We start from the raw sequence: 57,406 nt of genomic DNA on the forward strand, positions 1-57,406 counted from the left end.
TCCCTTGAGGAAACTAGCGTTTCCTCATTTTCAGCTTGGGCTGAAAACAAGCAAAGGAATAAATACTCCTTTGAAAAAACGAGTTTTTTCCAGTCACTTTTCTTTCTCCACCTTGGTGTAGGTACGCTAGATTGCTCGCGCAATCTAGCTAGTGGTGTGGGGGACGAAGTGTCGACAGAGTGGTGTGCATTTCTATACTGGTCCGGAATTTGCCTCCCTTGAGGAAACTAGCGTTTCCTCATTTTCAGCTTGGGCTGAAAACAAGCAAAGGAATAAATACTCCTTTGAAAAAACGAGTTTTTTCCAGTCGTATTTATTCCTTTGCTTGGGGAGGCAAATTCCTAGTATTTAGAAATGGAGGATGTGTCGACACTGGTTGTTGTAAGTGCTATAATGTTTACGGTTACAAGTTTCAAATTATTTACTATATTATTTTTTTAAGGTTATGGAGGGGGCGGCATGGATTTACTTAATCAGTATTTGAACAATTACTTGATTGTAATTGTCTTTTTGTGCTTAGGTATCCTTTTACCGGTTGTTGCATTGACTGCAGGTCGTTTTTTGAGGCCACATGCTCCGAGTGAGGCGAAGTATACGACCTATGAGAGTGGGATTGAGCCATTCCATGATTCGCGAGTTCAGTTTAATGTACGTTATTATATTTTTGCACTTATGTTTGTTATTTTTGATGTAGAGACAGTCTTTTTGTATCCATGGGCTGTTGCTTATGAAAAGTTGGGTATTGTAGCTTTAATTGAGATGTTGATTTTCGTATTAATGTTACTACTTGGGCTAGTCTACGCATGGAAGAAGAAGGTGTTAAAATGGATTTAAAGGATTTGAAGTTAGAGAATATCACTCCAGAGGAAATGGAAGAGTTGCAGCGTAGTGTGTTTTTGACAACGCTTGAGCAGGTGAAGGGTTGGGCACGAAGTAATTCGATTTGGCCATTGACGTTTGGTCTTGCTTGCTGTGCGATTGAGATGATGGGTGTAGGTTCTTCACATTACGATTTAGAGCGTTTTGGATCTTTTTTCCGTACATCTCCTCGTCAGTCTGACTGTATGATTGTTTCTGGAACAGTTACGAAGAAGATGGCTCCTGTTTTGAAGCGTCTTTATGATCAAATGCCTGAGCCGAAGTGGGTTATTGCTATGGGATCTTGTGCGACTGCAGGTGGACCATATGTTAAGTCATATGCAGTTGTTAAAGGTGTAGATCAGATCGTACCAGTTGATGTCTACATTCCAGGATGTCCTCCAAATCCAGCTGCTCTTATCTATGGGATAAATAAATTAAAAGAGAAGATTCGCTACGAAGCTAAGACTGGGAAGAAGGTGATTTAGTCGTGAGCGATAACTTAGAACAACAAAAGAAAGAGGCTGCCGAGCTTGCAAAGCAAAAAGCAGCAGCAGCTGCGAAGGCAAAAGCAGCGGCATTAGCTAAGCAAAAAGCGGCTGAATCTGAGGCAGAATCAAAGCAAGAGGAAGTACAAGCTAAGGCTGACACTTCTGATGATGCTAAAGAATTAGCGAAAAAGAAAGCAGCGGCGGCAGCAAAGGCAAAGGCTGCAGCACTTGCAAAGCAAAAGGCAGCAGAAAGCGTTGGTGAGGCTGAAGAAGCTGGAGACGATGATGTTGCTACAGCCAAAGCTAAGGCAGCGGCAGCGGCAAAAGCTAAAGCGGCAGCAGCTGCAAAGGCAAAAGCAGCAGCTTTAGCAAAACAACAAGAAGCAGAGACTTCTGGTGAAGCTGAAGTAGGCGGAGACGATGATGTTGCTACAGCCAAAGCAAAAGCGGCGGCAGCGGCAAAAGCAAAAGCAGCAGCGGCAGCAAAAGCCAAGGCAGCTGCGCTAGCTAAGCAACAAGGTAGTGAGTCAGGAGAAGGCTCAGCTGATGATGAGAAAGCGAAGGCAATTGCAGCAGCGAAGGCGAAAGCAGCAGCAGCGGCAAAAGCTAAGGCAGCCGCCGCAGCTAAAGCAGGTGGCGGAGACGACTCGGCAGATGATTTAGCGAAAGAAAAGGCAAAAGCAATTGCAGCAGCAAAGGCAAAAGCAGCAGCGGCAGCAAAAGCCAAAGCAGCAGGTGCTGGATCAGATGCTTCTGAGCAAGCTGAAGAGCAAAAGCCATCTCCTAATCAGCCATACCTCGATAAATATGTAAAAGTCATTACAGAACACATTGGGTCAGATGTTTTAGAAGATTCATATATTAATTCGTTATCAAAGGACGTGCCAACACTTGTAGCAAAGGCTGATACATACTTTAAGGTTGCTCAATTCTTAAAGTTTAATGAGCAATTAAGCTTTGATTATGTGTCAGAACTACATGGTTCAGATTTTGAGACTCATATGGAAATCTATGTTCATCTTTTCTCATATAAAAATAGACAATCCGTTGCGTTAAAGGTGAAAATTGATCGTGATCAACCAGTGATTGATTCATTGCAACCGCTATGGGAAGGTGCAAACTGGCCTGAGCGTGAAGCATTTGACTTACTAGGAATTACGTTTAAAAATCACCCGAACCTAACTCGAATCATGTTACCGGAAGATTGGGTGGGATACCCACTTAGAAAAGACTATGAACCTTACGATGTGGAGGTGTAGCATATGATTCGTACAGAAGAAATGCTCCTAAACGTCGGACCGCAACATCCTAGTACACATGGAGTGTTCCGATTAGTCGTCAAAATTGATGGCGAAACAATTACAGAAGCTACACCAGTGATCGGGTATCTTCACCGCGGAACTGAGAAACTAGCAGAAAATCTTCAATACACGCAAATCATTCCATACACTGACCGTTTGGATTATTTATCTGCGATGACAAATAACTATGTTCTTTGCCATGCTGTTGAAACAATGATGGATATTGAAATTCCTGAGCGTGCAGAGTATTTACGTGTTCTTGCAATGGAACTTGGAAGAGTTGCTAGTCACTTAGTTTGGTGGGGGACATACTTACTTGATATTGGGGCAGTAAGCCCGTTCCTTTATGCGTTTAGGGAACGTGAGATGATTATTAACCTATTAAATGAACTTTCAGGAGCACGTTTAACATTTAACTACATGCGTGTTGGTGGAGTAAAATGGGACGCTCCAGAAGGTTGGATTGAAAAGGTTCGTGACTTCGTACCGTATATGCGTAAAGAGCTAGAAGGCTACCATAACCTTGTAACAGGAAATGAGATTTTCCTTAACCGTGTTAAAGGTGTCGGTAAATATTCAAAAGAGGATGCAATTGCTTACTCATTAAGTGGTGCAAATCTTCGTTGTACAGGTGTGAAATGGGATCTTCGTAAAGATGAGCCATATTCAATCTATGATCGTTTTGATTTTGATGTTCCTGTACGTGAAGGTGGAGATGCTTGGGCACGCTATGAAATTCGTATGGCTGAGATTGAAGAGTCATTGAAAATTATCGAGCAAGCTGTCGAGCAATTTCCAGCAGAAGGCGAGATTATGGCTAAGGTTCCAAAAATCATCAAAGCACCTAAAGGTGAAGCGTTTGTTCGAATCGAATCACCACGTGGTGAAATCGGTTGCTACATTGCGAGTGATGGTAAAAAAGAACCGTATCGCTTAAAATTCCGTCGTCCATCTTTTTATAATCTACAAATTCTCCCTAAGCTTCTTGAGGGTGAAAATATGGCAAACTTAATTACTATCTTAGGTGCAATTGATATTGTACTTGGGGAGGTTGATGGATAATGATCGAGAATCTACTAAATTCACCTCCGAGTTGGCTCAATTTTGGAATTTTCTTTGGGCTGGCAACAGCACTACTAATGGTTGTTCTTGGTTTCGTTACGTATGGTATCCTTGCTGAACGTAAAGTCATGGGTTTTATGCAGGGGCGTATTGGTCCGAACCAAACAGGTGGTAGTTGGGGACTCTTACAAACAATTGCTGACGTTTTGAAGCTTCTTTTAAAAGAAGATACAATTCCTAAGCTTGCGGATCGTCCATTGTTTATTCTTGCTCCAATTATTGCATTTGCACCAGCATTCATGGTTTTAGCAACGATTCCTTTTACGGATAAGTTACAATTTGCAAATATTGGGGTAGGTCTCCTTTATTATATTGCTGTATCAGGTATTACAACAGTTGGTATCGTAACCGGTGGTTGGGCATCAAATAACAAGTATGCACTAATGGGTGGTATGCGTGCAGCTGCCCAAATGATTTCCTATGAAATCCCATTAGTTATGTCAGTTATTGGTGTTATTTTATTCACTGGAAGCTTGAACTTAGTTGATATCGTCGAAGCACAGGAGAATGTATGGTACATTTTCTTACAGCCAGTTGGATTCTTAGTATTCTTTATCGCATCTATTGCTGAATTAAATCGTACGCCATTTGACTTACCAGAAGCAGAATCAGAGCTAGTAGCTGGTTTCCATGTTGAATACTCTGGTTTCCGTTGGGCATTTTTCATGCTAGCAGAATATGTTTATCTGTTTGCAATGGCTGCATTAACAACAGTACTATTCCTAGGTGGATGGCATCCTGTTATGTTCCTAGATTTCATTCCAGGAGCAGTGTGGTTTGCATTGAAATTTAGTTTTGTTGTGTTTATTTTAATGTGGATTCGTTATACATTCCCACGTATGCGTGCAGACCAACTGATGGAGTTCGGTTGGAAAGTATTATTACCGGTGGCATTAGCGAACATCTTTATTTCAGCATTAATAAAAGAATTGTTCTTCTAATGCATACTAAATTACCTGAAACAAAGGGGTGACAGAACATGCTTGGTTTACTCAAAGGTTTAAAATATACCCTTAACGGATTAACGATGAAGAGAGTAACGTATGGTTATCCACATGAGCCGTTACCTCTACCGGATCGATTTAGAGGGATTCAAAAGTTTTATCCGGAAAAATGTATCGTTTGTAATCAGTGTGCCAATATTTGCCCGACAGACTGTATTCAGTTAACGGGTAAAAAGCATCCTGATCCAACGAAAAAAGGAAAAATCATCGATACGTATGATATCAACTTTGAAATCTGTATCCTTTGTGACCTTTGTACAGAGGTTTGTCCAACTGAAGCAATTATTATGACAAATAATTTTGAGCTTGCTGAATACAGCCGAGATGAGTTGTTTAAAAACCTTGAGTGGTTGGATGAAAATGATACAAACGTCCGAAAGGAGAATAAAGCGTGAGTTTGACAGGAGAATTTCTCATTTTTATACTTCTTGCAGTCGTAGCCATGGGCGGTGGAATCTTGATGCTCAACTTGTCAAAGGTTGTGCACATGGTCGTTGCATTAGTATTTACATTTATCAGTATTGCTGGTATTTACGTAATGCTTTCTGCTGAGTTTATCGCAGTTGTTCAAATCCTAATATACTCTGGAGCAATTACAATTATTATGTTATTTGGAATCATGCTTACACGCCATAACGATGTAAGTGAACCAAAAACTAGTTGGCCAAGAAAAATAATTGTTTTCCTTGGAGTTATTGGGTTTGGGGTTGCCGTTTATTTTGGAATTTATGATTTAGACCTTGGAACTTATGAGACAACGCTACACGAAAATAATACTGAGCAAATCGGTGTTACCTTGTATACAAAGTTCATTATCCCGTTTGAATTAATGTCTGTTGTATTATTAGTTGCTCTAATTGGTGCCATTGTACTTGCGAAAAAAGATGAAGAAGAGGAGGCGAAAGAGGAATGAGTTCAGTTCCATTATCAGCCTACCTTATCTTAGCACTTATTTTATTTTGCATCGGTTTATATGGTGCACTAACAAAGCGTAATACGGTTATCGTATTAATATCGATTGAATTGATGCTGAATGCAGTTAACATTAACCTTGTTGCATTCAGTAAATTTGGATTAATGCCTAATATTACTGGGCAAATCTTCGCACTATTTGCAATTACTGTTGCAGCAGCAGAAGCAGCTGTCGGATTGGCCATTCTAATTGCGTTATATCGCAACCGTAAAACAGTAAATGTTGACGAAATGAACTCAATGAAAAATTAAGGTTTCTACTTTAAAGATGTTAGAGCATCATGTGAATGATACGAATTTTAGTTCTAGCATCTAATGAAGAAGGGGATTGTGATACGATGATGGAAAATGCATGGATCATTCCGCTTTTCCCGCTTATCTCTTTTTTGTTCCTTCTTGTGTTCGGAAAACAAATGAAAGAATCTAGTGCCTATGTAGGTATGTTTTTAACAGCTATATCATTTGTTTATTCGTTGTTGGTGCTCTTTGAGCGTTTTACAGCACCGACCTACAAGGCTGAGGCGACTTGGCTAACAATTGGGGATGTTCAATTAACAGCGGGTTTTGAAGTGAATCAGTTAAATGCACTTATGTTAGTAATAGTATCGCTAGTCAGCTTTCTCGTTCATATGTATTCAAAAGGATATATGCATGGCGATGAACGCTTTCCAGTATTCTATGCGTATTTAGGCTTATTTACATTTGCAATGTTAGGATTAGTTATTTCTCCTAACCTATTACAAACGTATATTTTTTGGGAGCTTGTAGGTGTTGGTTCTTTCCTATTAATTGGTTTCTACTTTTATAAGGAAGAAGCAAGAGCTGCAGCGAAAAAAGCATTTATTATGACACGTATTGGTGACGTGGGCTTACTAATCGGGATGATTTTATTATTCTGGCAGGTTGGTAGCTTTGAATATGATGAGATTTTCCAAGCAGTTGAAGCTGGAACAATTTCAATGACAATGATTACATTAACAGCGATTTTAATTTTCGTTGGAGCAGTTGGTAAATCTGGTCAGTTCCCATTACATACATGGTTACCTGATGCGATGGAAGGTCCTACACCTGTTTCAGCATTAATCCACGCAGCGACAATGGTTGCAGCAGGGGTATATTTAGTAGCAGCAACCTTCCCATTATTTGCAGCGAGTGAGACTGCATTAATGACAGTTGCTGTAATTGGTGCAATCACAGCTATTTTTGCAGCATCTATCGGTCTTGTGCAAAAAGACATTAAGCGTGTTCTTGCATACTCAACAGTGAGTCAGCTTGGGTACATGATGCTTGCATTAGGATCTGCTGGTTATGTGGCGGGTGTGTTCCACTTAATGACACATGCTTTCTTTAAAGCATTGCTATTCCTAGCAGCAGGTAGTGTTATTCATGCGGTTCATTCACAAAACATCGAGGAAATGGGCGGACTTTGGAAAAAGCTTCGCATTACAGGGCCATTATTTTTAATTGGTACATTAGCAATTAGTGGTGTCCCTTTATTCTCAGGTTTCTTTAGTAAAGAGGAAATCTTACTTGCAACATGGGCACATGGAAACTACGGGTTATTCTGGTTAGCTGTTATTACTGCTTTCCTTACAGCATTTTATATGTTCCGTTTATTCTTCATGGTGTTCTCTGGAGAGTCAAGAAGCAAGCAGAAGAATGTTCATGAGTCTCCAAGTGTGATGACAGTTCCTATGATTGTGTTAGGGGTATTAGCGATTTTTGCTGGTTACGTCAATACACCATGGTTTGGCACGTTTTTAGGAGATTGGCTAGTAGCTGATTCACATGCATTAGGGCATGGCCATGTTTCAGGTCCAAAATGGATTATGATAGTAGCCATCGTAGTATCCTTAGCAGGTATTTTACTTGCCTACTTAATTTACAGTAAAAAATCAATCTCAAGAGATTGGTTAACATCACGTTTCCCAATGACTTACAATGTCCTATACAACAAATACTTTGTTGATGAGCTTTATGAAACAACAATTGTGTATGCTGTAAAAGTGTTCAGCTTGTTCTTAAAATACATCGAACGCTTCCTCATTGGAGGAATTGTAAGTGGTGTGGCAGCTGCTACACAAAATATTGGGAAATATGGATCTAAATTTCAAGATGGTCAAGTTCAAACCTATGCATCTGTTGCATTTGTAGGACTTGCACTACTCTTAGCAATACTTGCTTTAACAGGGGGGTACTTCGGATGAACGAATCATATCTTTTATCGCTATTAGTATTCTCCCCACTATTAGGAATTATTTTATTAGCGTTTGTCCCTAAAGTTCAGGAACAAACGATTAAAATAGTAGGATTTTTAGCAACAGTTCCAGCATTACTACTTTCATTATTTCTATATTTCTCATACAGAGCAGGTGCAGACCTTGCTCAGTATACGGAAAAATATAATTGGTTTGGATTTATCAAGGATGGGCCGTTTTCAGTTGAATATGACTTAGGAATCAATGGTTTCTCTCTAGTCATGATTTTGCTAACAGCCATTCTTTCAACTCTTGCAGCAATTGCTTCCATTCATATTAAAAAAGAATGGAAAGGCTATTTCATGCTATTCCTACTTCTTGAGTTAGGGATGCTTGGGGTATTTGCAGCAGAAAACTTAATTCTATTCTTTATCTTTTTCGAATTAACATTAATTCCAATGTTCTTCCTAATTGGTAAATGGGGTTATTTTGAAAAAGAAAAAGCTGCATTTAGTTTCTTAATTTACAATGGAATCGGTTCTGCCATTCTATTGATTGTTATTATGATTTTATTTGCAAAAACAGGGACTACAAAAATCTCTGCAATTACAGCCATTTTAGCTTCACCACAAGGGACAGTTCCTACATTCGGTGCAATTACAACTGAGTTACGTTATGGTTTATTAATTGCATTAATGGTAGCATTCGGGATTAAGTTACCAATCTTCCCACTACACAGCTGGATGCTTCGAGTGCACGTTCAAGCTCCACCAGCGATTGTAATGCTACACTCAGGGATCCTTTTGAAAATTGGTGCATTCGGTTTAATCCGCTTTGGATTAGGATTTTTCCCGGAAGAGTTTAAATCAATGGCCGTCCTAATTGCTATTCTTGGTGTAATTAACCTATTGTACGGTGCATTTTTAGCATTCATCCAAGATGATTTTAAAATGGTACTTGCCTATTCAAGTATTTCACACATGGGAATTGTCTTGATTGGTCTTGGTTCATTAAATGAAGCAGGGATTCAAGGGGCTATTTTCCAAGTAATCTCACATGGATTAATTTCAGCATTAATGTTCTTCTTAATCGGAGTCATTTATGAGCGTGTGGGAACTTCTATGATCGGGCGTTTAGGCGGACTTGCAAAAGTTATGCCAATAGCCGCTGGATTCTTATTAACAGCAGCGATGGCTTCACTAGGCTTACCTGGTATGTCAGGTTTCGTTGCGGAATTCATGGCGTTTTTAGGTTTATTTAAAGAAATGCCAATTATTGCAGCAGTCGGAGCAATTGGGATTATTATGACGGCTGTCTATTTACTAAGAGCTGTACTAAATGTGACTTACGGAAAACCAAACAACACATATGAAAACGCATTTGACATGCGTCCAATCGAGTTCGTCCCTGTGTTTGTTTTACTTGGTTTAATTGTATTAATCGGGGTATATCCAAATGTCCTTTCACAACCTTTACAGCTTGTGCTTGATACTATAATGATTGGGTTAGGAGGGTAAGCGAATGGATCTCAAGACATTTTTAAGCTTTGAATGGAGTATCATGGCACCAGAGTTTATCATCATCGGTGTAGCTACCCTTCTATCAATCATTGATTTGTTTATGGGGAAAGATAAAAGCCGCAGACCTCTAGGTTGGATCGGAGTTGCAGGGGTAGTACTAGCCATCATTTCACTAGTAGGACTTCTTGATAAAGAAGCAACCTCAATCCTACATGATACTTTCAGATTAGATGGCTTCGGTAAGGCATTTAAACTAATCATGCTAGTTGGGGCAGGAATGGTTCTTCTTTTAGCCATGAACTACGAGCCTAAAGAAGGCATGAAAGAGTACCGTGGGGAATTTTACTACTTACTATTAACAGCCCTTTTAGGTGCGATGGTTATGACATCAAGTGGAGACTTAATCACTCTATTTGTTGGTCTTGAACTATTATCAATTTCATCATATATTTTGGCTGGACTTCGTAAGAAAAACAAACTTTCAAACGAATCAGCAATGAAATATGTAATCAATGGTGGAATTTCAACAGCTTTTATCTTGTTTGGTATGAGTTACGTATACGGATTAACAGGCTCAACAAATCTTACTGAGATTTTTACGCTGTTAAGTAACCTACAAAATGAGAAATTAATTTATGTTCTTGCAATCGCGTTTTTCATGATATTCGTTGGTTTATCATTTAAAATCGCAACAGCTCCATTTCACATGTGGGCTCCAGATGTGTACCAAGGTGCACCAACACCAGTTACTGCTTTCTTAAGTATCGTATCAAAAGCAGCTGGATTTGCGATCATCCTTCGTGTAATGATCATCGTCTTTGGTCAAGTTTCATCTGGAAACGAAGAAACACCAATATTAATTTTCCACCTTCAGGATTACATTGCCTTCCTGGCGGGTGCAACAATGATTATTGGAAATACAATTGCGTTAAGACAACGTAATATTAAGAGACTACTTGCCTATTCAAGTATTGCACAAGCTGGTTATATCTTAGTTGCGTTTGCATCACTATCCTATTTTATGATGGATGCCATTTGGTTCTACCTTGTTGCGTATCTATTCATGAACCTTGGTGTGTTTGCAATCATACAGGTTATTACGGATAAATCAGGCTCAGAAGACATTAGTCAATTCGCTGGCCTATATAAACGTTCACCACTTGTAGCAGTTGCAATGGGTATTTTCATCCTATCTCTTGCTGGTATTCCAGGTACGGCAGGATTTATTGGTAAGTTAAACATCTTCCTTGGTGCATTCGTTACAAGCCCTGCACATTATGTGCTAGCGTCGATCATGATTGCCACAACGGTAGTGTCTTACTTCTATTACTTTGGAATTCTAACGCAAATGTTCTTTAGACCGGCTATAGATGATAGTAAAGTAAAGCTTCCTTCTGGAATACTAATTGTTGTTGTTCTATGTGTAATTGGAACAATCGGCCTTGGTATCTTCCCAGGAATCGCACTTGACTTCCTAAGCCAGTTTGACCGTTTTTCTGATTTTATTGGTTAATTTTTTAGGGGATATGTTTATATAAGAAAGGAAGGGGTTGGGGGACCCCTTCTTTTTGTTGTAAATGGGGTAATTTCGAGTGATTTGTTTCCATTTTAAGGGAATACTTTCCTTTCTGGTAGGAATACTTACCTAAATCGAATAAATACTTACCTGATTCGGTCAAATACTTACTTAATTTTGTTAAATACTTACCAAAATTGATAAAATACTTAATTTTGACTCATTTTAACGATAGGAGGAACACAACATGCTAGCAGGATTCGGCCAACAAGCCTTAATAAGCATCTTTTCACATTTATTGTTTATATCAATCACATGGTGGGCACTACAATCCATTAACTACGAAAAAATTCTAAAACCAAACCACGTTATTCAAGCAAGACTTGTATTAATCTTCACTACAATTGCTATTGGATCAACAGTAAGTAACTTTTTCCTAGACTACTTAATGTGGTCACAGCAGCTTCCATCATTGTTTTAACTATAACTCCGAGATGATCGGGGTTTTTTGTTTGTTAAAAATTAACTCTCGAACCCTCACCAATATTGTCAAAGAATGACGAGTTTTTCCACGTATGTCACTCTAATATCTGGCAAGAATGAGTAGTAAGGAGAGGGAGTGAGCGGTTTGAATAAAATAATCACAGTTAGTATGTCAGTTATTTTTATTTTTACATTGGTTATGTATGGAAGTTTAGAAAGTAGTGCAACGGGGAATAGGCCTATTGATGATATGGTTGAAGTTTTTGAAAAAAATAAGATTACTATCGAAGAATGGTCTTTTTATGCAAAAGAAACGATTACAACCGTACATGATTATGATGATTTTTTAGAACTAGTTCAATTAAAGCAAACACAAACAGACAATCGTTTTAATTGGATCATTACTGAAGAAGAAGAAAAATGGGTAGCAACAGGTATTTATATAGATTCACAAAAAACAGAAACAATAAAAATTTTATCAACCCCCATAAACCAAAAGTCCCATACGTATTTAGTTTATGATGCAAAAGGGACGCAGCTAGACCGCGATTTAGTGGAATCTTTCTATAATTCCTTCGAATCGACAAAGAATGACATCTTTCAAGAAAATCCCACAATTTTCACTTGTTTAAAGGGTGAATACAGTGATAGAATTGAGGGGGTTTTGTATAATCAGGTCGATTATCTTTTAGAAGAATTTAATGCAGACGAAATTGAAGCAACAAAAGAAGAGACATTTGTCTCGGTGTCTGCATATACTGACAACTGGAAGAACGATATTCCAACTTTAAATGAGAAAATGAATATACAAATCGCATTACGAAATTCTGGATTGGATAGTAAGACTACGATTGTAGTTGGAACACCAATCATAACTTCTGAATATTAATATAGAGAAAATGGACGCGGAGGGGAATACCTTGGAAAAAATCATCGTCCGCGGCGGTAAAAAGTTAAACGGCACAGTCAAAGTTGAAGGCGCAAAAAATGCCGTACTACCTGTTATCGCTGCATCCTTGTTAGCTAGTGATGGAAAGAGCATTATATGTGATGTACCCACGCTTTCAGATGTATATACGATTAATGAAGTTCTGCGCTATTTAGGGGCAGAGGTTTCTTTTAAAAATAATGAAATCGTCGTTGATGCATCAGGAGAGCTGAAAACAGAAGCACCATTTGAATATGTCCGCAAAATGCGCGCATCCGTACTTGTTATGGGCTCACTACTAGCTCGTAATGGTCGTGCACGAGTTGCTCTGCCTGGAGGTTGTGCGATTGGATCACGTCCAATTGACCAACATTTAAAGGGCTTTGAAGCAATGGGAGCAGTTGTTAAAGTAGGTAATGGTTTTATTGACGCACAGGTTGAAGGTAAACTTCGCGGTGCAAAGGTTTATCTAGATTTCCCAAGTGTTGGGGCAACTGAAAATATTATGATGGCTGCATCTTTAGCAGAAGGAACATCCGTAATTGAAAATGCTGCAAAAGAGCCTGAGATTGTAGACCTTGCCAACTTCCTTAACTCGATGGGAGCGAAGGTAAGAGGAGCAGGTACTGGAACAATCCGAATTGAAGGTGTAGAAAAATTACGAGGTACTAGACACAATATCATTCCTGACAGAATTGAAGCAGGTACTTTTATGGTTGCTGCAGCAATTACTGGCGGAAATGTACTTGTTCAAGGAGCAGTACCAGAACATTTAAGCTCATTAGTAGCAAAAATGGAAGAAATGGGTATCAAAATTATTGAAGAAAGAGATGGCCTACGTGTAATTGGACCTGAAAAGTTAAAACCAATTGACATCAAGACCATGCCTCACCCAGGATTTCCAACAGATATGCAGTCACAGATGATGGCTTTACTTCTATGTGCAAAAGGCACAAGTGTCATTACAGAAACAGTATTTGAAAATCGTTTCATGCATGTTGAAGAATTCCGCCGTATGAATGGCGATATTAAAATTGAAGGTCGTTCCGTTATTATCAATGGCCCTTCAGAACTTCAGGGAGCAGAAGTATCTGCAACAGACTTACGTGCAGCGGCAGCACTCATTTTATCAGGATTAGTTGCTGACGGTTATACACGTGTAACCGAATTAAAGCATCTAGACCGTGGTTATGTTAATTTCCATGATAAATTAGCTGGCCTTGGAGCTGATATCGAGCGCATCGCTGACCTAACAATCGTTCAACCTGAAGAACAAGCAAATGTAAATATGTAACTTACCCAAAAAGATTAGAGAATCGACTGATGAATTGTCAGATTGGTTCTCTGATCTTTTTTGTTTTGGGCGGCTCCTTTTAAAAAAATAAGGATTGTCTAATCTACTTGTCATAAAAGCTTGTCCTCCTCCATATCATGAAATATAGGCAAGAACACTACACAATAATGGAGGCCAGCATTGATGAACCCATTGAAACCAATAGTCGCACTCGTATCAGTCTTATTCGTTGTCATTTTAATGATCCCTACATTACTTGTCATGCCCTTTGGTGACAAAGTAAGTGGCCAACTTGGAGAAGAGCTTCAAGCTGAAAAGCAAGCAAAGGTGTCACTCCCAACAGGACCTACCTTTGAAGTGGCTGTATATAGGAGTAAATTAAATACTATTGAAAAGGTACCAATTGAAGATTATGTAGTGGGGGTAGTTGCTTCAGAAATGCATGCAAACTTTGAGCCTGAAGCTTTGAAAGCACAAGCATTGGCTGCAAGAACATATATAGTAAAACAATTACTTAATACAGAAAAGATTGGCATTCCTGAAGGTGCAGATGTAGGAGACACGGTCTTATTCCAAGTCTATAAGTCAAAGGATGAACTTAAAAAGCAGTGGGGAAAAGACTATGAAGTTCATTTAGGTAAAATACAGGAAGCGGTTGTACAAACACAAGGTAAGATCTTAACGTATAATAATCAGCCAATCGAAGCACAGTTTTTCTCTACTAGTAATGGGTATACAGAAAACTCAGAAGCATATTGGCAAAATGCATTTCCTTATCTAAAAAGTGTTGAAAGCCCTTGGGACAAAGAGTCTCCAAGATTTTACGATCAAAAAACGATTTCAGTTAAGGATTTTGAGATAGCCCTAGGTGTAAAACTGGGGAATGATAGTACCATTGGAAAAGTGATATCAAGAACTCCTGGCAAGCGTGTAGGAGAAGTAGAAATTGGCAATAAAAAGTTTACCGGACGTCAAATCCGTGAATTGCTCGAATTACGCTCATCAGATTTCGAATGGAAACGCAGCGGCAATAATATCGTTATCTCAACAAAAGGCTATGGCCACGGTGTGGGCATGAGTCAATATGGAGCCAATGGAATGGCAGCTGAAGGGAAAACTCACGAACAAATTATTTCACACTACTACCAAGGCGTCCAAATCACTTCAGCAGACACATACATTACAAAATTCACAGCCAAACAATAACAACAGGGGCCTGACCCCCACTGCGTTAAAGCTTTAACGCGCTGGGGGTCAGGCCCCTTTTTTTGTCAAGTAGAAGCGGCGAATTAAATAGTAGGCTACAAGTACTCCGATTGTATCTTTAACGATGTCGATGACAGTTGCTGAACGGTATGGAACAAAATATTGATGTAATTCATCAATAAATCCATAGGAGATGGCAATTGCAGCAGCAATCTTGCTTGTTTTATGGGTTAGCTTCCCATCAACAGCAAAGGAAAGAACAAATAGGAGATACAGAATACCAAACGCAATTAAGTGAAGAGACTCCTTAAATGCTCGGTCCCATGAATAAGGTGTATCAATAACTGCATCGTGAGGCAGACTCGACAGAATCCATATTAACCCCATATAGACGAAGGGAGCGATTTTAATACTGAAATACATAATACGTTTGAACAAATGAGAAACCTCCTAATATCGCTTAATAAACCCCTCTAAGTATATCATTTTCAAAGAAATTTTAGCTTTTATGTATATTATTTTGATTTTGTCGAAAAATAATCGAAAAAAAGTTTTTAAGAGATGTATATAAAATGCTAGATTTGTTCAGAATGATTGCTGAGGTGATGAAACATGAGAGAGGAAGAAAACAAACGTACTTCTCAAAATTCAAGTTCAAATTTACAACGTTTTTTCAAAAAGCGTTGGGTGTTTCCGGCAATTTATTTAGCTAGTGCAGCAATTATTCTGACAGGTGTGTTATGGTTCCAAAGTGCAAACAATGATGTAGCAGACGATGAGCCAAACATCAACGAGGAACTACCAGGAACAGCACAAAATGGTGAACCAGCTGTACCGGTAAACTCAACAGTCGAAAACTTTGCAATGCCTGTACTTGATGAAGACGCGGTTGAGATTCACAAGCAATTCTATGATGCAGATGGTAGCAAAGAAGATCAAGAAGCAGCGCTAGTATCCTATGAAAACACGTACTATCCGAACAAAGGAATTGACATCGTAGCGAAAGATGGAAAAAGCTTTGATGTAGCAGCTTCACTATCTGGTACAGTTGTCAGATCTGAACAAGATTCTTTATTTGGAAACATTGTTGAAATCGAGCATGCAGAAGGTGTGGTCACAGTATACCATTCACTTGCTGATGTGATGGTTGAACAAGGTGACCGTGTAGATCAAGGTCAAGTGATTGCTAAAGCTGGAAAAAATCTATTTAACAAAGATGCTGACACACATGTTCACTTTGAAATTCGAAACAATGGTGTAGCAGTAAATCCAATCGAGTTTTTTAACCAACCACTAACTTCTTTAGAACAAGAAGAGAGTGCATCAAAACAACCAGCTGAACAAGCAGAAGAAAATACAGAAGATGCTGAAGAAACACCAGCAGATGAAGATAAATCAGAACAAGACGAAAATACAGATGCCTCAATTGGCATGGCAACCGTCTAAACTGACACAAAAAGCCTACCCCTAACCGGGTAGGCTTTTTTGTGTCATCTGGGGCCTGACCCCCGGTGCGTTAACGCATCACCGCGCCGGGGGTCAGGCCCCAAAATAAAAAATTTTATTTTTCATTGAACTTTTTTACTGCGTCCATCGTATTATCTTCGGATAAACAAATTGAGGGGGAAGATGATGATGGCAGAACTTGCACAGTTAAATTGGGCGTTACTTGCACCAATCGCAATAATACAATTAATTTTAATGGTGACAGCATTGGTAGATTTGATTCGAAGTGAGGAAACGAATGGTCCTAAGTTGCTTTGGGTGTTACTGATTTTATTTGTCAGTATGATTGGACCAATTCTTTACTTTGTTGTTGGAAGGAAGAAATAGAGTATGTCATTAGTTACAATTAGCAATCTTACAAAATCGTTCGGAAAAGAAAAAGCTGTGAACAATGTCTCTTTTGAGATCAAAAAAGGAAGTTGTATCGCCTTACTTGGACCGAATGGTGCAGGTAAAACAACAACACTACGAATGCTTGCGGGAATTATTAAGCCAACAAGTGGTTCGATTCAATTTACAGGAATGGAAAAGGGAGATCATCGTCAACATATTGGTTATTTACCTCAGCATCCGGTATTTTATAACTGGATGACGGCTGAAGAATTCCTATTATATGTGGGTCAACTTGCCCATCTATCAAAAAAAGAAGCAAAAGCAAAAACGGATGAGTTACTAGAATTAGTAGGTCTAGTAGATGCAAAGAAAAAGAGAATTCGTGGATTTTCAGGTGGAATGAAGCAACGCTTAGGAATTGCTCAAACAATGATTCATAATCCAAGGCTTATCATGCTTGATGAACCCGTTTCAGCTCTTGACCCTGTAGGTCGCCGTGAAGTGATTGAAATGATGAGAGAGCTTAAGAAACAAACTACCATCCTTTTTTCAACGCATGTCCTACATGATGCTGAGGAGGTATGTGATGATATTGTTATTATCCGTAAGGGTGAGGTTGCTTTGGAAGGAACGTTACCAGAGCTTAGACGCAATCATCAACAACCGCTGCTAACAGTATCAGCTGAAGAAAATATTCAAGACTGGCTTACTAGTATTAAAGAATATGATTGGGTATCAAGTATGAATTCAGATGGCCATACTGCAACAATTTTTGTAACAAATGTTGAGGAAGCGAGAATGAAGTTAATTCAAGACATTTCCTCAAAGAATATCCCAATTACTTCTTTTTCAGTTGGCCGTTCATCATTAGAAGATTTATTTATGAAGGTGGTAAAATCATGAGCCAATGGTTTATTTTATTCAAAAAAGAATGGCTGGAAATGAGTCGTAACTTTAAGTTGTTGTGGATGCCTCTAGTGTTTATCCTTCTAGGAATTATGCAGCCTGTAACGAGCTATTATTTACCTCAAATCCTTGAAACAGCGGGAGAGCTGCCAGAGGGTGCAGTTCTTAACATTCCTGTGCCGTCAAGCGCGGAAGTCCTGGTTGGCACACTTGGACAATACAGTCAGATTGGCGTACTCGTCCTAGCACTTGGCTTTATGGGAATTGTTGCAGGTGAAAGAAGTAGCGGAGTGGCAGGGATGATTCTAGTTAAACCTGTGTCATTTACATCCTACATTACAGCAAAGTGGATAAGTGCGGTGTTACTTGTAGGAATCTCATTTTTCTTAGGAATGGTAGCTTCCTGGTACTATACAACTCTATTGATTGGCGAAATCGCCTTTTCGACACTTCTTAATGGATCGCTTATTTACTTTGTATGGCTTGCGTTTCTAATAACGGTCACTGTCTTATTCAGTTCATTTTTAAAAAGCAGTGGGATAGTTGCATTCGTTACAATTCTTACAGCTATTCTTTTATCTGCAATTACTTCATTGTTATCAAAATGGATGATCTGGTCTCCAGCTCGACTTTCAGGACATTCACACAGCTTCTTTATGACAGAAACAACAGGAGAGCATTTTACCTTAGCAATAACGGTAACCATTGCTTTAATCGTTGGCTTACTAATCTTGGCAACACAGGTATTTAGTAGAAAAGAGCTGACAGAATAAGAGTAAAATACGGCAAGTTCACGCAAACTACAAACGACTATGTAGGAAAGGGTGAACCTAATGCCAGAAAAGAACCAAGGTAGAAATGAACAATTCCAGAAAACAAACGAAGGAAATGCTGCTTATCCTGAGTACAGCGACAGAGAGCACGCAGACAACAAAACGTCTCTTGAAGAAACGAAGGAAGGTAACTGCGGTTATCCGGAATAAATGTAAAAAGACTTTACGGTACTGTGATACCCTAAAGTCTTTTTTATAATTTTAGTCCTGTTCTACTCTTAAAGCGACGTAATAAAATATGGCTCTCAACCCTTGTGATTCCTTCTAAACTATATAGTTCCTCGTTTATAAAGTTCTCTAGCTTTACAAAATCCTCAACTAGAACATGCATATGTAATGTACTAGGGCCAGTCATCTGGTAACAGCTAGCGACCTGGGGATTGTTCGCCAATGCTTCAGCCACCTTAACTAAAGATGCTGGTTCACAGTCTACCTCAAAAAATGCAGAAACCCCTTTACCAACCTTTTCAGAGTTTATCACGACCGAAAATTTTTCAATCACACCATTTTCCATCAGCTGATTGACTCGCTCACGAATGGCTACCCTTGATAGGCTGAGCTCTTTTCCAATATCAACATAGGACATCCTACCGTTTTCAGTTAAGAGTTGAAGGATTTTTTTATCTATTTCATCAAGCTTCAATATGCTCACCAACTTTTTAAAAATATCAGCATGTCTATCTTACCGTACGAACTTTACTTCTCACAATAAATTTTTAAGGTTATTTGTCTAAACTATTGGAATATTAACTTTAACTCTACTATAATTATAAGTATTATGTTAGTTCCGTTTGTTAATTATTTTTAAAAAATGAATTAACAAAGGAAAGTTAATTAGGCAAATATACAACCATATAAATTTAGGGGGAACTTGTATTATGAATTTTGATTACTTGAACCATCCATATCCATCACAAAGAATGACTGCCTTCGCCAAAAATGGAATGGTAGCCACTTCACAGCCACTAGCTGCTCAAGCTGGATTGGATATTATGAAAAAAGGTGGAAACGCAATAGATGCAGCCATTGCGACAGCAGCCTGCCTAACAGTTGTTGAACCAACATCAAATGGAATCGGTGGAGATGCATTTGCACTTGTTTGGGTAAAAGGGGAACTACACGGTTTAAATGCAAGCGGTCCAGCACCGAAAAGCATATCAATAGAAGCAGTAAAAGAAAAAGGTCACGAAAAAATGCCAACATTCGGTTTAACTCCGGTAACAGTACCAGGTGTACCAGCTGCATGGGCAGAGCTTTCAAGAAAATTTGGTAAGCTTCCACTAGCAGAAGTGTTACAACCTGCCATTGAGTATGCTGAAAAAGGGTATCCTCTTTCACCAATTCTAGCTAAGTATTGGAATGGCGGTTACAAACGTTATAAAGAGATTTTTAAAGGTGATGAATACAAAGGCTGGTTTGAAACCTTTGCTCCGGAAGGCAAAGCACCTGGTGTCGGAGAAATGTGGAAATCAGAAGGACATGCAAGCACACTACGTTCCATTGCTGAAACAAACGCAGAGAGCTTTTATCGTGGTGAGTTAGCAGATAAGATTGATGAGTTCTCTAAAACTCATGGCGGCTTCATTTCAAAAGAAGACCTTGCAGACTACAAGCCAGAGTGGGTTCAACCAATCAAGGTTAACTACCGTGGCTATGATGTGTGGGAGATTCCACCAAATGGCCAAGGAATTGTTGCGTTAATGGCGCTGAACATGATGAAAGGTTATGAACTAACTGAAAAAGAATCAGTAGATACATACCATAAGCAAATCGAAACAATGAAACTAGCATTTGTAGACGGTAAGAAGTATGTAACAGATCCTGAAAAAATGAAAGTTACTTCAGAGCAATTATTATCAGAAGAGTTTGCTGCCCAGCGCAGAAGCTTAATCGGCGAAGAAGCACTAACTCCAGAACCAGGAACTCCTCCAAGCGGTGGTACAGTATATCTAGCAACAGCTGATGGAGAAGGCAACATGGTTTCGTTTATCCAAAGTAACTACATGGGCTTTGGCTCAGGAATCGTAGTACCAGGTACGGGGATTGCGCTTCAAAACCGTGGAGCAGATTTCTCATTAGATCCAGAGCATGATAATGCACTAGAACCAGGCAAGAAAACATTCCATACAATCATCCCTGGCTTCTTAACTAAAGATAATGAAGCAGTTGGACCATTCGGCGTAATGGGTGGATACATGCAACCACAAGGACATGCACAAGTGATCATGAATACAATTGACTTTAACCTAAACCCACAAGCAGCCCTTGATGCAGCTAGATGGCAGTGGATGGAAGGAAAAACCGTTCAAGTTGAACCAACCTTCCCAACCCACATCGCACAAGCATTAGCGCGAAAAGGACACAAAATTGAAGTAGCCCTAGACACAGGTGGCTTCGGCCGCGGCCAAATCATCTGGCGTGACCCAAAAACAGGCGTCCTCTCAGGCGGTACTGAATCAAGAACAGACGGCTCAATCGCAGCATATTAATGCGTTGAAGTAGTGGGGGTCAGACCCCCGGTGCGGTAGTGCGTTAAAGGAGTGGGGGTCAGGCCCCCATCGCAGTAACGCGTTTAACCAACGGGGGACTGACTCCCACCACAGCAAAGCGGTAAAACAACAGAGGGCAGGTCTCTCGCGAAGAAGGGATTTTTTATGAAGCATTGGCATTTATTTTTAGCTTTTTTTAAAGTAGGTATATTAGGTTATGGTGGTGGACCATCTTCCATTCCTCTTGTTCATAAAGAAGTAGTTGACACGTACAAATGGATGAACAATGATGAGTTTGCTGATGTGCTGGCTCTAGGCAATACCCTACCAGGCCCAATCGCAACGAAAATGGCTGGGTATATCGGCTATCGTGTAGCTGGCGTACTAGGGATGATTAATGCGATCGTGGCAACGATTGTTCCAACAATTATTCTTATGATTATCCTATTAACATCTTTAACCTCATTTAAGGACCAACCATGGGTCGCTGGCATGACAAAAGCAGTTGTCCCGGTTGTTGGTGTGATGCTAGCTGTATTAACTTGGCAGTTTCTAGATGGTGCGAAAAAAGGACTAGGCTGGCTAAAAGTAGCTATTCTTGGAGTCATTAGTCTAGTATTTTTAGAAGGTTTCGGCATTCATCCGGGAATTATCATCGCCATTCTTTTACTGGCAGCCATCCTCCAAAAAGATAAGCAAGAAGTGAAAGAAGGGGGGGCGTCAAATTGATTTATTGGCAACTCTTTCTCGCCTTCTTTATACCGGGAATACTTGGCTATGGCGGCGGACCAGCGTCCATTCCCCTTGTTGAAAATGAAGTCGTTCACAATTATGAGTGGCTAACGGTTAATGAATTCAGTGAGGTGCTTGCTCTAGGTAACGCATTACCCGGACCGATTGCAACGAAAATGGCTGGGTATATTGGCTTTGCAGAAGCAGGTGTATTAGGAGCAGTTGTCGCTGTTTTTGCAACAGTTGCACCCTCACTTATTCTCATGATCGGCTTACTCGGATTACTTTATAAATTCAAGGATTCACCAAAAGTAAAGCGTATGACAAACTACATTCGCCCAACGATTGCAGTACTTCTCGGACTAATGGCCATTCGTTTCTTTATCACATCTTACGAAGGCACTGGCGCATGGCAAACACTTTTTCTAGTCGTAGCAAGCTTTTTATTAATGGAAAAGTGGAAGGTCCATCCAGCCTATGTGATTGTAGGGGCACTTGGATACGGAGCATTATTTTTATAAAAAACTTAGAGGTCAGGCATACATAGCCTGACCTTCATCTAAAGTGAAAGGTGACAGACAATTATGAAAACATTATTACTAACAGGCTTTGAGCCGTTCCTAGGCTTTCCCATCAACCCGACAGAGCAAATTGTAAAAGCACTAGATGGCCAAACTATTGGAGGATATCAAATTGTAGGTAAGATTCTACCTGTTGATTTTGCAGAATCAGCGGTAAAGTGCTTAGATTATTTTACCGAAGTTCAACCAGATGTTGTAATTTCTCTAGGGCTAGCAGGTGGTCGTTCAAAAATTACACCTGAACGAATTGCAATCAATGTGCGTGATGGTGAAGCAGATAACCGTGGTGTGAAACTTCAGGATTCTCCCATTGAAGAAGAAGGACCAGCGGGTTATTTTTCAACACTCCCAATACGTCGTTTCGTAGATACACTTCAGGAGAAAGGACTACCGGCTAACATCTCAAATTCTGCGGGTACGTATCTTTGTAATAACGTGATGTACTCTGTGTTACATAAGATTGAAAAAGAAGGGCTAAATGGTGTACGCGCTGGCTTTATTCATATCCCTGCTTCGCATGAGCTAGCTGTGAAACATCCGAAACTACCAAGTTGGTCTGGGGCCGATCTAGAAAAAGCAGTAACATATATGATTGAAGTGCTAGATTAGGGGGAATACGAATAATTCAGGGAGAAAGACGAGTATTTTTCTAGAAAGACGAATAAATTAGAATGGTAGACGAGTATTTTAAAAATTTAGCGAGAATAGTACTCTTTTCGACGAATATCTCAGTCCATATGAAAAATGAAGAGCCTGATAAAGGAAAATTTACCTTATTCAACACCCAAACTATGTTTTCAAACCAATATTCTTATAAACAAACTAATAAGGAGGCCAAAAATCATGACATTTTCAATCGTAGGATTCGATCCGAAAACAAAAGAACTAGGAATTGCGACACAATCAAAGTTTTTAGGTGTAGGAGCTGTGGTTCCTTGGGCAGTAGCTGGAGTGGGAGCAGTGGCAACTCAGTCATATGCTAACACATCATATGGTCCCAATGGACTGGACTTAATGGCATCAGGTAAAAGTGCACAAGAAACGCTAGATATTCTTACATCAAATGATGACCAAAAAGAATTTAGACAAGCTGGGATTGTTGATGCAAATGGGAATTCAGCTACCTTCACAGGAGAGAAGTGTTACGACTGGGCAGGTGGAATTGCAGGAGAAAACTTTGCTGCACAAGGAAATATTCTAGTAAGTGAAGAAACAGTTCAAGCAATGGCAAGTACATTCCAAGAAACTGAAGGTTCGCTAGCAGAGCGTTTATTAGCTGCATTAGATGCAGGACAAGCAGCGGGTGGAGATAGTCGCGGAATGCAGTCGGCCGCTCTACTTGTTGTAAAAGAAAAAGGTGGCTATGGTGGATACAATGACCGCTTTATAGACCTTCGTGTAGACGACCATCCAGATCCAATCAAAGACCTACTTCGCATTTATCAATTACAACAATTATACTTTGCACCAACGAAGGAAGAGAACATTCTTGAAATAACTGGTGAAGTACAAAACGAACTTACTACTCATCTTAAAAGATTAGGTTACTTAATAGACGATAACCTATTTAAAGCACTAACCACCTATATCCACACAGAAAACTTCGAGGCCCGCGAACAGGCAGAAGGCAAAATTGATCGTGATATTTTGGAGTATATGAAAAACCAAGCTTAATAGAATCTAGTAAAGTGTCAGCAACGTTGCTGGCACTTTTTAGTCTGCAAAATTTGTAGAAAAATTAATTATAATTTTTATATAACAACTATTGACGGTGGACAGTTAAATAAGCATAATTTAATTACTAGAATTTTCATAAAATTAACACATCTATATTACAACTATCACTATAGTGAAAAAGCCTTTCTAGTAGGCTACCAATGACAGCGCTTACATAATAGGGGGTAATTCGACATTGCTAATCTTATTCTTCATCCTTCTGATAACAGGTGGTAGTCTATTTTTTGCTTTCAAGAAAAAGCGACCACAGTTCTTACTCGTACCATTTGCATCCATCTTTGCTTACTTCATTGTTGAAATCATACTCTTTCCTGCACCTTTGTCCGACACACTCAAATTCATCTTTGGTCTACGCTAAGTTACTTCCGTAAATTTTCATGTTAGTAAAACTCATATTGAAACTCAAAACGAAAGGCGGTGGTGACTCCTACTCTACTCGTCTCATGATCAAGCTAGTGTAAAAGATTAATGGAGGTGGACCTTTTGAAAAAAATTGATAAAAAAATCGCGGATGGCTATTTCCGTGAGCGGACTCGTAATATCATTATCTACTTAATTATTTGGTTTATCGTTTCCTTTGGTGTTGTATTTTTTGCAGAACCTTTAAGTGGCTTCTCAATTAACGGATTTCCGTTCCACTACTTTATGGGAGCACAAGGTGCAGTAGTGACCTTTATTGTCCTTCTTTTTATCAATGCAAAAGTGAGTGACAATATAGACCGTAAATATGGAATTGATGAAAGCAAAAATGAGCAAATTAGCTCCGGTAAGGTACTTGATCACTAGAAATGAGTTGCTTTTTAAAAAGGGGGATGAAATGTGGATACACAGTTTTTGGTCTCATTAACAATTATTCTAGCAACATTCGGTTTATATATTGGTATTGCGGTTTATAACAAAGCAAAAGCTACCTCAGACTTTTACGTAGCAGGACGCGGTGTACCACCAATTTTTAACGGTATGGCCATTGGGGCTGACTGGATGAGTGCGGCTTCCTTCATTGGGATGGCTGGTACCATCATGCTACTTGGTTATGATGGCCTTGCTTATATCATGGGCTGGACAGGTGGATATTTGCTTTTAACGTTCTTATTAGCTCCACAATTACGTAAATATGGACGTTATACTGTACCAGAGTTTATTGGGGATCGCTACAATAGCCACACTGCACGTATTATTGCAGCGCTATGTACAATTATTATCAGTTTTACATATTCAATTGGTCAGTTATCAGGGTCAGGTGTTGTAATCGGTCGCTTATTTGAAATCGATGCAAAACTTGGAACGATGATTGGGGTAGTCCTGATCGCCTTCTACGCAGCATTCGGCGGAATGAAGGGGATTACTTGGACACAGGTTGCTCAATATATCATTCTTATTGTTGCATACTTAATTCCGGTTATCTTCATGTCATTACAAATCACGGGTAACCCAGCACCATGGTTATCTTATGGAAAAATTGTAGAGGAAATGGGAGCACTCGACCGCGAATTAGGGATTTCTGAATACTTTGCGCCATTTACAAACGGTACGAAGTGGCAGTTCCTAGCACTTATGTTTACATTAATGGCTGGTACAGCGGGATTACCACACGTAATTGTCCGTTTTTACACAGTTTCTACAATGAAAGCAGCACGCTGGTCAGGTGCTTGGGCACTATTATTTATCGGTCTATTATATTTATCTGCACCTGCATATGCCGCATTTTCACGTTTTATCTTAATGAAAAATATTGTTGGGCAAAAGTTGACTGAGCTACCAGCTTGGACGGAAACTTGGGTCAACACAGGAAAATTAAAACTAGCAGACAGCAATGGTGATGGAATTTTACAATGGCAAGAGCTTACAATTGCCAATGACATTGTTGTAATGGCAACACCTGAGATTGCTAACCTTGGCGTATTTGTTATCGGATTAGTAGCAGCGGGAGCTATGGCAGCAGCACTTTCAACAGCTGGTGGTCTAATGATTGCCATTTCATCTTCATTTGCACATGACATTTATTATCGTGTCTTAAAACCACAAGCTTCAGAGAAAAATCGTTTAAGCGTCGCTCGCTGGTCGATTATAGTAGCAACATTACTTGCAGGTCTTATTGCATTAAACCCACCAGGAGCCATTACTCAAATCGTTGCTTGGGCATTTGCACTTGCTTCAGGAACATTCTTCCCAGCTCTACTATTAGGGGTATGGTGGAAACGTTCAAACGCACAAGGTGTAACGTGGGGAATGATTGTTGGTCTTGCAGTTACCTTATCCTATATTTTCGCAGCAAAATATGGTGGTTTCACGATTGCAGGAATCATTGATACAGGTGCCGGAGTATTTGGTGCAGCAGCAGCGATTCTGACAAACGTAATCGTGTCATTACGTACAGAAGCACCTTCACAACAACTACAAGACGAAGTTATGGACTTGCGTTATCCTGAACAAATGACATACAAGGATGGCCAAGTTTGGTTAAAGGATGACTCATCACTATAAAGAGGGTTAACTAAAATGGAAAAGATATATGAAAAGGTCAAGTTTCACCCAATCTTCAGGGGTTTAGAACAGGAAGAAGCAATGGAATTACTTACCCTTTGCCAACTTCGAAACTATGAAAAACTGAATATCATTTTCCATGCAGATAAGCAGCGAGAGGGTCTCCTTTTGCTGCTTTCTGGCATTGCGGAGGTGTATGTTGCATCAGCAAACACATCACATCGAGAAGAAGTACTTGAAGTAGTTCAGGCAGGAGAAATGATTGGATTCTCAAGCCTCGCTGATTTTTTAGGTGTTTCTAAAGAAGGTCAAACAGTGGAAAAAATCGTAGAGGTTAGGGCGATCGAATCAGTAGAGGCATTGTATGTCCCGTTTTCAGTTATAGCAAAACGTTGGGGAAATCAGGATTTACATGATTACTTATTAGCCCAAGTATCTGTTCGTCTTAAGGATGTCTATGTCTCTTTGGCAGAACAAGTCAGGCTTGCACGTCAATTTGGGGAAAGTGAAGCAATGGTCGTAAGAGTTCAAGACCTCATGTCATCCCCTGCCATATCGGTAACTTCAAAAGATACAATCAAAACTGTTGCTGAAAAAATGATGAACCACCGCACAAGCTCGGTCCTAGTAACCGATCAAGACATACTTACCGGAATCATCACAGAACAAGACTTAATCTCACGAGTGATTGCGAATCCCAAAGTTGATTCAAACGATACTGCTAGCGAGATTTTGACGGCAAGTCCTGTCACAATATCCAGGTTTGCTTATTACTATGATGCATTATCAAAGCTCATTTTAAATGGTGTGAAGCACTTACCTGTAGTAGATGAGCAGAAGGTGGTAGGGGTCATTACCTTATCAGACCTTCTTAGAAAAAAGAATGAAAGCATGGTAAAAGCAATTCATAGAATTGAACTAGCTGAAGAGGAGTCTTTACCAGAAATCAAACAAGCCATTTATGGAATGGTAGCCACACTTATTCATGGAAAAGTTCCTATTCTTCATACGTTGGATGTCGTCACCACACTGTACGATCGACTTGTCAGGCGGTGCATTGAACAAGCCATTTCAAATCTTAAAAAACAAGGTCTGCAAACTACACACTCCTTTTGCTTTTTTCAAATGGGAAGTAGTGGACGTAAAGAGCAGTTTCTACTAACAGACCAGGATCATTTTCTAGTCTTTGAGGATGGAGGCAATGATAGCTACTTCACAAGTCTTTCACATGAGATTGTTAGACTGTTAGGGCTAGCAGGTTACGCTAGATGCAAAGGAGACATGATGGCTAGCAATCCCTTATGGAGGGGCTCTGTCAGTCAGTGGCAAAATCGCATTCACAACTGGACCTTACAGTCTACAAATCAGAACTTACTCTTAGCACAAAACTTTTTCTCCTATCGTTTTATGTATGGGAATATTGAACTCTATGAAAAATTTGAGAACACGCTAAAGGAAGAACTAGCTAGAGGAAAAATCTTTTACTATCGATTAACAGAACTTGAAAGAGAGAATCAAATCCCTATATTAGAACATCCGATTAGAGCCATTTTTCGATTAGAACGAAAGCAAGTGGATATGAAAAAAGAAGTCCTCTTCCCATTTCACCATAGTCTTCAAATTCTAAGTCTATTAAACGGCATACTATCCGGTACGCCTGTGGAGAGAATTGAAAAACTCGTTGAGAAAAAGATTCTATCCGAAGACTTTGCGAAGGATATTAAATTAGCATTTAGTGGGATCATGACCGTTTATGTTAAACAAAGATGGCATCAACATGAACGCCAGGAACCAATTACATCTACCTTACAATTCTCCCACCTCACATCAAGAGAGAAGGAAGAATTGATGTTAAGTTTGAAAACGTTAAGAGAACTTCAAACCGTTGTATTTTCATACTTTTAATAGGAAGGGGAAGATTCGTGTTTTTTACCAAAAAATCAATTACATGCAACCTCCAAGATGATATTTCATTATCCACTCCTATTGAGGAACTAACCTTTACTGTTTTTGATACAGAGGCTACAGGCTTTCAAGTTGGGTCAACAGATCGGTTAATTGAAATCGGAGCAGTTCAAGTTAAGGGATTAGAGGTCAGAGAAGTCGACAAATTTCACACATATGTAAATCCCAAACGACAAATTTCTCGGGAAATAATGGAGTTAACGGGTATTTCCAACGAGAATGTTGAGGGGGCACCAGAGTCACTTGAGGCAATACTGTCATTCTTTCAATTTGTCGAAGCACATGGAAGTTCATGCCTTGTCGGGCATTACCTTTCTTTTGACCTTCTATTGCTAAAAAGTGAACTAAAGCGATATAAGCTCGGCCTTAAAAAGCCGAAAACGATTGATACACTAGATTTTATAGGTTATATTGCACCTTCTTATGATATGAGAGATTTAGAGAGATACGCGATGGCCTTTGGTACGAGAATATATGAAAGGCATAGTGCAATAGGTGATGCCCTTACAACTGCCTATCTTTTTGTTGAGTTATTATGGCAGTTTAAGAATAGAGGAAGCTGTACTTGGGGTGAACTTCTTAAGGCAACTGATAGTCAGGCGAGAAATATTATGTATTAAAAGGTGCACCTATTTTGCTAGGTGCACCTTAATTTTTACTTCACACTAAATTGAACTTTCTTTTTAGTTGTCTCAGCCTTATCAGCAGCCACTAACCAGAACTCAATTTCATAGTTTCCTGGTTTTAAATCCTCTACTTTCTCAGTGAATGTTAGCTCTTCACCTTGTTTTAGTTCAATTTCTTTGTATTCCATAATGAATAGTTTATCCATCGAATACTGGTAAATTTGCTTGCCGTTTTTATATAATTTATAATCGAATCGTTGTCCACTTGAGTACTTTAATGTTTGTGGTTTTTCGGTTTGGTTTTTAACTTTGTACGTAAAGTTATATGAGCCATCTTTATTTTTAGTATAGTTAATTGAGGGTTCAAGGGATCCCGCAACAATTCCACCCTTATTAGTCAGAAGCATTTGATAAGCCTGGTAAATACCATAAACTAGGTGCGATCTTTTTGCTTGCTTTGTATAATCATCTGCACCTCGAAGAAGATTCTCAGTTAAAGCTGCAGCTAAATAGACCTGTGCCCAATCAGATCCTGGAAGCCAAATGGACATATACTTATCTTTATTCAGGTCTGTTAGCCTAACTAGTACCTGGGCTAACTCCTCTAATGTTACATGCTTGTTTGGTTGAAAAGTATTATTGCCTTTACCTTCCATAAAGCCAGCTTCTACAACTGCAGTAATCTCATTTTTAGCCCAATGCTTTTTTAAGTCTATAAAGGTGGTTTCCTTAGAAGGTCTAAGGTCAAGCATTCGATCAATTACAACTGCTAATTCTGCTCTAGTTACTTTTTTATTTAAATGAGCCTTTCCGTAAGTTTTACCTTTAAAAATCCCCTGTTCCTTTAAGAATGTGTATTTTTGTTCAATACTTAACTCTGAATTAATAACTCTCTCACATTTAGGTTTTCCACCTTTGCAATCAGAACCCACATTTGCATATGTAGGGCTAATCATTGCTGTCGCTAAAGATAAGCTCAATAAGCCTGTAATTATTGTCTTTTTCTTCATTGTTATTCCTCCAATTCTCAACTTTTCATAGTCTTAGACGTAAAGTAAATAAAGGAGTTACATCAAATTTATAAATTTTTTCCAAATAGGAAAAAGTGCTTAGAACGGTGCTTATGAAGGATTTTAGGCATGGACTTTTCAAAAAAATTAGATAAAACCCTTGTCCCTCTTGACTTAAGTAGCATAATCCCTCAACCAAGCTAATAAAATGGTTACAAACCTTTTAAAAAAGAGAGTGTTTGAGGTGAGGAATCGTCAATCGCCTTCGGAGTTTTAGTAATACTAGTTGCCATTAATCTAAAACAAAAGAACTTCTTCTTTTAGCCGTGCGGAACTCATTTCACACTTCTCACATCCATTATAGGGAGGGCGAGTAGTGTGCACGATTACATCAAAGAGCGTACTATCAAGATTGGAAAGTATATCGTAGAGACAAAGAAAACGGTTCGCGTGATTGCGAAAGAATTTGGAGTTTCAAAAAGTACTGTCCATAAGGATTTAACTGAGAGGCTTCCAGATATCAATCCTGAGCTTGCAAACGAAGTTAAGGAAATCCTTGATTACCATAAATCAATCAGGCATTTACGCGGAGGAGAGGCTACAAAACTAAAATATAAGAAAGACGAAGAACTACAAGAAGAGCCAGTTAACTAGGATTGGGACAATTGAAAACGACAAGTGCCACGTACCTGTCGAAAGTAAGCAATTCGACAAGTGCCACGCATCTGTCGAAAAAAATAATTCGTTAACTCTAATATTTTTCTTGCAGCATCGACAAATACTTACAACATTTTTGTTACTTTTTTTACAAATTTCCACTTTCTATTATAATATATGATAAAATATATTATTAGGAAAATATGGCCTTTAGCCATAATTGCAAGGAGGAAATTTAGAGCATGTTAGCAAGGGATATTGGAATAGATCTAGGCACGGCAAATGTCCTTATTCATGTTAGAGGAAAAGGCATTGTTTTAAATGAACCATCAGTTGTTGCAATTGATAAAAATACAGGTAAAGTACTAGCAGTCGGTGAAGAAGCTAGACGAATGGTTGGACGTACTCCAGGGAATATAGTTGCGATTCGACCATTAAAAGACGGAGTCATTGCTGATTTTGATGTGACAGAAGCAATGCTTAAGTATTTCATTAATAAGCTTAATGTAAAAGGCTTTCTTTCAAAGCCACGTATTCTGATTTGCTGCCCAACGAATATTACGTCTGTTGAGCAAAAGGCAATTAAGGAAGCGGCTGAAAAAAGTGGTGGGAAAAAGATTTATCTTGAGGAGGAGCCTAAGGTTGCAGCAATTGGTGCTGGAATGGATATCTTCCAACCGAGTGGTAATATGGTGGTTGACATAGGCGGTGGAACGACAGATGTTGCCGTGTTATCAATGGGCGATATAGTCACCGCCTCTTCCATTAAAATGGCTGGGGACAAGTTCGATCAAGAAATCTTAAATTACATTAAGCGTGAATACAAGCTTCTTATCGGAGAAAGAACGGCAGAAGATATTAAGATAAAAGTTGCAACTGTATTCCCTGGTGCACGTCAGGAAGAAATTGATATTCGTGGACGTGACATGGTAACTGGACTTCCAAGAACAATTACAGTTGGATCAGAAGAGATCGAAAAAGCATTACGTGAACCAGTTTCTATGATTGTACAAGCTTCGAAAAGCGTATTAGAGCGTACACCACCTGAGCTTTCGGCTGATATCATTGATCGTGGTGTAATTTTAACAGGTGGCGGTGCCCTTTTACACGGTATTGATCAGCTTTTAGCTGACGAATTAAGAGTTCCAGTCTTAATTGCAGAAAATCCAATGGAATGTGTAGCAGTTGGAACAGGAATTATGCTTGAAAATTTAGATAGAATCCCAAAATCAAAATTCATGTAAGAAAAGTGGACAAGTCTACCCATCAGGGGAATTTTTCCTGTCTACTAAACATGGAATTTCCACTATAATGTAAAGTAGGACAAGCTATTTAATCGATGAGGTGAGATGTATGTTAAGAGGCTTATACAGTGCAGCGTCTGGAATGTTAACGCAACAACGCCGTTCCGAGATACTTTCAAATAATATGGCAAATTCAAATACACCAGGTTTCAAAGCTGACCAGTCATCACTTCGCTCATTTCCTGAAATGCTGATACATAGCTTAGAGTCGGTTAAGACACCACTAGGAAACGGTAAAAATATTGCAAAATCTACTCAGATTGGCAGTTTGAATACTGGAGTATATATACAAGATGCGACCGCTTTATTTAAACAAGGAGATATCCGCGAAACAGGCAGAGCAACAGATATTGCCCTTGTTGACGGGAATATCCCTGAAAATGGTGCTTTGCTTTTCTCTGTTGAAAATTCAAATGGTGAATTAAGGTATACAAGAAATGGTAATTTCACACAAGATGCTGCTGGATTTTTAACGACAAATGAAGGCTATTATGTTCTAGATAATGCAGGAAATCGTATTCAGATTCAAAATGCTGATTTTAAAGTTACCTCCAATGGCACAATTATTGACGGTAATATAGAAGTTGCGCAATTAAATATAGCATTCGCGGAAAATGCGAATGATTTGATAAAAGAGGGCAATGGTTTATTCGGAGTTGAAGGTGCTGATTTACCAAGTGCAGTAAATAACCCGGACATTAGCTATACTTTATCTCAAGGATTTGTAGAACGTTCAAATGTGGATGTTTCACAAACGATGACAGACTTAATGATGGCTTATCGTGCATTTGAGGCAAATCAAAAAATTTTACAGGCATATGATCGAAGTTTAGAAAAAGCAGTAAACGAAATCGGGCGTCTACGTTAATGTATTTGTTTTATCAGGGGGAGAAGTAAATGAATCGTTCAATGATCACTGCAACGAATACGATGAATCAACTTCAAAAGCAGATGGACACCATTGGCCATAATATGGCGAATGTGAACACCACTGGTTATAAGAAACGTGAAGTTAACTTCAGTGAGCTATTGTATCAACAATTTAATAACCAGCCAACTCACGGTAATAACGTTGGTCGTCTAACCCCTGATGGAATAAGACAAGGAGTCGGGGCTAGACTAGGTCACACAAATGCCTTGTTTTCGGTTGGAACAATTGTTTCGACCGAACGTCCACTTGATATTGCTTTAACTAAAGAAGGTCAATTTCTTCAAGTTCGAGTTGAAGAGAATGGCGAGCAATTCACAAGATATACTAGAGATGGTTCTCTATATTTATCTCCACTAGGGGAAGGTACGGGCTTAGTCATGTTAGTAACAAGTGAGGGTCATCCAGTTCTTGATCAAAATGGGGAATCGATTGTTTTTGAAGATAACCCAAAAAACATATCTATATCCTCAACCGGTCAAGTATCTGTTACCACAGAGGGTGGAGAAGAGACTTTTGATTTAGGGATTGTTCAAATGAATCGCCCCCAACTTCTAGAATCAAAAGGAAATAACCTCTTCGCTTTACCTAACCTTGATAACTTAAACGTTACACTTGATGATGTATTAACATTAGTAGCTGGTGATCAAATCGGTATACAACAAGGTGCATTAGAACAATCAAATGTAGATATATCAACTGAAATGTCTGAGCTACTTGTAACACAGCGTTCTTATCAATTCAATGCCAAAACAATTTCAATTGCTGACCAAATGATGGGTCTTGTCAATGGCATCAGATAAAAAGGGGAATTTTAATGGCTACTGATTTTAACAATACACGTGAAAAAAAGCTGGAAGAAAAAAGCGGAAATTCACGCGAAAGCTATCGTCGAGCTCGTTTGCGGGAAATGGAAACGGAATTGAATAATGAATCAGAGCAGAAGAGTATGAGAAAGATTCGAATTCGCCTCATTCCAATTTGGCTTCGTCTCGTCCTAATAGCGATACTTGTTACAATTAGTGTCATGTCAGGAATAGCAGTTGGATATGGCGTAATTGGAGAAGGCAAAATCTCTGAAGCATTTGATAAATCAACATGGCAGCATTTAGTTGACCTAGTGAATAAAGATTCAGAATAGAGATAGTAGGAAGAAGGTAGCGTGGGCTAGCTTCTTTTTTTCTTATCGATAAATCCGTACTAGGAAACCTGACACTCGTCCAACTTTCCATTATAATGGTTGTTATATACATAAAGGAGGTATTTGCTTTGCTAGATATCACTCAAATTAAAGAAATTATTCCACACAGGTACCCATTCTTACTCGTCGATCGAATTTTAGAAATAGAAGAAGGAAAACGTGCGGTCGGGATAAAAAATGTAAGCAGTAATGAAGAATTCTTCAATGGCCATTTTCCTGACTATCCTGTAATGCCAGGTGTTCTAATCGTTGAGGCACTTGCTCAGGTTGGCGCAGTAGCCATGTTAAAACAAGAGGATAACCGTGGGCGTCTTGCCTTTTTTACAGGGATAGACAATTGCCGTTTCAAAAAACAAGTGAAGCCTGGAGATCAGCTGCGTCTCGAGGTAGAAATGACTCGAGTTCGTGGACCGATCGGTAAAGGTAAAGGGATCGCAACGGTTGATGGAGAAATCGTATGTGAAACAGAGATTATGTTTGCGTTAGGTGATAAAAAAGAATAGGTGATGAAAGTCGTCCTCAAATGGGGGCGGTTTTTTTATTTTTTATACAAAAATATAATATTAATGTAATAAAAGTAAAATTTAGGGAAAGCTACTCACAGACCGAATAATAGTTAGGTCCAACATTTAATCTAATTAATGAAAGGAGAAATTTCATATGAGTAAAAAATGGTTTGTTATGCTAATGAGTTCTTTATTAGCAGCGATGCTTGTTTCAGGTTGTGCAGCTGACGATCAAGATCCACCGCCAGAGGACAATCAGCTTGAAAATGATGTTGAGGAAGAAATGGACGATATGACTGGTGATGAAGATACTAACACTGGTGAAGAGGATATGAACGGTGAAGGTACAACTCCTGGTGAGGGAGACATGAACGGTGAAGGTACAAATGGTGATGCCGGTACAGGAACAGAAACACCTGGTGATACAACTGGAGAAGATGACGAAGAGTAATAGGTAGACCTTAAGACAGGATGAATCGATCCTGTCTTTATTTTTGAAAAAGAATTTAAAAAAGCCTAGACTCTAAATCTAAGCTTCGATGTTAATATTATCTATTAGCCTTGATCGGGGCAGCGCTCCCACGTTTTTCTCTTAATCTGAGCTTAAACTGTTGTAAAAGTTCGGCTCCCTGCAAACCTTCCTCCACTAAATCAGATAGAACCAACTCCGCAAGGTCAAGTTTATCTACAATATTCGCATCCATTAAGATACTAATATGTTCTTCCATCACAGTAATTGATTTAATCTTTGCATACAGTGATGCGGGATCATTACTCTTTTTCGTAATAGTTGCTTGAATATGAATTTGTTCATTTTTCTCGTGTAGAGATTCAAATAACTCACTATACTTTTTATCAACATATACTTCGATTAACCATCCATTTTCTCCATCCAACTTATGAATGATTAACCCGTCTAGTAATGATATTTCTTCGATTACTTTTGAGTTTTCCAGAGTTTGAACAATAGCGAGAGAAACTAGCTTAAAGGTTTTCAAAAAGAAACACTCTCCTCTATTCGTACTTTTACAAAAAGTATAACATACAAATTTGTCCAATCCTATTAGACAGTGTAAAAGAATTGATTGAAAAAAATATTTTAAAAGTAATAAATTTATAAAATTGATATGTTTTTTCGATACAAAATTTAATTTTGTCTTAGCATAAAATTAAATTTTGTATTTCAAATTACATCTTTTTCTTTAATTTTATCGATTTTACCTCGCTAATTTTTTGTTATAAGATGGGCGTGTGAAAACATATTATTGGGAGGAATATAGATATGATTAACAATGTTATTTTGGTTGGTAGATTAACAAAAGATCCAGATTTGAGGTACACTGCAGACGGACAGGCCGTTGCAAATGTCACACTAGCGGTAGCAAGAAATTTTAAAACAAGTGATGGAGTAGTTGAAACAGACTTCATTAATTGTACTCTTTGGAGGAAAACAGCAGAAAATACAGCAAATTATTGTAAAAAGGGATCAGTTATTGGTGTTACTGGTAGAATTCAAACTCGTAACTATGAAAATGAAACTGGTCAAAAAATTTATGTGACCGATGTTTTGGCAGAATCCGTAAAGTTTCTAGGAACAAAACCACAACAGTCACGTGAGCTGGTCGAAAATTAATTGATAGATTAGTTAGAGACTAAATAAGAAAACCAACGAACTATACTTTAATGGAGGGTCGCAGATGAGAGACGAAGAACTCAGACTCTTTGAAGAACGAATAGAGACCTTAGCCAAAGGCATTGGCAGACACCTCGAAACACTACAAGAACAAATTTGTGATAGATTTGACTCCATTGAACATAACACATCCAAACGCTTCATTGAAATAAACTCCATACTAGAGGGCTATACCGAAACAAAAAAGTGAATATGAACCTTCGTGCAGTTAGATTCCTTCGAAAGGAAGCCTCGAAACGAATCGCTAGACAAAAATTAAGAATAATAGAGAATGAATGAATCCACGCACCACCACCTCTAAGAATTTTGCCAACCTACCAAGGTTGGTTTTTTCTGTGTTTTAACACAAAAAAAAAGTGGATAGCTGCCAAACAAGCAACCACCCACTAAGTTTTCACTCTGAATCTACTTCTTCAACCTCTGCTCAACCAACTGATAAAAGCGCTGCCACTGCTCTGACTTATTCTGATGCTTCTCACTCACAACAACAGCCTTCTTACTTCGGCTTTTTCTCTTAACCTTACTCGTTTCAGCCATAACAACACCCTTCCAATTGTGTCATCAGGGGCCTGACCCCCCACTGCTTTAAAGCATTACCTCGTCGGGGGTCTGACCCCCGGTGCTTTACTGCGTCACAGTGCTGGGGGTCAGGCCCCGCATTTATCTTAGTGTAAATAGATCCTTTAACTCAGTGGTGGAGAGTTCGGTGATCCAGGATTCGGATTGGATAATTTGGTCGTTGAGTGATTGTTTTTGTTCGAGCATGTCGTCGATTTTTTCTTCGAGTGTTCCGGTGCTTATGAATTTATGCACGTGAACGAATCGACTTTGTCCGATACGGTAGGCTCGGTCTGTTGCTTGATTTTCAACTGCTGGGTTCCACCAACGATCATAGTGGATTACATGATTAGCAGCTGTTAAGTTCAGACCGGTTCCGCCAGCCTTTAGGGACAGAATTAAAATCGAATGCTTGCCATCTTGGAAATCCTCAATCATCGCATCACGGTGGGCCTTTGAAACACTTCCATTTAAGAATAAGACCGATTCACCAAATTGCTTCTCCAATTCCTCTCGAATCATTTCTCCCATAAAAATATATTGGGTGAAAATTAAACAGCTTTCATTTTGTTCGCGGATATTCGCAACAAGTTCACTGAGCTTTTCCATCTTACTTGAGCGACCTAATATATCCTTTGGTTGCCCTTCTTTCAGATAAAGTGCAGGATGGTCACAAACTTGCTTTAGCTTACTTAGCATTTTTAAAATTAGCCCTTTTCTCTGCATGCCGGCAAGCTGTTCAACTTGTTCAAATGTATCCTTTACAAGCTGTTCATAAAGACTAGCCTGTTCAACCGTTAGTGGGCAGTATTCTTTTTGCTCTAGTTTTTCAGGTAGATTTAATGCAACCTCTTTATCAAGCTTCGTACGTCTTAATAAAAATGGTCGTATTAACCTTTGTACCTGCTCGATTTTTTCAGTATCACGGTCTTTTTCAATAGGTGCGACATAACGCTTTTGAAATTGACCTAGGCTACCTAAATAGCCAGCATTCGTAAAGTCATAAATCGACCACAGCTCAGTTAAGCGGTTTTCCATCGGCGTTCCGGTTAATGCAATATGGTGTTCACCATGTAATTTTCGAATTGAACGAGATTGTTTTGTGTGGGCATTCTTTATGTTTTGTGCCTCATCTAAGCAAACTGTACTCCATTCATGGTCCGAAAGCTCCTCAAAATCAAGATGAGATAACCCATACGAAGTGAGCACAACATCAGCACCCTTAACGGCAGCTTTGAAATCCTCACCTTTACCGCGATTAGGCCCGTAATGCAAATGAACATTCAATGTAGGACCGAATTTTTCAAGTTCTTTTTGCCAGTTTCCGAGAACGGATGTTGGACAAATGATGAGTGCTGGTTTCGATTGAGAACTTTGTTCTTTTACCGTTAGGAAGTAAGCAATCATCTGAATGGTCTTACCCAATCCCATATCATCGGCTAAACAAGCGCCGAATCCGAACCTACGTAAAAACAAGAGCCACTCGACACCGTGTTGCTGATAAGGTCTGAGTTCGCCTTTGAAACTAGTAGGTACATCCACTTTTGGTAGTTCTGTGATTTCGGTCAGTTGCTTAATCATATTTGAAAGGTGACGATTCAATTGAATTTCTATCTTGGCAAAGGCCCGGTTGTCATCCTCGAATCCTTCAGCTGCTCCATCTTCACCGCGTAACAGTTCCTGTTCAAGCACATCGCGGAAATGCAAGCCTTCCTTGTTTGCTTTTTGTAAAATCGATTGGACCTGTTTCATAAACGCAGGGTCTAATTTAATCCATTTTCCACGAATATTAATCAGGCGGCGTTTTTGATCAACTAGTTGCATAAATTCATCTTCAGATAGTTCAACCCCATTGGTTGAAAAACGCCAGTCAAAATCAATGATGGATTTTAAACCAACAAACGATTGTCGACCTGATGTGGAAGCTGAAGTTTTAACCTTCGCCTTCACAGCCATTTGAGCTTCCTTAATCGCCTGCCACCATGCAGGTAACTGAATTTCTACCCCAGCATTAATCAATCGCTGACTATCCTCCATCAAGAAGTCCCAAGCCTCAAGCTCAGTAATCTCCCCAGCAATTCCTTCGTACCTACCCTTAAGCGTTGGAACAATTTTACCCCATAGTTCATGATCGCGCTCGACTCGGTTAGCATAGGCCTCCCATTTACGCGGCATAATACCATGCCAAACCATCTGGTCGTCGGAATCGTTTTTATTTTGTAAAATGGTCTCAAGCTTCCAGTTTCCATTGTCTACTTCAGGTTCATCAATACGTAAAATAACTTGGAACGGTGTTTCATCCTTTTTCCAGCCAATCAGTTCAAGCCAGTTCTGTTCATCGACAAATGAGTCAGTTTCTGTGCTAACAATTAGAGGGTAGTCCTCAGTGATTTCTTCCCAGGCTTCTCGTAACCCAGAATCCTCTCGGGTCCAATCAAGTAAAGAAGAACTTAGCCATTTTGTGGAAAACTCATCTAACTCTCCATCTGTTTTCCAACCAAATGTACCTTCACGCCACTGTGAAAAGTCAGGCATGAACTCGCCAGATTCAAGAACTTCATATAGTGGTTTTGCTGCCATCATGTATTCCTGCACCTTTCCACTACATTCAATCGTCAGCAGAGACCCATCCATGGCATTTGCAAAAAAATCCAACGCTAGCCAAGGTGATAACAAAACGGCTTCGTGTTTTCCAATCGATGTTTCCTCAAGGAAAGTGCCGTAAAAAGATGCCTTGTGTCGTGAGAATACACGGTCACGCCAGCTATCAAGCTCAACAGTATGGTTCTCCTTATCCGTACACCAAACATAAAAGCCTTTTTCAGGTACCCATTCTGCATCTAGTATCATTAAGCCAATCTCAAGCATCCACGTCACCTCCTAGCTGCTTATAAATTTTGCGTTTAGTAATTCTTCTTGAAAAGCTCGTAGCCTCTTTGTTTTAGCTGAAAGCTTGGTGATGTAATCATCCCAGGCTTCTTCTTGCTTTAATTTACGATAATAACTCCGCAATTTGCGTAAATACCTAATAGCACGTTTATAACTCGGGCGATTTTTTTGCTTCAATGCCTTTGAAACGGCCTGATGGTATAACGGTAGTAGCGCCGCGCGATCGGTATCTTCAATTATTTTTAAAATATATTTGTCATGGTCTTCTATTTCATAACCAACTGCCAATTGAAGTTCTACCCAACCATGATAATTTTTCTCTTCAAATAAATAGGTCGTAAACTCAATATAGCTATATGGCATCAGCTTTTTCATCATATTTAGATATAAACTCTCATCATATTCAGACGCATAATCCGTAATCATTTTTAAAAACGTCCGTGTCATGTGACGACGACTTTCATAAGAGTGCAAGCCTTGAATAAACGTTTCAAAATGTTTATCCGCATAGTTCAACCAGAGCTGTAAACGACCCCACTGTTGCTCCTCGGATAATTCATTCATCCACCAAAATGTATAGTAAATGGCAGGGGTATCTAATAACTCTAAATACTCGATTGCTTCCTGATCACGCTTTGAGAGGAAGGATAAGTGTGCAAGTGCCATAGCCATTCCACCTGACCAGCCATTTTCTTCTTTCATTTGTAAAATAACTTCAGTCTCGCGCTCGACCCAATTTTTCCGATTGAAAATCGTACTCCAAAGCATCCGGTACAAATGAAAACGTTCGTATTGAAACCAAGTATTTTCAAGCAAACCATCTCGAATTTTCTCCTGCATCTCTTCAAGTAAAGGTTCCAGAGAAAATGAGAAGGTAACAGCTTGCAATTCATAAGCATTATCTATAACAGCATCCACAAAATTTTGAACATACGGTTTGACCGTAGAATCAAATTGGTAATTGGTTAGCTTTAGTTTTGGTAGTATCTCAATAATCTTTTGGATACTAGTAATACCAGCATAGATGATAAATAAGCGTCTATGCTGAGTGCCACTTGGTGCTTTACTTTTTAAGGTTGAAAAATAACGATGGTAAATGCTCGAAATAAAGTAATAGTCACTTTCAGAGCGATCTCCAACAAACTTCTTGTATTCTGAGTCAAAAAAGGCAGCCCAGCTTTCTAGCGAAGCCTCTTCAAAAGGCTTTAAATCACGTGCCCTCATAACCGGAATATCAGCAAGCGTGAGCTTCTTATTCACTCCACCTGATTTCCATTCATCTAAAAGCTTTCCAACACCGATTCCACTGGTAGAAATGGCTGAGAAGAATACCGCAAATTGATGTCGGCAGAAACCACCAGTTGGACAAGTACATGAACTCATCTCTAGAAAATCCAAATCAAGCGTAACATCAACAGGTGTTACATCCTGAACCCGTCCAACAATCTCATTTCCAACAAGGTTTACATTATACACACTGCCCTGTCGATACAAAACAAGTCCTTTTTTAATGAGATTCCTGTCTACTTCGTTATCGTATTTATATAATGACTGCAGTTTTTCAGCAAAATGCTCAATCTGTTCTTTCGATACTTCATTTTGCAGCATGAACGTTGTCCCCCAAGCCCTTTTGTAAAAATCATCATCCTTTTATTATACCTCAAAATGAATGGAAATGCCTCCAAAGAATCCAGGCTTGAATCATAGCACCCCCATAACTAGTCACACATTCTCGAAAAATCTATAAACTATCTTAAAGATCGTTTTTTACCAGAGACTCCAAGCGAGGTGAATCAAAACTTGGATAGGAAAGAGAACATCCACGAAAGAAACTACAACATAACCGAAGAAAAACTTAGGCAAATCATGCTTCGAGCATACATCAAAGGTGAAAACCTTAAAAACATAGACGCAAATGAACTCATACAAGACATCGCCAAAAACCTCAAAGGAAAACCCGGGGCCTGACCCCCAGCGCTTTAAAGCGATAAAAATTGTGTCTTCTGGGGCCTGACCCCCGGTGCTTTAAAGTGGTAAAGTTAATATTCATCTTTCGGACTTGCTTATTTAAGCAGGTCTGTTTTTAATGCGGAATCTACATACTACCTTTGTACTACATAAATATATCTTTTGAGCAATAGCGGTGGAGTGGAATGTTTGGGATAATGTTTTAACAAACTTCTTTTAAAGAAGTTTGACCCGAGGTTGGTCAGTGGCTTGCCATTCGACCAGTCTGGGTTTTTTCGTGTATTCACAAACTAGAATCGAAGAATCAAACAAAGTTTTGTATTGTACTTTTTACAGCTTCCCTTTAACATTAAATTAACAGAATAATATGAAATTATTTATCGTATCTTAACTTTAGCTCTAATAAAACCCATGTCCCATCCAAACAGGAGGAGCGTTGTGAAACAAAAAATGACCTTGCAGAATAGGGAGAAGCTTTCAAAATTGTACATGACAGCCGTTAGTATAGTTGGGTGGCTCGTCATCCTAACAAGCTTGTTTACCTTAGAAAAACCAAGAGACATTTTCGTCTTCATCCTTCTCACCGTTTTTTTAGCCGTATGTGAGTACTACCCAATGCCAGTGTGGAAAGGATTTAGCTCGATTGTCTTTCCTTTCGTCTATGTGTTGTACATACTATTTGGCCTATCAAACACAATTGTTGTCTTTGCCCTAGCCGTATTGGCTGTGAATATTGCTCAGCGCAGGCCACTTAGGACAATTAGCTTTAATCCAGCTCAATTTGTGCTCAGCTTCCTACTTGCTGAACGAATAGTCTATTATATGCAAATCCCTTTTCTCCAACAAACAACAATCACAAGTAATATTGCAGAATATTTCTTGCTGCTGTTCTTATTCTATTTTTTCAATAACATCTTTGTGGACATCGTTTTACTTGTTCGGCCACAGCCTTATCCATTCTCAGTCTGGAAACAAAAAACACTGATGGAATTAAATAGTGCCACAATCTCCCTAGTATATGGATCACTGCTATTTTTCCTAGGAAGTCAAAATCGTGGAGAAATTGACGTAGCAGCATACTTCTTTTTCTTCTCACCTTTAGTTGGTCTCTCGCTCCTAAGCTCAGTGATTGTTCGGTTAAAAAATGAAAAGAAGCGTCTAGATGCACTTTTTTCTATTACCTCGGAACTGAATCGACTGCTACCAACCAAGGAATGGGCGGCAGTCCTAAAGGATAGTATTAATGATTTTATAAAAGTCGAGGCTAGCGTTCTCTGGGTCAAAGAAGATGGAATGTGGAAACGTCGGATGGAGGCTGGGCCAATCTCTAAGGACCACACCCCCTCGGCCGAGCTTCTATACATCTATGAAAATATGAAAAAACCTAGTATTTACAATGACCGAAGGAAGGCTGATAAGCAGATTGGTAGGTGTTTTACCTCAGAAATAAAAGCGGTCGTCTACTCTCCACTGGTAATCGAAAATGAGACCGTCGGGATGTTTGTCCTAGGCAGAAGCAGAGTGAAAAGCTTTGAGGAAAATGATATTAGCTCCATAGCCACCTTATCCAACCAACTTGCAGCAGTTATCAAAACGAGAATGTTATTTAATGAAAAAGAAAAACGTATTTTGCTAGAGGAACGTAACCGCATTGCTCGTGATATTCATGATGGTGTGGCACAAACGATGGCTGGGGCAGTCATGAAGCTTGAGACCTCACAGCGTAAATTCACCAAGCATCCAGACGAAGCCATTAAACTCGTGGGGGACAGTGTTAGTAAGCTCCGTAGTTGTTTAAAAGAAGTTCGTGAATCGATTTATGCCTTAAGACCCTACCCAACCGAACGAGTAGGCCTAATCACAGCTATTACGAAACGAATTGAATCCATTAAAAATGAATTTCAACAGGAAATTCAATTTGAGATTAGAGGAGAAGAAGTTCAATTAAGCTCGATGGTTGAAAAAGTATTATTTGATACTTGTAACGAAAGTCTGCAAAATTGCATTAAGCATGCAGAAGCCACAAAGATTGATATTCTTCTAAGTTATCAGACAGAACATATTCTTTTAAAAATAAAAGACAATGGCAAGGGCTTCTCCTTGTTTCAAGCGATGATAAAAGCTCAAGATCAGCCTCACTTTGGTATTTTACAAATGAACGATGCATCGGACAAAGTTAATGCAACTCTACAGATTGATAGTAAAGAGGGAGTCGGTACAGAAGTGACAATAACCGTACCAAAAATGGGATTAGAAGGAGGGTATATAGATGATCAAGCTACTGTTAGTGGATGACCATGCCGTGTTAAGAGATGGTTTACGTAATATTTTTGAACTCGAAGATGACATCACCGTTGTAGGTGAGGCTGTATCAGGAGAGGATGCCATCGAAAAAGTGAAGACCTGTCAGCCTGATGTTGTGTTAATGGATATTAACATGCCGAAAAAGAATGGGGTAGAGGTTACGGGAATTTTAAAGAAGCAGTACCCGGGGATCAAAGTTCTCGTGTTAACGATGCATAGCCATGATGAATTTTTTATGGCAGCCATTCGAGAAGGTGCAGACGGCTATTTATTAAAAGACGCTCCTTCCAACCAAGTCATTGAAGCGATCCGAACTGTAGCTCGCGGTGAGTCTGTCATCCACCCTTCGATGACGAAGAAACTATTAAGCTTCCACCAACAGAATCAACAGGAGCAAGTTCAGGATTCATCTCTTACTGAACGAGAGCGTGAAGTGCTTATGTGTTTAGTAGAGGGCTTAAGCAACAAGGAAATAGCTGAACGGCTTTTTATCAGCGATAAAACTGTGAAAATTCATGTTAGTAAAATCTTTAAGAAGTTTGATGTGAAAAGTCGGTCACAGGTTGTGATTTATGCTGTGCAAAAACAGTTAGTGCCTATGCCGCCTGCGAATTGAGGGGGGGAACTGCACCAATTGGGGTGCAGTTTTGTTGAGTCGAACGCGAATGTTCACTTATCTCCCGAATAATTCCGAAATTGACTCCAAGATTACAATTCTTCAAAAAAGTGGACTCAGATACCGTTATTTCTTCCAAAAGAGGGTTTTGGATAGGCAAAGCGGACTCAGATGCCGCTATTCACTAGAATCATGATCAATTTACCTCGAATTCTAGCAAATAACGGTATCTGAGTCCTAATCTACTCAAAAATAGCCCCAAATACAGATATAACGGCCTCTCAGTCCGAAAATCTCCAGCCACATAACAAATCCTCATTACCCTTTACCAAACTAAAGATGTTGTTTATAATTATCCTTTGCAATAAACTTATACAAGCCTGAATAAATAACAAACAGGGCGGGTGAGTGTAATAATCATGGATCATCATAGAATAAAAGAGTTAGTTCAATATATGTTAATTGGGGACGAGTCCACTTCCTGGAAGCTGATTAGTGAGTGGATTAAGGGAAGAGACAGTGTCTTTCTTTTTGAAGATATATTAGCTGCAGCTATGCGTTATGTTGGGGACTTGTGGGAAATCAATGAGATTACTGTAGCAGATGAACATGTCGCTTCGAATGTTTGTAATCTACTAATTTCTAGATATACATTGGATACGATACCAGCTAATGGTAGTATAGAAAATGAGATACATTCTACTAGTACAACACCGAAGGCAATGCTCTTTTGCATCGAAGGAGAACAACATTCTCTAGGAATGAAGCTAGTATCATCTTTGTTCAAAGAACATGGGTGGGATACTCGTTATCTTGGAGCAAATCTACCAACTAATGATTCTATTATATATGCCAATAGATGGAGACCAGATGTGATTGGGATATCTGTCTCCCTTATTTACAATCTTCCAGCGCTTACGGAATTTTTAAAAAGAATAGACCAATTGGAGTATGAACCAAAAATTATCGTAGGAGGGAGAATCACATCCTTGTATCATTTAGAAAGCGATTGTCCTGAAAATGTCCTTGTACTAAAAGACTTATACAACCTTGAAGCATTGCTTTTAGATAACAAGCTGTGTAATCAACCACATGCAATTACTTAAAAAATCGTTTGAGTTTATTCCGTTTCCGTTTTTTGTGATCGATGCTGATTTTAACATAACAGGAGGATCTGAAGAGGCATTAAGTCAGTTCCCAGCCGCAGCTAACTTTTTAGAATTGGTAGACTTTGGCAGTCGGAAAAAAGCAGAACGCTTTATGAAACCTGTATTTGCTAGCTCAAAAATGGAACTGAATTTAATGACTAAAAATCACTCTCTTCTTCTGTATGATGTATATACTCAGTGGGAAGGCGATGCTCGAATCTTTGTTTTTTGTATTGAAAAACAAGAAAGCATCCAACAGATTCAAGCGATTATTTCAAAGCTTGAAAAACAACTAGAAACTGAGAATCTTACATTGTTAGAAAAACAAGAGCAAATGGAAAATACGTTGAAGAAAATGGAACAGGTCGTCATGCACCATGAGAACCTCAATAATTTCGGGAAAATGGCAGCTAGTATCGCGAATGAGTTAAAGAGACCACTAGTAAGTATTCGTGGATTCCTTCAATTGCTGAAGCCATATCTAATTGAGGTAGAAAAGGACCACTATGCAGATATTGCATTAGAAGAGGTTGATCATGCAAATAACCTAATCTATCAATACCTGAGCACTACTAATCCTTCAGTACCTGAAGTGGAGCAAGTCAATATTCAAAAAATGATCATAGAAGTGATCAACTCTACTCAAGGCTTAGCTTCAAATTTCCATTGTGAATTAAATTATATGAAGGAACAAATCCTCCCTGTAATAGACATCGATCCAAAGCAAATCAAGCAAGTCATGTATAACTTAATTACGAATGCTTTTGATGCCATTGAAGGTAGTGAAAATACAGGAAATGGTCAAATCACCATCCGAACCCTGCTTACAAAAAATACCCTGCAAATATCTGTCCAAGATAATGGGAAAGGTATGGACATGGAAACAAAGAAAAGACTGTTCACTCCGTTTTTTACTACAAAAGAAAAAGGGACAGGCATTGGGTTAGCTGTTTGTCTGAAAATTATTCAAAACCATGGTGGTATTATTGAAGTGCTAAGTAAACCTGGTGAAGGGTCTACTTTTATTATTGTACTTCCGATAGAACTATAGATTTGGAGATGAAGCAAGTGTATATTGTTCATTCAACCTTTGAAATTCCAGCAATGGATAAGGTGGAGGAAGTTATACAGATCTATAAAAACCGTTCTCGCTCAGTGGACAAAGCAGAAGGGTTTTTTGCAATTTCAGCTATTGCAAAATCAAAAGAAACCAAACTATTTAACTGTACAATTAACCTTCGACACGAAGGAGAGTTATATGAAATGGGTAACAAGTGAAGAATTTAAGAAAATTCATGAGCTTGAAAAAAAATACCCGGACCAAGAACTTGCACAAGTGATACCAAAAGTGGAACAATATAAGGTGGTGGCAACATGAGCACCTATAACATAGATTCAATTATTGATGAGGTTGTATCCGATATTTACGCTGCTTATCCCGAATTACTTACAAGATTCGGTGAACATGGTAAAAAGAAATGCCGTGAAGACAATCAGCATCATTTTAATACACTTGAAGTGGCCTATAAATTAAACAATGACCAAGCGTTCCTTGATTATACGGAGTGGTTAAACACACTATTAACCAGCCGTGGCATGAAATCAGAGCACATCATTGATAATTATATAAGAATAAAACAAGCAATAGCTGGTAAAGGACTCGAAGGTAAAGAAGATTTTTACCATGAATGCTTATCAAAAGCCATACAAGTTTTAGAGAACAAAGCAGTGCCTGAGCCAGGTTGACTAGCTAATGCTATCATTACTTCTAGAGAGTAATAATAAAGACAAAGGGGTAAATCTAGAGTTGAAGATATCAGATTCGAAGTTAATTGAAGCTTATTATAGTGCCATAGAATTGAAGTTGAGTCATGAGTTCATTTCTATGTTAGAAGAAGAATTACGTAAGAGGAACCTTACAGAACAACTAGAATCTCGCGTAATGCAAAAATAGAGAATAATGTATAAGCCAAGCATTTTTTATCCCTTACAAACTAGGATCGCAGCTTATATAATTTAAAATAGATGATGGATCCTGCTAAGAAAATGGCGGGATTTTTTTATTGAAATAATCCTGGTAGATGGGTATAGGAGTAAATTTGCAATAATATGATGGCGTAAGTGAGTTTATGAGCCCTCGAAAGAGCAAAATGATCAAGTAGAAGTCACATAAATGAGTTTATGAGCCCTCGAAAGAGCAAAAAGAACAAATAGAGGTCGCATAAATGAGTATATGAGCCCTCGAAAGAGCAAAAAGAACAAATGGAGGTCGGATAAATGAGTTTATGAGCCCTCGAAAGAGCAAAATGATCAAGTAGAGGTCGCATAAATGAGTTTATGAGCCCTCGAAAGAGCAAAATAATCAAGCAGAGGTCACATAAATGAGTTTATGAGCCCTCGAAAGAGCAAAATGATCAAGTAGAGGTCGCATAAATGAGTTTATGAGCCCTCGAAAGAGCAAAAAGAACAAATAGAGGTCGCATAAATGAGTATATGAGCCCTCGAAAGAGCAAAATGAACAAGTACAGGTCACATAAATGAGTTTATGAGCCCTCGAAAGAGCAAAATCAACAGTATAGGTCACATAAAGTTTCAATGGTACAGAGAATCATTTCATTTCCCTTAACACTCTTTATTTACCTAGCAAGTACGATAAACATTGAAAAAGCTTAGAGAACTAATCTCTAAGCCTTTTAATGTTTATATATGACTCTCAAAAAGTCCCTCCCCCACCATCGGGTATGGTGGGAGGTTAGAGGGCAATGGAGGAATCAAACTAAGCAAGTTTTTCTTCTACAGTGCCTGTAGTAGTGCCTGTTTTATCATTTTTGTTGATTTTGAAGTTAGCTACTTTTCTTAAATATGGTAGTACGAAGTAGTCTGCACCGTAGCGGCCAGCGTTAGCACCTGCAGCTAGGACAATCACACCAAGTAAGATCATTTCAGGGTTTGTGCTCACTGTACCAGCGAACATGAACATGAAGTTCATCATTAGCCCGAAGAATGCAGCTGCAGTTGTTAAGCAACCTAGAAGTAATCCAAGACCTACTAGGAATTCTCCCCAAGGTATTAAGAAATTGATTAGTCCAACATTCGGAAGTGCAAAACCTTCTATGAACGCGTTATACATTGGGTAGATGGCTTCACCAGTTCCTTTATCTAGTACTGGATTTGCAACAGCATTTCCTAGATATCCACCTGCATCAAATCCACCAGTAATTTTTCCCCAACCTGCTGTCATCCAGCTCCAACCAAGAAATATACGAATAAGTGCTAAAGCTCCAGCTACGATACGGTTTTCTCTTAAGAAGTTGTTAATCATTTTGATCCTCTCCTTGAAGGATTTATTTGTTTTTCTTTACACTTAAATCATAATCGATTGTGAAGGGTTTCACAATATACTTGTGAATTAGTTCACAATCTATTCATAAAGATTTGAACAATTTGTTTCATTCAAAAAAAGAGCAAGGAAACAGGCACTGAGACTGGTGGACATGGGGCCAGGAGAACCGTCCCCTTGGCACCACCTTGGCACCTCCCTTTGGCACCTCCACAACGAAAAAATTTTTTACATATTAATGGTTTAATTGGAAATAATTATCAAGATGTTATCACGATAGGAACCAGGGGGACTGTCCCCATGGCTCTCACGAGAGGATGTATGTAAGATGGATGACTTACTGTTAGCCCGTTCATTATTCGGGACAACGATGGCCTTTCATATCATTTTTGCAACGATAGGGGTCGGCCTGCCATTGATGATGTTAATTGCAGAGCTTCTTTATCAAAAAACAAAGGATCAAGAGTATGTGGTAATGGCCAAGCGTTGGACGAAAACCTTTGCGGTACTGTTGGGAGTTGGTATTCCGACAGGAACGATTGCCGGCGTGCAGTTATCTCTGCTTTGGCCCGGTTTTATGGAAGTGGTCGGTCGAGTAATGCCTCTGCCTTTCCAAATTGAAATGTATGCATTTTTTATTGAGGCACTCTTCATGTCAATCTATGTATACGCTGCCGAAAGAATTGCTCCGTGGATGCGGATTCTAAGCTTGACCCTAGTAGCTATTGGAGCACTAGCTTCAGCTGTATTAATTACAAATGTCCATGCCTTCCAAGGGACACCAAGAGGATTCCGTTATGAAAATGGTCAGTATGTTGATATTGATCCGTGGGCTGCTTTTTTTAACCCAAGCTTCTTCGTAACAGCCGGGCATGTTGCTTTATCAGCGTACGTGGTTGGGGCGTTTGTTGTGACATCAGTGGCTGCTTATAAAATGATGAAAAATGAAGCAGGATCGCGCGTCTATAACTTTCATAAAAAAGCACTAAAGATAAGCCTAATTGTTGGTGGAATCTTCGCCTTTTTTACCGCGACAAATGGACATGAAGCCGCGCAATATTTACATGAATACCAACCTGAGAAGCTTGCTGCTGCGGAAGGGTTATTTGAGACACAATCACATGCACCACTTGCCATTGGTGGTTTTACGGATAGAGAAACACAGACCATAAAGTGGGGAATCGAAATTCCTTGGGCACTGAGTTATCTTGCTGGAGATAGCTTTGACACAGTTGTTGTAGGGTTAAATGATTTTCCAGAAGCAATGTGGCCTCCGCTATTTGTCCATACCTTATTTAATGCAATGGTTGGGATTGGCACTCTGCTGATCTTAGTACCGCTTTTCGTGTTTGCTTGGCGAAAAATACTAAAGAAAGACTACTATCCGAAGTGGATGCTTTGGGGACTAGTGACCATGGGTCCATTGGCAGTACTTGCGATTGAGTTTGGGTGGGTATTTGCGTGTACAGGACGTCAGCCGTGGGTCATTTACCGAGTCCTAACCACTGCTGCGGCATCAACGACCGCTACCAACTTAAACGTATTATTCATCTCATTTATCATTGTTTACATTATCTTAGGGATTGCTGTCGTCTCGGTATTGCTCTACTTCTTTAGAAGAAACACAGAATTAGACGATCTCGAACGAGCAGAAAAAAAGGGAGTCCCATTATTCAGTTCAAATTCATAGGAGGTTATGCGTATGGCTGATGCTCTTCTCGCAATTACCGTACTCTGGGGATTCGTCTTTATCTATGCAATTATGGCGACTATGGATTTTGGTGCCGGCTTTTGGGCAATGGTCTATATAAACCGTGAAAAAACAAAAGCCACGAATATTGCAAACCGCTATTTATCTCCTACGTGGGAAGTGACCAACACATTCATCGTTGCTTTAGTTATTGCTGTTTATAGCCTGTTCCCTAGGGCTGCATACAGCCTAGGTACAATTTTACTTATCCCTGGAAGCTTGATTTTACTTTTATTAGCATTGCGAAGTGCATTCTTAGTGTTTTCAAATATTGCGACTGACTATCGAAAGCCACTGACCTACATCTCGGGTATCACAGGTATCATTATCCCAGGGATATTAATAAGTGTTCTGCCTGTTACGCAGGGGCAATATGTAGATGTTAAAGATATTACAGCTAATTTAGACCTTACTGCGTTACTAACAAGTCCCAATGTGTATGCATTTATTGGCTTTGCTATAAGCAGTACACTCTTTCTTTCATCTTTATTATTAGCTGATTACTCAAAAGCTTCAAATGAAATGGAGGCATACCGTGTTTACCTCAGAGACGGTAAGATAATGGGTCCTATTTCTCTAGTGATGGCCTTTCTAATCATGATCACATTACAGAATGAGGCAACCTGGTTATTCGATAAAATGATGGAAGACCTTCCACTCCTGATCTTATCCGTTGCCTTCTTTTTAATTGTTGGAATTGGCCTTTACGCACCAAACCCGTTCCGAAAAGGTGTGAAAGGGATGCCGAGGTTATCGGTGATTGCCGTTACAATTCAGTATTTAATCGCAAGTTATGTCTACGGAAAAGCACATTTGCCATACATTATATATCCTAATGTAACAATCGAGTCAGCTTTTACGGACCCAAATTCATTTAGAGCGGTGTTTATCACCTACATCATTGGCTTTGCGATTTTATTTCCTGGCTTTATTTACTTTTGGAGCTTATTTATGAATGACAAACGCTATTTAAGGCAAAAGGGATAGTCTAATTGTTCCAGTATTTAACGCTTTGTATCTGTGATGAAATGAACTTGCTATGGAAAAAATGTATAGAGTAATTTTATAAAAAAGGAGGCTAAAACATGCCACAGCCACTGACAACAAAAGAAGTAGAGTACATCGTTGATTCTATGTCGAATGAAGATTTGTTAATTAAACAAGCAGTTGTGTCTTTATCACATTCACAAACACCAGCGGTTCAGCAACTATTTCAACAATTATCACAACGTCATCAACAGCATTATGATCAATTGTTATCAACATTACAGCAACATGAATCACTTGCACCAAAAATGCAATAAGGAGGAAACGAACATGAATCAACAGCCTTTACTTCAAGAAAAAGACATTGTCTATTCATACTTAGCTGATTTAAAACGCTCTGCCAGAGAGTATACGACAGCTTGTACAGAATCAAATTGCCCTGAAGTACGACAAGTGTTTCAGCAACTTTTACAAGATACATTAAATCTACAAAACCAAACATATCAATTAATGTCACAGCAAGGCTGGTATAACACATCTTCATCTGCTGCGAATAGTGAAATTACTAAACAAATCCAAACATATCAGCAAACGCAAATGCAAACGAATCAAATGGTACAAAGCAATTTAGGAATGAGCTAATAAAACTTTTAGAAAAGAGGAAACGACATTGCAAAATCAAGAAGAGCAAGGATTTTCACCAGATGAATTTAAATTATCAAAATCAGGCTTTGACCCAGCTATGCCAGGACATAACAATCCACATATGGATAAAATGATCCTTCGTCAAGAGCCTAGAACTGCCAAAAAACAAGGATGTGGCATTAGTCTTCCATATGAGACACGCTTAGAAATGGGCTTACAGTTGGATGAACATTTATGTGCATTAAATGTGGCATTACATCAATATACGAAGCACCACTGGTTAACGGAGGGTGCTGAGTCTTTTGGTAGCCTTCACCATATTTTAGATGAGCATATCGAAGTAACTCAAAAACACATCGATGATGTTGGAGAACGTGTTGCTCGTTTAGGAGTTGTGCCAACAGCCCACCCTGTAACACAACATGAGATTTCGTATATTAAACACGAAGCAGAAGGCCGTTATACAATGCGTGACTTCCTTCGAAACGACCTTGAGCATGAAATCAAAATTCAAGGCATGTTACGAAAAACCATTAAGCGAGCACATGAATTGAATGACTTTGGAACGGTTCAAGTGTTAGAAGAAGTGTTATTAAAACGAGAAGATTTAGGCTATCACATTTGGAGCCTGTTAGAAGATGATACATTAGTTCGTGGAATGAGTCATCTGCTTGACCAAGAAGGTAATATTGCTACTAATCGTCATTTGAATGACAATTTGAATTAATGAATGTGAAAGAGAGGATGAATCGTTGTGAGTTCATCCTTTTTTATTTTGGGCTGAAGAGATTTTTAAGAAAGAATAGGGCTATTCTCAAGAATCCATTGGCTATCGAAGGAAACCTGGAACTCTATCAGCGCACAAGTGCCTGCAGGGTCTCGTGTTAACCTTAAAAAGCAGTGGATTCTGACTCGTTGTCTAGTACTTGAGCTCAACCTGTCCGAATAAGCAGTGGATTCGGACTGGTTGTCCAGTACCCGAGCGCAATCTGTCCGTATAACCTATGGATTGGGACTCGTTGTCCAGAAATCGAGCGCAACCTGTCTGAATAAGCTATGGATTCGAACTCGTTGTTCAGAAATCGAGCGCAACCTGTCTGAATAACCTATATAGAAAAAATGAAACCTAAACTACTTCCCCATCGTATATACATAACAAAGCGAGACATTAAAACCTAATGCCCCACAAATCGAGAGGTGATCATATTGTTTGATTTATTGCTTGAAATATCGAATTTTTCAACAATCTATACAATTTATATGAGCATTCTCTTAGGCATTGCTCTTGTTTACACACTTAAATGGGATCCTAACTTTACGCGCCTAAACTCTCATATTTCAATAAAAGATGAATTTGAATTATACGTCATCTCAAAACTTACGATAAATACAAAAGTGATAAATTGGGTCGTTACTTGGATTCATCACATTATTAAAAAATACATATACTCCGATCTTGATATCGAAGATTCTTTCTTTCTCCTTAAACATTCATAAAGTTTAAAAATGTAGGAGGAAGATAGAGTTGAAGAAGATATTTGGAGTTTTGGTTTTAGTTAGTATTTTTATGCTTTTAACAGGTTGTCAGCAAACTACTGGGAGTGATGTAAACCTATTTCACACATACCTTGTTGAACCTTTTATCATAGCGATTGAGAGCATTGCTGGTGTTTTTAACGATAATTATGGAATAGCGATTATCATCATTACGGTGGTTCTTCGTTTAGTGATCATGCCGTTTATGCTAAAGCAATATAGAGTTCAGCAAGAGATGAAAGGGAAGATGGAATCCCTAAAACCTGAAATGCAAGCCATTCAAGAAAAGCTAAAAGAATCAAAGGATAAAGCAGAACAACAGCAGTTGCAACAAGACATGTTTAAACTTTATCAAAAGCATGGTGTAAATCCGTTAAACATGGGTTGTTTACCGATCCTTATTCAAATGCCAATCTTGATGGGTCTATTTTATGCAATCAGTGGATCACATGAAATTTCGACACATTCATTTCTATGGTTTAGCCTAGGTCAGCCAGATATCATGATTACTGCCATAGCTGGTGTTGTCTACTACCTACAGTTCAAGGTTTCACAAAGCACAATGCCAGTGGAGCAACAGAAGCAGTTTAAATTAATTGGATTACTTTCACCAATTATGATTGTCATTTTCTCGTTTACTGCTCCAGCAGCATTGCCACTTTATTGGGCAGTGGGGGGTCTGTTTTTAATTTTACAGACGGTTGTTAGCAGGAAAATGTATGCTTCTACAATTGGTAAACAGCCAGTGATAGAAACAGCTGGTGAAAAATAAAGATTCGGGATGAAATCTACACAGGGTTTCATCCCTTTTTGTTGAATTGATATTGTAAGATGAAAAAAGGAGAGGACGAACATGAAACAAATCATTGCCATGGGCGGTGGCGGCTTTTCGATGGAGCCGGAAAATCCATTACTAGATACCTATATTCTTAATCAGTCGGGCAAAAACAATCCTAAAATCTGCTTTATTCCAACCGCTAGTGGAGACTCGGACGATTATATTTCTAGATTTTACACCTTTTTTGAAAAACAAGAATGTCAGCCTTCTCACTTATCCTTGTTCAGACCACCAACAAGAGATTTAGAAAGTTTTATTTTAGAAAAAGATATTATTTATGTTGGTGGTGGTAATACGAAGAATCTACTAGTTCTATGGAAAGAGTGGGATCTTGATGTTATTTTTAAAAAAGCATGGGAACAAGGAATTCTTCTAGCGGGTGTTAGTGCTGGGTCTATCTGCTGGTTTGAAGAAGGTGTGACAGATTCCTATGGAGACCGTCTTGAGGCGTTGAAGTGCTTAGGGCTGCTAGAAGGAAGTAACTGTCCACATTATGATGGAGAAAAGGATCGGAGACCATCGTTTCAAGCATTTGTTGACTCTCGAAAAATAACCCCTGGACTCGCAGCAGACGATGGTGTAGCTTTTCATTTTATAGACAAAGAACTCCACAAAATCATTAGCTCTAGACCAAATGCCAAAGCGTATAAGGTCTACAATGAGAACGGAGTAAAAGAAGTAGAACTTGAAACTACGTATTTAGGAAGTTTATAGACCAATAAGGAAGGCTTAGAGAATGGGAATCTCTAAGCCTTTTTAAAAAGGGGGGGGAGTTTTTAAATTAAGCAAGCTTTTCCTTAATAGTACCAGTTGTACCTGTTTTATTATTTTTATTGATTTTGAAATTAGCTACTTTTCTTAAATATGGTAGTACGTAGAAGTCTGCACCATAGCGGCCAGCGTTAGCGCCTGCAGCTAGGATAATTACACCAAGTAAAACCATTTCCGGGTTTGTGCTCACAGTACCAGCGAACATGAACATGAAGTTCATCATGACTCCGAAGAATGCAGCGGCTGTAGTTAAGCAACCTAGTAATAATCCAAGACCTACAAGGAATTCGCCCCAAGGGATTAAGAAGTTGATTAGTCCCACATTCGGAAGCGCAAACCCTTCGATAAACGCGTTATACATTGGGTAGATGGCTTCTCCAGTTCCTTTATCTAGTACTGGGTTTGCAACTGCATTTCCAAGGTATCCATTTGCATCAAATCCACCAGTAATTTTTCCCCAACCAGCTGTCATCCAGCTCCAACCAAGATATATACGAATAAGTGCTAAAACTCCAGCTACGATACGATTTTCTCTTAAAAAGTTGTTAATCATTTTGACTCACTCCTTAAAGGATTTAATTTGTTTTATCTCTATGTCTAAATAATAAACCCTTGTGAAGAGTTTCACAATATACTTGTGAATTAGTTCACAATCTATTCAAAAAGGTTTGAACAATTTGTGTATAGGGGATAAAATGTATCACTGGCTAGAGAAAGAAGGTATTTATTGTAAACAGTCGAATATATAGTATTTGTTAAACATAAGCGAAAACGCTACTTTTTCAAGAAAGATAGGAGTAGATATAAATTGATTACTTTTTTAATTATATTGGCAGAAATTTGCTTTTGGATCTTTATCTTAGCTGGACTTGTGACAAGGTATATTCTTAAAAAAGAGAAGTTAAGTATTTGGCTATTAGGTTCAACACCGCTCATAGACCTATTACTTTTAGTATTCACTGTAATTGATTTGAAAAGTGGTGGACAGGCAACATTTGTACACGCACTTGCCGCGATTTATATCGGGGTATCAATAGCTTTTGGAAAACAAATGATTACATGGGCCGATAGACAATTTAAATACTATGTTTTGAAAATTGATGAAAGACCAGGGAAGCTTTATGGAGTTGAACGTGGAAAGAAAGAAATAGAAGGTTTTTTCAGACATGTACTAGCTTATTTAATTGGTGCTGCTTTGCTAATGGGAATGCATTATTTAGCAAGAAACTCAACAGACACTGAAGCCTTACTGGGTACGTTACGTACATGGTCAGTCGTTCTAGGAATTGATTTTCTTATTTCGTTTAGTTACTATCTGTTTCCTAATTCCAAAAAAGAAAAAGTTAAAAAAGTATAACAAAAGGAAAAGAACCAATGGAAAGCCCATTGGTTCTTTTGCACTTTAAAGCATTGGGGGTCAGGCCCCGGTTGACACAATTAGTACGGGAGCAGGCCGATAATTCCTAAAATAGTTAAGGCAATGTCAAAGAGAATGAGGATTACGATCATCCACTCAACGAATAGGCCTCGAATTGAATGACTTATGGTAGAAAACCCATCCATGATATTATAGAGAATTTCGGTTTTGCTTTTTAGGATTTTATAACGATCGTTTAACTCAAAGAAGTCGACCATGCAGTCGTAAAATTCCCCAGCATTGCTACTCGTCCAT

Annotated in this window: 64 protein-coding genes and 1 pseudogene (1 of these 65 cut by a window edge); 55 read left to right on the plus strand and 10 right to left on the minus strand. The window is 38.9% G+C overall.

Translation table 11 applies throughout. The annotated features are described in order from the left end of the window. Positions 1-459: 459 nt before the first annotated feature. The 15 genes from J2Z26_RS14600 to spoIID all read left to right on the plus strand — a co-directional run bounded on the left by J2Z26_RS14600 (position 460) and on the right by spoIID (position 14,893). Positions 460-834: an NADH-quinone oxidoreductase subunit A gene (locus J2Z26_RS14600; RefSeq protein ID WP_193470714.1), complete on the plus strand. Its 375-nt coding sequence runs from the start codon at positions 460-462 to the stop codon at positions 832-834. Then, positions 825-1,346, plus strand: coding sequence for a NuoB/complex I 20 kDa subunit family protein (locus J2Z26_RS14605; RefSeq protein WP_193534771.1), 522 nt, complete (start codon positions 825-827; stop codon positions 1,344-1,346). Before J2Z26_RS14600 ends, J2Z26_RS14605 begins: the two co-directional genes overlap by 10 nt. A gap of 2 nt (positions 1,347-1,348) precedes the next feature. Then, the gene (locus J2Z26_RS14610) at positions 1,349-2,608 is read left to right on the plus strand and encodes an NADH-quinone oxidoreductase subunit C (RefSeq protein ID WP_193534770.1); all 1,260 of its coding nucleotides are present in this window, start codon (positions 1,349-1,351) and stop codon (positions 2,606-2,608) included. A gap of 3 nt (positions 2,609-2,611) precedes the next feature. After that, positions 2,612-3,712 (plus strand): NADH-quinone oxidoreductase subunit D, encoded by a 1,101-nt coding sequence (locus tag J2Z26_RS14615; RefSeq protein WP_193534769.1) that lies wholly within the window; start codon positions 2,612-2,614, stop codon positions 3,710-3,712. Then, positions 3,712-4,713 carry an NADH-quinone oxidoreductase subunit NuoH gene (nuoH, locus tag J2Z26_RS14620; protein WP_193534768.1) on the plus strand — a complete coding sequence of 334 codons (1,002 nt, stop codon included), beginning with the start codon at positions 3,712-3,714 and terminating at the stop codon, positions 4,711-4,713. The genes J2Z26_RS14615 and nuoH overlap by 1 nt, the downstream gene beginning before the upstream one ends. A 38-nt stretch (positions 4,714-4,751) precedes the next feature. Next, entirely contained in the window at positions 4,752-5,171 is a 420-nt protein-coding gene (gene nuoI / locus J2Z26_RS14625; protein WP_193534767.1) for an NADH-quinone oxidoreductase subunit NuoI, read from the plus strand. Continuing rightward, the gene (locus J2Z26_RS14630) at positions 5,168-5,689 is read left to right on the plus strand and encodes an NADH-quinone oxidoreductase subunit J (protein WP_193534766.1); all 522 of its coding nucleotides are present in this window, start codon (positions 5,168-5,170) and stop codon (positions 5,687-5,689) included. Before nuoI ends, J2Z26_RS14630 begins: the two co-directional genes overlap by 4 nt. Beyond that, on the plus strand, positions 5,686-6,000 hold the full coding sequence (gene nuoK / locus J2Z26_RS14635) for an NADH-quinone oxidoreductase subunit NuoK (RefSeq protein WP_193470707.1): 315 nt from the start codon (positions 5,686-5,688) through the stop codon (positions 5,998-6,000). Before J2Z26_RS14630 ends, nuoK begins: the two co-directional genes overlap by 4 nt. A gap of 86 nt (positions 6,001-6,086) precedes the next feature. Then, positions 6,087-7,955, plus strand: coding sequence for an NADH-quinone oxidoreductase subunit L (nuoL, locus tag J2Z26_RS14640; protein WP_193534799.1), 1,869 nt, complete (start codon positions 6,087-6,089; stop codon positions 7,953-7,955). Then, positions 7,952-9,463, plus strand: a complete 1,512-nt coding sequence (locus tag J2Z26_RS14645; RefSeq protein ID WP_193534765.1) for an NADH-quinone oxidoreductase subunit M — start codon at positions 7,952-7,954, stop codon at positions 9,461-9,463. Before nuoL ends, J2Z26_RS14645 begins: the two co-directional genes overlap by 4 nt. 4 nt (positions 9,464-9,467) lie before the next feature. Continuing rightward, positions 9,468-10,979, plus strand: coding sequence for an NADH-quinone oxidoreductase subunit NuoN (gene nuoN / locus J2Z26_RS14650; RefSeq protein ID WP_193534764.1), 1,512 nt, complete (start codon positions 9,468-9,470; stop codon positions 10,977-10,979). 250 nt (positions 10,980-11,229) lie between these two features. Next, positions 11,230-11,463: a DUF1146 family protein gene (locus J2Z26_RS14655; protein ID WP_193534763.1), complete on the plus strand. Its 234-nt coding sequence runs from the start codon at positions 11,230-11,232 to the stop codon at positions 11,461-11,463. Positions 11,464-11,610: 147 nt separating this feature from the next. After that, positions 11,611-12,354: a YwmB family TATA-box binding protein gene (locus J2Z26_RS14660; RefSeq protein ID WP_193534762.1), complete on the plus strand. Its 744-nt coding sequence runs from the start codon at positions 11,611-11,613 to the stop codon at positions 12,352-12,354. A gap of 31 nt (positions 12,355-12,385) precedes the next feature. Then, positions 12,386-13,687 carry a UDP-N-acetylglucosamine 1-carboxyvinyltransferase gene (gene murA, locus J2Z26_RS14665; RefSeq protein WP_193534761.1) on the plus strand — a complete coding sequence of 434 codons (1,302 nt, stop codon included), beginning with the start codon at positions 12,386-12,388 and terminating at the stop codon, positions 13,685-13,687. 183 nt (positions 13,688-13,870) lie between these two features. Further along, positions 13,871-14,893 carry a stage II sporulation protein D gene (gene spoIID, locus J2Z26_RS14670; RefSeq protein ID WP_193534760.1) on the plus strand — a complete coding sequence of 341 codons (1,023 nt, stop codon included), beginning with the start codon at positions 13,871-13,873 and terminating at the stop codon, positions 14,891-14,893. A gap of 48 nt (positions 14,894-14,941) precedes the next feature. Here the strand turns inward: spoIID and J2Z26_RS14675 are convergent, their stop codons facing one another. Continuing rightward, positions 14,942-15,331, minus strand: coding sequence for a VanZ family protein (locus tag J2Z26_RS14675; RefSeq protein WP_227413606.1), 390 nt, complete (start codon positions 15,329-15,331; stop codon positions 14,942-14,944). Positions 15,332-15,505: 174 nt separating this feature from the next. Between J2Z26_RS14675 and J2Z26_RS14680 the strand changes: the two genes are divergently transcribed. The 5 genes from J2Z26_RS14680 to J2Z26_RS14700 all read left to right on the plus strand — a co-directional run bounded on the left by J2Z26_RS14680 (position 15,506) and on the right by J2Z26_RS14700 (position 18,621). Further along, the gene (locus tag J2Z26_RS14680; protein ID WP_193534759.1) at positions 15,506-16,339 is read left to right on the plus strand and encodes a stage II sporulation protein SpoIIQ; all 834 of its coding nucleotides are present in this window, start codon (positions 15,506-15,508) and stop codon (positions 16,337-16,339) included. Between the two features lie 189 nt (positions 16,340-16,528). Then, the gene (locus J2Z26_RS14685) at positions 16,529-16,726 is read left to right on the plus strand and encodes a PLD nuclease N-terminal domain-containing protein (protein ID WP_193534758.1); all 198 of its coding nucleotides are present in this window, start codon (positions 16,529-16,531) and stop codon (positions 16,724-16,726) included. Between the two features lie 3 nt (positions 16,727-16,729). Next, on the plus strand, positions 16,730-17,635 hold the full coding sequence (locus J2Z26_RS14690; RefSeq protein WP_193534757.1) for an ABC transporter ATP-binding protein: 906 nt from the start codon (positions 16,730-16,732) through the stop codon (positions 17,633-17,635). After that, the gene (locus tag J2Z26_RS14695; RefSeq protein ID WP_193534756.1) at positions 17,632-18,411 is read left to right on the plus strand and encodes an ABC transporter permease; all 780 of its coding nucleotides are present in this window, start codon (positions 17,632-17,634) and stop codon (positions 18,409-18,411) included. The genes J2Z26_RS14690 and J2Z26_RS14695 overlap by 4 nt, the downstream gene beginning before the upstream one ends. A 60-nt stretch (positions 18,412-18,471) precedes the next feature. Further along, on the plus strand, positions 18,472-18,621 hold the full coding sequence (locus J2Z26_RS14700) for a hypothetical protein (protein ID WP_193470696.1): 150 nt from the start codon (positions 18,472-18,474) through the stop codon (positions 18,619-18,621). A gap of 43 nt (positions 18,622-18,664) precedes the next feature. Here the strand turns inward: J2Z26_RS14700 and J2Z26_RS14705 are convergent, their stop codons facing one another. Next, on the minus strand, positions 18,665-19,114 hold the full coding sequence (locus J2Z26_RS14705) for an Lrp/AsnC family transcriptional regulator (RefSeq protein ID WP_193534797.1): 450 nt from the start codon (positions 19,112-19,114) through the stop codon (positions 18,665-18,667). 235 nt (positions 19,115-19,349) lie between these two features. Between J2Z26_RS14705 and ggt the strand changes: the two genes are divergently transcribed. From ggt to J2Z26_RS14755, 10 genes are all read left to right on the plus strand, one after another. After that, on the plus strand, positions 19,350-20,960 hold the full coding sequence (gene ggt, locus J2Z26_RS14710; protein WP_193534755.1) for a gamma-glutamyltransferase: 1,611 nt from the start codon (positions 19,350-19,352) through the stop codon (positions 20,958-20,960). 165 nt (positions 20,961-21,125) lie between these two features. Continuing rightward, positions 21,126-21,689: a chromate transporter gene (locus tag J2Z26_RS14715; protein ID WP_193534754.1), complete on the plus strand. Its 564-nt coding sequence runs from the start codon at positions 21,126-21,128 to the stop codon at positions 21,687-21,689. Further along, the gene (locus J2Z26_RS14720) at positions 21,686-22,213 is read left to right on the plus strand and encodes a chromate transporter (RefSeq protein WP_193534753.1); all 528 of its coding nucleotides are present in this window, start codon (positions 21,686-21,688) and stop codon (positions 22,211-22,213) included. The genes J2Z26_RS14715 and J2Z26_RS14720 overlap by 4 nt, the downstream gene beginning before the upstream one ends. A gap of 63 nt (positions 22,214-22,276) precedes the next feature. Further along, entirely contained in the window at positions 22,277-22,882 is a 606-nt protein-coding gene (gene pcp, locus J2Z26_RS14725; protein WP_193534752.1) for a pyroglutamyl-peptidase I, read from the plus strand. Positions 22,883-23,116: 234 nt separating this feature from the next. Continuing rightward, complete coding sequence (locus J2Z26_RS14730; protein ID WP_193534751.1) at positions 23,117-23,947, plus strand: DUF1028 domain-containing protein; 831 nt, start codon at positions 23,117-23,119, stop codon at positions 23,945-23,947. A 238-nt stretch (positions 23,948-24,185) separates the two neighbouring features. Beyond that, on the plus strand, positions 24,186-24,368 hold the full coding sequence (locus J2Z26_RS14735) for a hypothetical protein (RefSeq protein ID WP_193534750.1): 183 nt from the start codon (positions 24,186-24,188) through the stop codon (positions 24,366-24,368). Between the two features lie 125 nt (positions 24,369-24,493). Continuing rightward, positions 24,494-24,796, plus strand: a complete 303-nt coding sequence (locus J2Z26_RS14740; RefSeq protein WP_193534749.1) for a DUF4212 domain-containing protein — start codon at positions 24,494-24,496, stop codon at positions 24,794-24,796. A 33-nt stretch (positions 24,797-24,829) separates the two neighbouring features. Beyond that, on the plus strand, positions 24,830-26,494 hold the full coding sequence (locus J2Z26_RS14745) for a sodium:solute symporter family protein (RefSeq protein ID WP_193534748.1): 1,665 nt from the start codon (positions 24,830-24,832) through the stop codon (positions 26,492-26,494). A gap of 15 nt (positions 26,495-26,509) precedes the next feature. After that, positions 26,510-28,399, plus strand: coding sequence for a DUF294 nucleotidyltransferase-like domain-containing protein (locus J2Z26_RS14750; RefSeq protein ID WP_193534747.1), 1,890 nt, complete (start codon positions 26,510-26,512; stop codon positions 28,397-28,399). 17 nt (positions 28,400-28,416) lie between these two features. Then, positions 28,417-29,079, plus strand: coding sequence for a 3'-5' exonuclease (locus J2Z26_RS14755; RefSeq protein ID WP_193534746.1), 663 nt, complete (start codon positions 28,417-28,419; stop codon positions 29,077-29,079). Between the two features lie 35 nt (positions 29,080-29,114). On the opposite strand, the gene J2Z26_RS14760 is transcribed toward J2Z26_RS14755, so the two are convergent. After that, positions 29,115-30,095, minus strand: coding sequence for a BsuPI-related putative proteinase inhibitor (locus J2Z26_RS14760; RefSeq protein WP_193534745.1), 981 nt, complete (start codon positions 30,093-30,095; stop codon positions 29,115-29,117). A 378-nt stretch (positions 30,096-30,473) separates the two neighbouring features. Between J2Z26_RS14760 and spoIIID the strand changes: the two genes are divergently transcribed. The 7 genes from spoIIID (at position 30,474) to J2Z26_RS14795 (ending at position 35,142) form a co-directional block, all read left to right on the plus strand. Continuing rightward, on the plus strand, positions 30,474-30,749 hold the full coding sequence (gene spoIIID / locus J2Z26_RS14765; protein WP_193470684.1) for a sporulation transcriptional regulator SpoIIID: 276 nt from the start codon (positions 30,474-30,476) through the stop codon (positions 30,747-30,749). 245 nt (positions 30,750-30,994) lie between these two features. Then, positions 30,995-31,996, plus strand: a complete 1,002-nt coding sequence (gene mreB, locus J2Z26_RS14770) for a rod shape-determining protein (protein WP_193534744.1) — start codon at positions 30,995-30,997, stop codon at positions 31,994-31,996. A 109-nt stretch (positions 31,997-32,105) separates the two neighbouring features. Beyond that, entirely contained in the window at positions 32,106-32,924 is an 819-nt protein-coding gene (locus tag J2Z26_RS14775) for a flagellar hook-basal body protein (protein ID WP_193534743.1), read from the plus strand. A 29-nt stretch (positions 32,925-32,953) separates the two neighbouring features. Continuing rightward, on the plus strand, positions 32,954-33,787 hold the full coding sequence (locus tag J2Z26_RS14780; protein WP_193534742.1) for a flagellar hook-basal body protein: 834 nt from the start codon (positions 32,954-32,956) through the stop codon (positions 33,785-33,787). Positions 33,788-33,801: 14 nt separating this feature from the next. Next, positions 33,802-34,125 (plus strand): DNA-directed RNA polymerase subunit beta, encoded by a 324-nt coding sequence (locus J2Z26_RS14785; protein ID WP_193534741.1) that lies wholly within the window; start codon positions 33,802-33,804, stop codon positions 34,123-34,125. A 128-nt stretch (positions 34,126-34,253) separates the two neighbouring features. Next, a complete protein-coding gene (gene fabZ, locus J2Z26_RS14790; protein ID WP_193534740.1) occupies positions 34,254-34,688 on the plus strand; it encodes a 3-hydroxyacyl-ACP dehydratase FabZ in 435 nt (144 codons plus the stop codon). Positions 34,689-34,845: 157 nt separating this feature from the next. Further along, positions 34,846-35,142, plus strand: coding sequence for a hypothetical protein (locus J2Z26_RS14795; protein ID WP_193534739.1), 297 nt, complete (start codon positions 34,846-34,848; stop codon positions 35,140-35,142). Between the two features lie 97 nt (positions 35,143-35,239). On the opposite strand, the gene J2Z26_RS14800 is transcribed toward J2Z26_RS14795, so the two are convergent. Then, a complete protein-coding gene (locus J2Z26_RS14800) occupies positions 35,240-35,689 on the minus strand; it encodes a YwpF family protein (RefSeq protein WP_193534738.1) in 450 nt (149 codons plus the stop codon). A gap of 284 nt (positions 35,690-35,973) precedes the next feature. On the opposite strand from J2Z26_RS14800, the gene ssb reads away from it, so the two are divergent. Then, positions 35,974-36,324 (plus strand): single-stranded DNA-binding protein, encoded by a 351-nt coding sequence (gene ssb, locus J2Z26_RS14805; protein ID WP_193534737.1) that lies wholly within the window; start codon positions 35,974-35,976, stop codon positions 36,322-36,324. A 64-nt stretch (positions 36,325-36,388) separates the two neighbouring features. After that, a complete protein-coding gene (locus J2Z26_RS14810; protein ID WP_193534736.1) occupies positions 36,389-36,574 on the plus strand; it encodes a hypothetical protein in 186 nt (61 codons plus the stop codon). 215 nt (positions 36,575-36,789) lie between these two features. On the opposite strand, the gene J2Z26_RS22310 is transcribed toward J2Z26_RS14810, so the two are convergent. The 3 genes from J2Z26_RS22310 to J2Z26_RS14820 all read right to left on the minus strand — a co-directional run bounded on the left by J2Z26_RS22310 (position 36,790) and on the right by J2Z26_RS14820 (position 41,439). Then, complete coding sequence (locus J2Z26_RS22310; RefSeq protein ID WP_264467072.1) at positions 36,790-36,921, minus strand: hypothetical protein; 132 nt, start codon at positions 36,919-36,921, stop codon at positions 36,790-36,792. Between the two features lie 123 nt (positions 36,922-37,044). Beyond that, entirely contained in the window at positions 37,045-39,810 is a 2,766-nt protein-coding gene (locus J2Z26_RS14815; RefSeq protein ID WP_193534735.1) for a DEAD/DEAH box helicase, read from the minus strand. A gap of 12 nt (positions 39,811-39,822) precedes the next feature. Then, positions 39,823-41,439: an SWIM zinc finger family protein gene (locus J2Z26_RS14820; protein WP_193534734.1), complete on the minus strand. Its 1,617-nt coding sequence runs from the start codon at positions 41,437-41,439 to the stop codon at positions 39,823-39,825. A 192-nt stretch (positions 41,440-41,631) separates the two neighbouring features. Between J2Z26_RS14820 and J2Z26_RS14825 the strand changes: the two genes are divergently transcribed. From J2Z26_RS14825 to sda, 8 genes and pseudogenes are all read left to right on the plus strand, one after another. Further along, positions 41,632-41,799 (plus strand): YwzD family small protein, encoded by a 168-nt coding sequence (locus J2Z26_RS14825; protein ID WP_193534733.1) that lies wholly within the window; start codon positions 41,632-41,634, stop codon positions 41,797-41,799. Between the two features lie 438 nt (positions 41,800-42,237). Next, a complete protein-coding gene (locus J2Z26_RS14830; RefSeq protein ID WP_319638018.1) occupies positions 42,238-44,094 on the plus strand; it encodes a GAF domain-containing sensor histidine kinase in 1,857 nt (618 codons plus the stop codon). Beyond that, the gene (locus J2Z26_RS14835; protein WP_193534731.1) at positions 44,069-44,719 is read left to right on the plus strand and encodes a response regulator; all 651 of its coding nucleotides are present in this window, start codon (positions 44,069-44,071) and stop codon (positions 44,717-44,719) included. Before J2Z26_RS14830 ends, J2Z26_RS14835 begins: the two co-directional genes overlap by 26 nt. Before the next feature lie 419 nt (positions 44,720-45,138). Further along, positions 45,139-45,825, plus strand: coding sequence for a cobalamin B12-binding domain-containing protein (locus tag J2Z26_RS14840; RefSeq protein WP_193534730.1), 687 nt, complete (start codon positions 45,139-45,141; stop codon positions 45,823-45,825). Continuing rightward, entirely contained in the window at positions 45,812-46,918 is a 1,107-nt protein-coding gene (locus tag J2Z26_RS14845) for a two-component system sensor histidine kinase NtrB (protein WP_193534729.1), read from the plus strand. The genes J2Z26_RS14840 and J2Z26_RS14845 overlap by 14 nt, the downstream gene beginning before the upstream one ends. A gap of 17 nt (positions 46,919-46,935) precedes the next feature. After that, a pseudogene (locus J2Z26_RS14850) lies at positions 46,936-47,245 on the plus strand (antibiotic biosynthesis monooxygenase family protein). Beyond that, complete coding sequence (locus J2Z26_RS14855; RefSeq protein WP_193534728.1) at positions 47,242-47,613, plus strand: hypothetical protein; 372 nt, start codon at positions 47,242-47,244, stop codon at positions 47,611-47,613. The pseudogene J2Z26_RS14850 and the gene J2Z26_RS14855 overlap by 4 nt, the downstream one beginning before the upstream one ends. Positions 47,614-47,620: 7 nt before the next feature. Next, the gene (gene sda / locus J2Z26_RS14860) at positions 47,621-47,821 is read left to right on the plus strand and encodes a sporulation histidine kinase inhibitor Sda (protein WP_193534727.1); all 201 of its coding nucleotides are present in this window, start codon (positions 47,621-47,623) and stop codon (positions 47,819-47,821) included. Positions 47,822-48,643: 822 nt separating this feature from the next. Here the strand turns inward: sda and J2Z26_RS14865 are convergent. Next, positions 48,644-49,189, minus strand: coding sequence for a DoxX family membrane protein (locus tag J2Z26_RS14865; protein ID WP_193534726.1), 546 nt, complete (start codon positions 49,187-49,189; stop codon positions 48,644-48,646). 346 nt (positions 49,190-49,535) lie between these two features. On the opposite strand from J2Z26_RS14865, the gene J2Z26_RS14870 reads away from it, so the two are divergent. The 7 genes from J2Z26_RS14870 to J2Z26_RS14900 all read left to right on the plus strand — a co-directional run bounded on the left by J2Z26_RS14870 (position 49,536) and on the right by J2Z26_RS14900 (position 55,677). Next, entirely contained in the window at positions 49,536-50,897 is a 1,362-nt protein-coding gene (locus tag J2Z26_RS14870; RefSeq protein WP_193534725.1) for a cytochrome ubiquinol oxidase subunit I, read from the plus strand. Positions 50,898-50,909: 12 nt separating this feature from the next. Next, entirely contained in the window at positions 50,910-51,944 is a 1,035-nt protein-coding gene (locus J2Z26_RS14875) for a cytochrome d ubiquinol oxidase subunit II (protein WP_193534724.1), read from the plus strand. A 98-nt stretch (positions 51,945-52,042) separates the two neighbouring features. Further along, complete coding sequence (locus tag J2Z26_RS14880) at positions 52,043-52,261, plus strand: hypothetical protein (RefSeq protein ID WP_193534723.1); 219 nt, start codon at positions 52,043-52,045, stop codon at positions 52,259-52,261. A gap of 13 nt (positions 52,262-52,274) precedes the next feature. Beyond that, positions 52,275-52,586 (plus strand): spore coat protein, encoded by a 312-nt coding sequence (locus J2Z26_RS14885; RefSeq protein ID WP_193534722.1) that lies wholly within the window; start codon positions 52,275-52,277, stop codon positions 52,584-52,586. 28 nt (positions 52,587-52,614) lie between these two features. Beyond that, positions 52,615-53,316, plus strand: a complete 702-nt coding sequence (locus J2Z26_RS14890; RefSeq protein WP_209794363.1) for a Dps family protein — start codon at positions 52,615-52,617, stop codon at positions 53,314-53,316. 798 nt (positions 53,317-54,114) lie between these two features. Then, positions 54,115-54,897, plus strand: a complete 783-nt coding sequence (yidC, locus tag J2Z26_RS14895; RefSeq protein ID WP_227413605.1) for a membrane protein insertase YidC — start codon at positions 54,115-54,117, stop codon at positions 54,895-54,897. Between the two features lie 81 nt (positions 54,898-54,978). Further along, positions 54,979-55,677, plus strand: coding sequence for a Type 1 glutamine amidotransferase-like domain-containing protein (locus J2Z26_RS14900; RefSeq protein WP_193534721.1), 699 nt, complete (start codon positions 54,979-54,981; stop codon positions 55,675-55,677). Positions 55,678-55,744: 67 nt separating this feature from the next. On the opposite strand, the gene J2Z26_RS14905 is transcribed toward J2Z26_RS14900, so the two are convergent. Beyond that, positions 55,745-56,287: a DoxX family membrane protein gene (locus J2Z26_RS14905; protein WP_193534720.1), complete on the minus strand. Its 543-nt coding sequence runs from the start codon at positions 56,285-56,287 to the stop codon at positions 55,745-55,747. A 255-nt stretch (positions 56,288-56,542) separates the two neighbouring features. Between J2Z26_RS14905 and J2Z26_RS14910 the strand changes: the two genes are divergently transcribed. Next, positions 56,543-57,091, plus strand: coding sequence for a hypothetical protein (locus J2Z26_RS14910; RefSeq protein ID WP_193534719.1), 549 nt, complete (start codon positions 56,543-56,545; stop codon positions 57,089-57,091). A gap of 80 nt (positions 57,092-57,171) precedes the next feature. Here J2Z26_RS14910 and J2Z26_RS14915 read toward each other — a convergent pair whose 3' ends face one another. Further along, on the minus strand, positions 57,172-57,406 hold the 3' portion of the coding sequence (locus tag J2Z26_RS14915; RefSeq protein ID WP_193534718.1) for an RMD1 family protein. The gene runs 605 nt beyond the window's last position; the window shows 235 of its 840 coding nt (coding positions 606-840); its start codon lies off the right edge, out of view; its stop codon occupies positions 57,172-57,174.

It is taken from the genome of Cytobacillus luteolus (assembly GCF_017873715.1).
Lineage (GTDB): Bacteria > Bacillota > Bacilli > Bacillales > Bacillaceae_L > Bacillus_BV > Bacillus_BV luteola.

Excerpts from the sequence above, each read along its gene's own strand:
- J2Z26_RS14600 (WP_193470714.1), top strand. The coding sequence starts at position 460 with ATGGATTTACTTAATCAGTATTTGAACAATTACTTGATTGTAATTGTC.
- J2Z26_RS14605 (WP_193534771.1), top strand. The coding sequence starts at position 825 with ATGGATTTAAAGGATTTGAAGTTAGAGAATATCACTCCAGAGGAAATG.
- J2Z26_RS14615 (WP_193534769.1), top strand. The coding sequence starts at position 2,612 with ATGATTCGTACAGAAGAAATGCTCCTAAACGTCGGACCGCAACATCCT.
- nuoH (WP_193534768.1), top strand. The coding sequence starts at position 3,712 with ATGATCGAGAATCTACTAAATTCACCTCCGAGTTGGCTCAATTTTGGA.
- nuoI (WP_193534767.1), top strand. The coding sequence starts at position 4,752 with ATGCTTGGTTTACTCAAAGGTTTAAAATATACCCTTAACGGATTAACG.
- nuoK (WP_193470707.1), top strand. The coding sequence starts at position 5,686 with ATGAGTTCAGTTCCATTATCAGCCTACCTTATCTTAGCACTTATTTTA.
- nuoL (WP_193534799.1), top strand. The coding sequence starts at position 6,087 with ATGATGGAAAATGCATGGATCATTCCGCTTTTCCCGCTTATCTCTTTT.
- J2Z26_RS14645 (WP_193534765.1), top strand. The coding sequence starts at position 7,952 with ATGAACGAATCATATCTTTTATCGCTATTAGTATTCTCCCCACTATTA.
- nuoN (WP_193534764.1), top strand. The coding sequence starts at position 9,468 with ATGGATCTCAAGACATTTTTAAGCTTTGAATGGAGTATCATGGCACCA.
- J2Z26_RS14655 (WP_193534763.1), top strand. The coding sequence starts at position 11,230 with ATGCTAGCAGGATTCGGCCAACAAGCCTTAATAAGCATCTTTTCACAT.
- spoIID (WP_193534760.1), top strand. The coding sequence starts at position 13,871 with ATGAACCCATTGAAACCAATAGTCGCACTCGTATCAGTCTTATTCGTT.
- J2Z26_RS14680 (WP_193534759.1), top strand. The coding sequence starts at position 15,506 with ATGAGAGAGGAAGAAAACAAACGTACTTCTCAAAATTCAAGTTCAAAT.
- J2Z26_RS14685 (WP_193534758.1), top strand. The coding sequence starts at position 16,529 with ATGGCAGAACTTGCACAGTTAAATTGGGCGTTACTTGCACCAATCGCA.
- J2Z26_RS14690 (WP_193534757.1), top strand. The coding sequence starts at position 16,730 with ATGTCATTAGTTACAATTAGCAATCTTACAAAATCGTTCGGAAAAGAA.
- J2Z26_RS14695 (WP_193534756.1), top strand. The coding sequence starts at position 17,632 with ATGAGCCAATGGTTTATTTTATTCAAAAAAGAATGGCTGGAAATGAGT.
- J2Z26_RS14700 (WP_193470696.1), top strand. The coding sequence starts at position 18,472 with ATGCCAGAAAAGAACCAAGGTAGAAATGAACAATTCCAGAAAACAAAC.
- ggt (WP_193534755.1), top strand. The coding sequence starts at position 19,350 with ATGAATTTTGATTACTTGAACCATCCATATCCATCACAAAGAATGACT.
- J2Z26_RS14715 (WP_193534754.1), top strand. The coding sequence starts at position 21,126 with ATGAAGCATTGGCATTTATTTTTAGCTTTTTTTAAAGTAGGTATATTA.
- pcp (WP_193534752.1), top strand. The coding sequence starts at position 22,277 with ATGAAAACATTATTACTAACAGGCTTTGAGCCGTTCCTAGGCTTTCCC.
- J2Z26_RS14730 (WP_193534751.1), top strand. The coding sequence starts at position 23,117 with ATGACATTTTCAATCGTAGGATTCGATCCGAAAACAAAAGAACTAGGA.
- J2Z26_RS14750 (WP_193534747.1), top strand. The coding sequence starts at position 26,510 with ATGGAAAAGATATATGAAAAGGTCAAGTTTCACCCAATCTTCAGGGGT.
- J2Z26_RS14760 (WP_193534745.1), bottom strand. The coding sequence starts at position 30,095 with ATGAAGAAAAAGACAATAATTACAGGCTTATTGAGCTTATCTTTAGCG.
- mreB (WP_193534744.1), top strand. The coding sequence starts at position 30,995 with ATGTTAGCAAGGGATATTGGAATAGATCTAGGCACGGCAAATGTCCTT.
- J2Z26_RS14775 (WP_193534743.1), top strand. The coding sequence starts at position 32,106 with ATGTTAAGAGGCTTATACAGTGCAGCGTCTGGAATGTTAACGCAACAA.
- J2Z26_RS14780 (WP_193534742.1), top strand. The coding sequence starts at position 32,954 with ATGAATCGTTCAATGATCACTGCAACGAATACGATGAATCAACTTCAA.
- J2Z26_RS14785 (WP_193534741.1), top strand. The coding sequence starts at position 33,802 with ATGGCTACTGATTTTAACAATACACGTGAAAAAAAGCTGGAAGAAAAA.
- J2Z26_RS14795 (WP_193534739.1), top strand. The coding sequence starts at position 34,846 with ATGAGTAAAAAATGGTTTGTTATGCTAATGAGTTCTTTATTAGCAGCG.
- ssb (WP_193534737.1), top strand. The coding sequence starts at position 35,974 with ATGATTAACAATGTTATTTTGGTTGGTAGATTAACAAAAGATCCAGAT.
- J2Z26_RS14810 (WP_193534736.1), top strand. The coding sequence starts at position 36,389 with ATGAGAGACGAAGAACTCAGACTCTTTGAAGAACGAATAGAGACCTTA.
- J2Z26_RS22310 (WP_264467072.1), bottom strand. The coding sequence starts at position 36,921 with ATGGCTGAAACGAGTAAGGTTAAGAGAAAAAGCCGAAGTAAGAAGGCT.
- J2Z26_RS14815 (WP_193534735.1), bottom strand. The coding sequence starts at position 39,810 with ATGCTTGAGATTGGCTTAATGATACTAGATGCAGAATGGGTACCTGAA.
- J2Z26_RS14820 (WP_193534734.1), bottom strand. The coding sequence starts at position 41,439 with ATGCTGCAAAATGAAGTATCGAAAGAACAGATTGAGCATTTTGCTGAA.
- J2Z26_RS14835 (WP_193534731.1), top strand. The coding sequence starts at position 44,069 with ATGATCAAGCTACTGTTAGTGGATGACCATGCCGTGTTAAGAGATGGT.
- J2Z26_RS14840 (WP_193534730.1), top strand. The coding sequence starts at position 45,139 with ATGGATCATCATAGAATAAAAGAGTTAGTTCAATATATGTTAATTGGG.
- J2Z26_RS14845 (WP_193534729.1), top strand. The coding sequence starts at position 45,812 with ATGCAATTACTTAAAAAATCGTTTGAGTTTATTCCGTTTCCGTTTTTT.
- J2Z26_RS14855 (WP_193534728.1), top strand. The coding sequence starts at position 47,242 with ATGAGCACCTATAACATAGATTCAATTATTGATGAGGTTGTATCCGAT.
- sda (WP_193534727.1), top strand. The coding sequence starts at position 47,621 with ATGCTATCATTACTTCTAGAGAGTAATAATAAAGACAAAGGGGTAAAT.
- J2Z26_RS14865 (WP_193534726.1), bottom strand. The coding sequence starts at position 49,189 with ATGATTAACAACTTCTTAAGAGAAAACCGTATCGTAGCTGGAGCTTTA.
- J2Z26_RS14870 (WP_193534725.1), top strand. The coding sequence starts at position 49,536 with ATGGATGACTTACTGTTAGCCCGTTCATTATTCGGGACAACGATGGCC.
- J2Z26_RS14875 (WP_193534724.1), top strand. The coding sequence starts at position 50,910 with ATGGCTGATGCTCTTCTCGCAATTACCGTACTCTGGGGATTCGTCTTT.
- J2Z26_RS14880 (WP_193534723.1), top strand. The coding sequence starts at position 52,043 with ATGCCACAGCCACTGACAACAAAAGAAGTAGAGTACATCGTTGATTCT.
- J2Z26_RS14885 (WP_193534722.1), top strand. The coding sequence starts at position 52,275 with ATGAATCAACAGCCTTTACTTCAAGAAAAAGACATTGTCTATTCATAC.
- J2Z26_RS14900 (WP_193534721.1), top strand. The coding sequence starts at position 54,979 with ATGAAACAAATCATTGCCATGGGCGGTGGCGGCTTTTCGATGGAGCCG.
- J2Z26_RS14905 (WP_193534720.1), bottom strand. The coding sequence starts at position 56,287 with ATGATTAACAACTTTTTAAGAGAAAATCGTATCGTAGCTGGAGTTTTA.